Annotated in this window: 49 protein-coding genes, 1 pseudogene and 1 riboswitch (1 of these 51 only partly in view); of the genes and pseudogenes, 29 read left to right on the forward strand and 21 right to left on the reverse strand. The window is 66.7% G+C overall.

What is annotated here, in order from left to right; all coding sequences use genetic code 11:
• Positions 1-325, reverse strand: a pseudogene (locus tag ACX9OT_RS17570) (transposase); the annotation flags it as partial.
• A 165-nt stretch (positions 326-490) separates the two neighbouring features.
• Entirely contained in the window at positions 491-1,459 is a 969-nt protein-coding gene (locus ACX9OT_RS17575; RefSeq protein ID WP_049421009.1) for a LysR family transcriptional regulator, read from the reverse strand.
• Between the two features lie 110 nt (positions 1,460-1,569).
• Between ACX9OT_RS17575 and aceB the strand changes: the two genes are divergently transcribed.
• The 4 genes from aceB (at position 1,570) to ACX9OT_RS17595 (ending at position 8,554) form a co-directional block, all read left to right on the forward strand.
• Positions 1,570-3,192: a malate synthase A gene (aceB, locus tag ACX9OT_RS17580; protein WP_049462808.1), complete on the forward strand. Its 1,623-nt coding sequence runs from the start codon at positions 1,570-1,572 to the stop codon at positions 3,190-3,192.
• Between the two features lie 64 nt (positions 3,193-3,256).
• Positions 3,257-4,558, forward strand: coding sequence for an isocitrate lyase (aceA, locus tag ACX9OT_RS17585; RefSeq protein WP_004153647.1), 1,302 nt, complete (start codon positions 3,257-3,259; stop codon positions 4,556-4,558).
• Between the two features lie 420 nt (positions 4,559-4,978).
• A complete protein-coding gene (locus tag ACX9OT_RS17590; protein ID WP_049462809.1) occupies positions 4,979-6,022 on the forward strand; it encodes a GGDEF domain-containing protein in 1,044 nt (347 codons plus the stop codon).
• Between the two features lie 42 nt (positions 6,023-6,064).
• Positions 6,065-8,554, forward strand: coding sequence for a putative peptide modification system cyclase (locus ACX9OT_RS17595; protein WP_157805917.1), 2,490 nt, complete (start codon positions 6,065-6,067; stop codon positions 8,552-8,554).
• Positions 8,555-8,557: 3 nt separating this feature from the next.
• Here ACX9OT_RS17595 and ACX9OT_RS17600 read toward each other — a convergent pair whose 3' ends face one another.
• On the reverse strand, positions 8,558-8,845 hold the full coding sequence (locus ACX9OT_RS17600; RefSeq protein ID WP_049462810.1) for an NHLP-related RiPP peptide: 288 nt from the start codon (positions 8,843-8,845) through the stop codon (positions 8,558-8,560).
• A gap of 120 nt (positions 8,846-8,965) precedes the next feature.
• Between ACX9OT_RS17600 and ACX9OT_RS17605 the strand changes: the two genes are divergently transcribed.
• The gene (locus ACX9OT_RS17605) at positions 8,966-10,162 is read left to right on the forward strand and encodes a putative peptide maturation dehydrogenase (RefSeq protein ID WP_049462820.1); all 1,197 of its coding nucleotides are present in this window, start codon (positions 8,966-8,968) and stop codon (positions 10,160-10,162) included.
• 18 nt (positions 10,163-10,180) lie between these two features.
• Here ACX9OT_RS17605 and ACX9OT_RS17610 read toward each other — a convergent pair whose 3' ends face one another.
• Genes ACX9OT_RS17610 through ACX9OT_RS17620 form a run of 3 tightly spaced genes read right to left on the reverse strand, consistent with a single transcriptional unit; the run spans position 10,181 to position 14,974 of the window.
• Entirely contained in the window at positions 10,181-12,181 is a 2,001-nt protein-coding gene (locus ACX9OT_RS17610) for an acetyl/propionyl/methylcrotonyl-CoA carboxylase subunit alpha (protein WP_428999684.1), read from the reverse strand.
• Between the two features lie 8 nt (positions 12,182-12,189).
• Positions 12,190-13,800, reverse strand: a complete 1,611-nt coding sequence (locus tag ACX9OT_RS17615) for a carboxyl transferase domain-containing protein (protein ID WP_049462812.1) — start codon at positions 13,798-13,800, stop codon at positions 12,190-12,192.
• Between the two features lie 10 nt (positions 13,801-13,810).
• Positions 13,811-14,974 (reverse strand): isovaleryl-CoA dehydrogenase, encoded by a 1,164-nt coding sequence (locus ACX9OT_RS17620; RefSeq protein WP_049462813.1) that lies wholly within the window; start codon positions 14,972-14,974, stop codon positions 13,811-13,813.
• 161 nt (positions 14,975-15,135) lie between these two features.
• Here ACX9OT_RS17620 and ACX9OT_RS17625 point away from each other — a divergent pair, with 161 nt between their 5' ends.
• From ACX9OT_RS17625 to ACX9OT_RS17635, 3 genes are all read left to right on the forward strand, one after another.
• Positions 15,136-15,744 (forward strand): TetR/AcrR family transcriptional regulator, encoded by a 609-nt coding sequence (locus tag ACX9OT_RS17625; protein WP_005407661.1) that lies wholly within the window; start codon positions 15,136-15,138, stop codon positions 15,742-15,744.
• Positions 15,745-15,949: 205 nt separating this feature from the next.
• Entirely contained in the window at positions 15,950-16,468 is a 519-nt protein-coding gene (locus ACX9OT_RS17630) for a c-type cytochrome (RefSeq protein ID WP_149909497.1), read from the forward strand.
• A 172-nt stretch (positions 16,469-16,640) separates the two neighbouring features.
• Positions 16,641-18,083, forward strand: a complete 1,443-nt coding sequence (locus ACX9OT_RS17635) for an ExeM/NucH family extracellular endonuclease (protein WP_277779349.1) — start codon at positions 16,641-16,643, stop codon at positions 18,081-18,083.
• A 60-nt stretch (positions 18,084-18,143) separates the two neighbouring features.
• Here ACX9OT_RS17635 and ACX9OT_RS17640 read toward each other — a convergent pair whose 3' ends face one another.
• Positions 18,144-19,001, reverse strand: coding sequence for an EamA family transporter (locus ACX9OT_RS17640; protein WP_032128214.1), 858 nt, complete (start codon positions 18,999-19,001; stop codon positions 18,144-18,146).
• Between the two features lie 43 nt (positions 19,002-19,044).
• Between ACX9OT_RS17640 and ACX9OT_RS17645 the strand changes: the two genes are divergently transcribed.
• Both ACX9OT_RS17645 and zapE read left to right on the forward strand, forming a co-directional pair.
• Positions 19,045-19,716 (forward strand): alpha/beta hydrolase, encoded by a 672-nt coding sequence (locus tag ACX9OT_RS17645; RefSeq protein WP_049400585.1) that lies wholly within the window; start codon positions 19,045-19,047, stop codon positions 19,714-19,716.
• Entirely contained in the window at positions 19,713-20,813 is a 1,101-nt protein-coding gene (gene zapE, locus ACX9OT_RS17650; protein WP_032128212.1) for a cell division protein ZapE, read from the forward strand. The genes ACX9OT_RS17645 and zapE overlap by 4 nt, the downstream gene beginning before the upstream one ends.
• A gap of 75 nt (positions 20,814-20,888) precedes the next feature.
• On the opposite strand, the gene ACX9OT_RS17655 is transcribed toward zapE, so the two are convergent.
• A complete protein-coding gene (locus ACX9OT_RS17655; protein WP_149909496.1) occupies positions 20,889-21,725 on the reverse strand; it encodes a DUF2884 family protein in 837 nt (278 codons plus the stop codon).
• A 530-nt stretch (positions 21,726-22,255) separates the two neighbouring features.
• Here ACX9OT_RS17655 and ACX9OT_RS17660 point away from each other — a divergent pair.
• Positions 22,256-24,658, forward strand: coding sequence for a ribonucleoside-diphosphate reductase subunit alpha (locus ACX9OT_RS17660; RefSeq protein WP_149909495.1), 2,403 nt, complete (start codon positions 22,256-22,258; stop codon positions 24,656-24,658).
• 144 nt (positions 24,659-24,802) lie between these two features.
• Positions 24,803-25,822, forward strand: a complete 1,020-nt coding sequence (locus ACX9OT_RS17665) for a ribonucleotide-diphosphate reductase subunit beta (protein WP_005407669.1) — start codon at positions 24,803-24,805, stop codon at positions 25,820-25,822.
• A gap of 189 nt (positions 25,823-26,011) precedes the next feature.
• Here ACX9OT_RS17665 and ACX9OT_RS17670 read toward each other — a convergent pair whose 3' ends face one another.
• Positions 26,012-26,647 carry a LysE family translocator gene (locus ACX9OT_RS17670; RefSeq protein ID WP_032128209.1) on the reverse strand — a complete coding sequence of 212 codons (636 nt, stop codon included), beginning with the start codon at positions 26,645-26,647 and terminating at the stop codon, positions 26,012-26,014.
• Positions 26,648-26,799: 152 nt separating this feature from the next.
• On the opposite strand from ACX9OT_RS17670, the gene ACX9OT_RS17675 reads away from it, so the two are divergent.
• From ACX9OT_RS17675 to ACX9OT_RS17685, 3 genes are all read left to right on the forward strand, one after another.
• Positions 26,800-27,201, forward strand: a complete 402-nt coding sequence (locus tag ACX9OT_RS17675) for an acyl-CoA thioesterase (RefSeq protein ID WP_004153688.1) — start codon at positions 26,800-26,802, stop codon at positions 27,199-27,201.
• A 55-nt stretch (positions 27,202-27,256) separates the two neighbouring features.
• Positions 27,257-28,063, forward strand: coding sequence for an NAD-dependent protein deacetylase (locus tag ACX9OT_RS17680; protein ID WP_149909494.1), 807 nt, complete (start codon positions 27,257-27,259; stop codon positions 28,061-28,063).
• A gap of 113 nt (positions 28,064-28,176) precedes the next feature.
• Entirely contained in the window at positions 28,177-29,277 is a 1,101-nt protein-coding gene (locus ACX9OT_RS17685) for an NADH:flavin oxidoreductase/NADH oxidase (protein WP_149909493.1), read from the forward strand.
• 3 nt (positions 29,278-29,280) lie between these two features.
• Here the strand turns inward: ACX9OT_RS17685 and ACX9OT_RS17690 are convergent, their stop codons facing one another.
• Complete coding sequence (locus ACX9OT_RS17690; RefSeq protein ID WP_149909492.1) at positions 29,281-30,192, reverse strand: LysR family transcriptional regulator; 912 nt, start codon at positions 30,190-30,192, stop codon at positions 29,281-29,283.
• 114 nt (positions 30,193-30,306) lie between these two features.
• Here ACX9OT_RS17690 and purU point away from each other — a divergent pair, with 114 nt between their 5' ends.
• Positions 30,307-31,158: a formyltetrahydrofolate deformylase gene (gene purU / locus ACX9OT_RS17695; RefSeq protein ID WP_032128205.1), complete on the forward strand. Its 852-nt coding sequence runs from the start codon at positions 30,307-30,309 to the stop codon at positions 31,156-31,158.
• 287 nt (positions 31,159-31,445) lie between these two features.
• Here the strand turns inward: purU and pncA are convergent, their stop codons facing one another.
• The 4 genes from pncA to ACX9OT_RS17715 form a co-directional block, all read right to left on the reverse strand.
• A complete protein-coding gene (pncA, locus tag ACX9OT_RS17700) occupies positions 31,446-32,072 on the reverse strand; it encodes a bifunctional nicotinamidase/pyrazinamidase (RefSeq protein WP_149909491.1) in 627 nt (208 codons plus the stop codon).
• Positions 32,073-32,127: 55 nt separating this feature from the next.
• Positions 32,128-32,814 (reverse strand): epoxyqueuosine reductase QueH, encoded by a 687-nt coding sequence (locus ACX9OT_RS17705; protein ID WP_080354785.1) that lies wholly within the window; start codon positions 32,812-32,814, stop codon positions 32,128-32,130.
• Between the two features lie 161 nt (positions 32,815-32,975).
• A riboswitch (cobalamin riboswitch) is annotated at positions 32,976-33,205 on the reverse strand.
• A 133-nt stretch (positions 33,206-33,338) separates the two neighbouring features.
• The gene (locus tag ACX9OT_RS17710) at positions 33,339-34,748 is read right to left on the reverse strand and encodes a nicotinate phosphoribosyltransferase (protein WP_277779346.1); all 1,410 of its coding nucleotides are present in this window, start codon (positions 34,746-34,748) and stop codon (positions 33,339-33,341) included.
• Between the two features lie 64 nt (positions 34,749-34,812).
• Positions 34,813-35,862 (reverse strand): bifunctional nicotinamide-nucleotide adenylyltransferase/Nudix hydroxylase, encoded by a 1,050-nt coding sequence (locus tag ACX9OT_RS17715; RefSeq protein ID WP_049403797.1) that lies wholly within the window; start codon positions 35,860-35,862, stop codon positions 34,813-34,815.
• Between the two features lie 193 nt (positions 35,863-36,055).
• On the opposite strand from ACX9OT_RS17715, the gene ACX9OT_RS17720 reads away from it, so the two are divergent.
• Positions 36,056-37,948, forward strand: a complete 1,893-nt coding sequence (locus ACX9OT_RS17720; protein ID WP_149909489.1) for a patatin-like phospholipase family protein — start codon at positions 36,056-36,058, stop codon at positions 37,946-37,948.
• A 510-nt stretch (positions 37,949-38,458) separates the two neighbouring features.
• On the opposite strand, the gene ACX9OT_RS17725 is transcribed toward ACX9OT_RS17720, so the two are convergent.
• Entirely contained in the window at positions 38,459-39,826 is a 1,368-nt protein-coding gene (locus ACX9OT_RS17725; protein WP_149909322.1) for a helix-turn-helix domain-containing protein, read from the reverse strand.
• 115 nt (positions 39,827-39,941) lie between these two features.
• Between ACX9OT_RS17725 and ACX9OT_RS17730 the strand changes: the two genes are divergently transcribed.
• From ACX9OT_RS17730 to mmsB, 5 genes are read left to right on the forward strand one after another with little or no spacing between them, the layout of a single operon-like run.
• Complete coding sequence (locus ACX9OT_RS17730; RefSeq protein WP_049463058.1) at positions 39,942-41,447, forward strand: CoA-acylating methylmalonate-semialdehyde dehydrogenase; 1,506 nt, start codon at positions 39,942-39,944, stop codon at positions 41,445-41,447.
• Between the two features lie 14 nt (positions 41,448-41,461).
• Positions 41,462-42,628: an acyl-CoA dehydrogenase family protein gene (locus ACX9OT_RS17735; RefSeq protein WP_049463057.1), complete on the forward strand. Its 1,167-nt coding sequence runs from the start codon at positions 41,462-41,464 to the stop codon at positions 42,626-42,628.
• Positions 42,625-43,422 (forward strand): enoyl-CoA hydratase, encoded by a 798-nt coding sequence (locus ACX9OT_RS17740; RefSeq protein ID WP_049463056.1) that lies wholly within the window; start codon positions 42,625-42,627, stop codon positions 43,420-43,422. Before ACX9OT_RS17735 ends, ACX9OT_RS17740 begins: the two co-directional genes overlap by 4 nt.
• On the forward strand, positions 43,419-44,594 hold the full coding sequence (locus tag ACX9OT_RS17745) for an enoyl-CoA hydratase/isomerase family protein (RefSeq protein WP_049463055.1): 1,176 nt from the start codon (positions 43,419-43,421) through the stop codon (positions 44,592-44,594). The genes ACX9OT_RS17740 and ACX9OT_RS17745 overlap by 4 nt, the downstream gene beginning before the upstream one ends.
• Positions 44,591-45,481 carry a 3-hydroxyisobutyrate dehydrogenase gene (mmsB, locus tag ACX9OT_RS17750; RefSeq protein ID WP_004136647.1) on the forward strand — a complete coding sequence of 297 codons (891 nt, stop codon included), beginning with the start codon at positions 44,591-44,593 and terminating at the stop codon, positions 45,479-45,481. The genes ACX9OT_RS17745 and mmsB overlap by 4 nt, the downstream gene beginning before the upstream one ends.
• Before the next feature lie 100 nt (positions 45,482-45,581).
• On the opposite strand, the gene ACX9OT_RS17755 is transcribed toward mmsB, so the two are convergent.
• The 4 genes from ACX9OT_RS17755 to ACX9OT_RS17770 all read right to left on the reverse strand — a co-directional run bounded on the left by ACX9OT_RS17755 (position 45,582) and on the right by ACX9OT_RS17770 (position 49,183).
• On the reverse strand, positions 45,582-46,472 hold the full coding sequence (locus tag ACX9OT_RS17755) for a nucleotidyl transferase AbiEii/AbiGii toxin family protein (RefSeq protein ID WP_049399844.1): 891 nt from the start codon (positions 46,470-46,472) through the stop codon (positions 45,582-45,584).
• Positions 46,473-46,481: 9 nt separating this feature from the next.
• Positions 46,482-47,408, reverse strand: a complete 927-nt coding sequence (locus ACX9OT_RS17760) for a type IV toxin-antitoxin system AbiEi family antitoxin domain-containing protein (protein WP_049463053.1) — start codon at positions 47,406-47,408, stop codon at positions 46,482-46,484.
• A 281-nt stretch (positions 47,409-47,689) separates the two neighbouring features.
• Positions 47,690-48,115: an organic hydroperoxide resistance protein gene (locus ACX9OT_RS17765; RefSeq protein ID WP_049399846.1), complete on the reverse strand. Its 426-nt coding sequence runs from the start codon at positions 48,113-48,115 to the stop codon at positions 47,690-47,692.
• A gap of 111 nt (positions 48,116-48,226) precedes the next feature.
• On the reverse strand, positions 48,227-49,183 hold the full coding sequence (locus ACX9OT_RS17770) for a cation diffusion facilitator family transporter (protein WP_149909323.1): 957 nt from the start codon (positions 49,181-49,183) through the stop codon (positions 48,227-48,229).
• Positions 49,184-49,425: 242 nt separating this feature from the next.
• Between ACX9OT_RS17770 and ACX9OT_RS17775 the strand changes: the two genes are divergently transcribed.
• The 6 genes from ACX9OT_RS17775 (at position 49,426) to ACX9OT_RS17800 (ending at position 55,716) form a co-directional block, all read left to right on the forward strand.
• On the forward strand, positions 49,426-50,889 hold the full coding sequence (locus tag ACX9OT_RS17775) for a SulP family inorganic anion transporter (RefSeq protein ID WP_149909324.1): 1,464 nt from the start codon (positions 49,426-49,428) through the stop codon (positions 50,887-50,889).
• A 144-nt stretch (positions 50,890-51,033) separates the two neighbouring features.
• Positions 51,034-51,684 carry a DUF6338 family protein gene (locus ACX9OT_RS17780; RefSeq protein ID WP_049399849.1) on the forward strand — a complete coding sequence of 217 codons (651 nt, stop codon included), beginning with the start codon at positions 51,034-51,036 and terminating at the stop codon, positions 51,682-51,684.
• Positions 51,685-51,890: 206 nt separating this feature from the next.
• On the forward strand, positions 51,891-52,922 hold the full coding sequence (gene dusA, locus ACX9OT_RS17785) for a tRNA dihydrouridine(20/20a) synthase DusA (RefSeq protein ID WP_149909325.1): 1,032 nt from the start codon (positions 51,891-51,893) through the stop codon (positions 52,920-52,922).
• A gap of 212 nt (positions 52,923-53,134) precedes the next feature.
• Entirely contained in the window at positions 53,135-53,509 is a 375-nt protein-coding gene (locus ACX9OT_RS17790; protein ID WP_049399851.1) for a hypothetical protein, read from the forward strand.
• A 73-nt stretch (positions 53,510-53,582) separates the two neighbouring features.
• Positions 53,583-54,266 (forward strand): response regulator transcription factor, encoded by a 684-nt coding sequence (locus tag ACX9OT_RS17795; protein ID WP_004136763.1) that lies wholly within the window; start codon positions 53,583-53,585, stop codon positions 54,264-54,266.
• Between the two features lie 25 nt (positions 54,267-54,291).
• Positions 54,292-55,716 carry an ATP-binding protein gene (locus ACX9OT_RS17800; protein WP_075675605.1) on the forward strand — a complete coding sequence of 475 codons (1,425 nt, stop codon included), beginning with the start codon at positions 54,292-54,294 and terminating at the stop codon, positions 55,714-55,716.
• 127 nt (positions 55,717-55,843) lie between these two features.
• On the opposite strand, the gene ACX9OT_RS17805 is transcribed toward ACX9OT_RS17800, so the two are convergent.
• Complete coding sequence (locus ACX9OT_RS17805) at positions 55,844-56,635, reverse strand: M90 family metallopeptidase (RefSeq protein WP_277779376.1); 792 nt, start codon at positions 56,633-56,635, stop codon at positions 55,844-55,846.
• The gene (locus tag ACX9OT_RS17810) at positions 56,602-56,886 is read right to left on the reverse strand and encodes a hypothetical protein (RefSeq protein ID WP_014035646.1); all 285 of its coding nucleotides are present in this window, start codon (positions 56,884-56,886) and stop codon (positions 56,602-56,604) included. Before ACX9OT_RS17810 ends, ACX9OT_RS17805 begins: the two co-directional genes overlap by 34 nt.
• A gap of 144 nt (positions 56,887-57,030) precedes the next feature.
• Between ACX9OT_RS17810 and birA the strand changes: the two genes are divergently transcribed.
• Positions 57,031-57,117 carry the 5' portion of a bifunctional biotin--[acetyl-CoA-carboxylase] ligase/biotin operon repressor BirA gene (gene birA / locus ACX9OT_RS17815; protein ID WP_277779377.1) on the forward strand. It continues 882 nt past the right edge of the window, so the window shows 87 of its 969 coding nt (coding positions 1-87); it begins with the start codon at positions 57,031-57,033; the stop codon falls past the right edge of the window.

Raw genomic sequence — 57,117 nt, forward strand, 5'->3', positions numbered from 1 at the left:
AACGCTTGGGCACCGCCTTGAGCATACAGGCGCCGCCATCGCCCCACCGCGCCGGCATCGCCAATTTGAAAGTAGGTAGTGGCCTCGCGCCCGGACAGGCCGTCCTGGCTCATCTTCTCCAGGACAGCCAGTTTGAACGGGAGGTCATAGGACCGGGCCTGGCGATGAAATCCCCGCCTACCATGCAGCCGATAGGTCGCCACCCAGCGCCTGACCGTGGAGAACTCCAGGCCGTGGCGACGGGCAATGGCTTTGACCGATGTGGAGGTCTTGCAGAGGCCTCTTTGGCGACCTGCAGTTTGAAACGCGCGTCGTATTTGTTCATGTATCCCTCGGGGTTGGATCTAACGTCCAACTCCCGGGGGTCACTTCATGGACGGGTTTACGGCGTGTCCTGCCCACCCACGCCGCCCCGCCATCCCACGGATAGCCCGCTGTTGCCGTTGCTTCGGCTTCGGCAGGTGCAGGGCGCAGCCCTGCCGAACACCCCTCACCGCTCGGAATGCCCGCTCTGGTCGTAATCGCGCGGGCTGAACAACTCCGGCTGGATCAGCTCGATGAACGCCCGCGCCTGCGCCGACAACGCCTTGCCACGCCGCACGATCACCCCGTAACTGCGTTCCGGGAACCAGCGCTTCATCGACCGCGCCGCCAGCCGCTCGCGGTCAGCCTCGTTCAGGCACAGCGCCGGCACGATGGAAATGCCCATGCCCATCGCCACGTACTGCTTGATCACCTCCCAGCCACCCACTTCCAATGCCACGGTGTAGGCGATGCGGTGGCGCTGGAATACCTGGTCGACCAGGCGGTAGGTGATCTGCCGCTTCGGTGGCAGCACCAGCGGAAAACGCGCGATGTCGGCCAGTTCCAGCTCGCCACCGCTGGCCAGCGGATGGTCGTGCGGCGCGATCAGCACCTGCTCGAAACGGTAGGCCGGTGCGTAGCTGAGATCGGCCGGCACATCAGTCATCGAGCCGATCGCCAGGTCGGCGGCATCCTCGCGCAGCAGGTCGGTGCCATCGGCACTGATCGCGTTGTGCAGGGTCAGGCGCACGTCCGGATGGTGCAGGCGGAAGCGTTCGACGATCTTCGGCAGCAGGTACAGGATGGTTGAACTGTTGGCGGCGATGTTCAGCTCGCCCGCGTCCAGGCCGCGCACCTTGTCGCGGAAACGCGCCTCCAGCCCATCCAGGTTCTCCACCAGCGGCTGTGCCATCTCGTACAGCAGCTGGCCCTCGCGGCTGGGCACCAGGCGGCGCCCGCTGCGCTCGAACAACGGCACCCCCAGCTCTCGCTCCAAGGCCTGCAGCTGCAGGCTGATGGCCGGCTGGCTAACGAAAAGCGCCTCAGCCGCCCGTGAGACCGACCCCAGGCGCACGGTCTGGCAGAACGCGCGCAGCGGCTTCAACCGGTCGGATTTGTAGGAAAAACGCGGACTTGGCGGGGGGCGTGTGCTCATCGTGTCACAAGTATTAGCACAACTTATGTAGAGCATTGCAAAAACTGTTTTGCCAAATACTCGGCGCCGACGGCACCGTGGAGGCGTTCCCCCACCGCTGGAGTCGCCCCATGTCCGCCGTCGCTTCCGCTGTTCCCACCCCCGCCAGCAAGGCCACCCCCGGCATCGCCCTGGCGACCCGCGTGGCCGGCCAGGACACCCTGCTGCCGGCGCCGCTGCTGGCCCTGCTGGTGTCGCTGCACCGCGCGGTGGAACCGGGCCGGCAGGCACGGCTGCAGGCCCGTCGGGAGCGTCAGGCGTTCTTCGACCAGGGCGGCCTGCCGGACTTCCGCGAAGACACCACCGCGATCCGCAGCGGCGACTGGCGTGTTGCCCCGCTGCCGGCGGCGCTGCAGGACCGCCGCGTCGAGATCACCGGCCCGACCGACCCGAAGATGGTCATCAACGCGCTGAACTCCGGCGCCAAGGTGTTCATGGCCGACTTCGAGGATTCGACCTCGCCGACCTGGCGCAACCTGCTGGCCGGCCAGCAGTCGCTGGCTGCCGCGGTGCGTGGCGATCTCGAATACACCGCACCCAATGGAAAGCACTACGCCCTGCGCCCATACGACGAACAGGCGGTGCTGATCGTACGCCCGCGCGGCTGGCACCTGGACGAGAAGCACGTGCGCATCGATGGCCAGTTCATCGCTGGTGGCCTGTTCGACGCGGCGGTGTTCGCCTTCCACAACGCCCGCACCCTGCAGGCCAAGGATCGCGGCCCGTACTTCTACCTGCCCAAGCTGCAGAGCATGGAAGAGGCGGCGCTGTGGGAGACCGCGCTGTCGCACATCGAAGGCATGCTCGGCCTGCCGCACGGCCAGATCAAGGTGACCGTGCTGATCGAAACGCTGCCGGCGGTGTTTGAGATGGATGAGATCCTGTACGCGCTGCGTGACCGCATCGTCGGCCTGAACTGTGGGCGCTGGGACTACATCTTCTCGTACCTGAAGACCTTCCGCCGCCACGGCGACCGCGTGCTGCCCGAGCGCGGCCAGGTGACCATGACCCAGCCGTTCCTGAAGGCGTATTCGGAGCTGCTGATCCAGACCTGCCATCGCCGTGGTGCGCATGCGATGGGCGGCATGGCCGCGCAGATTCCCATCAACAACGATGCCGCCGCCAACGAACAGGCGATGGCCCGCGTGCGCGCCGACAAGCTGCGCGAAGTGACCGCCGGCCACGACGGCACCTGGGTCGCGCATCCGGCATTGATTCCGGTGGCGATGGCGATCTTCGACGAACACATGCCCGGTGCGAACCAGCACAGCGTGCTGCGCCAGGATGTGCGCGTCGGCCGCGACGAACTGATCGCACGGCCGCCCGGCACCATCACCCGCGCCGGCTTCGAAGGCAATGTGGAAGTCTGCGTGCGCTACCTGGCGGCATGGCTGGATGGCAACGGCTGCGTGCCGATCCACCACCTGATGGAGGACGCGGCCACCGCCGAGATCAGCCGCAGCCAGCTGTGGCAGTGGCTGCATACGCCGGGCCAGCAGCTGGACGACGGCACCGCCATCGACCTGGCACTGCTGGATGCCACGCTGGCGCAGCTGCCGGCACGGCTGGGTGACACCACCGCGCTGCCCGGTGGCGCACGCATCGGCGAGGCCATCGCCCTGCTCGGCGAACTGAGCCGCAGCGACGAACTGACCGATTTCCTGACCCTGCCGGCCTACGCGCGCATCGACTGACCGCCGCCCGCGTTTCCCGCCGTTTCCCTCCCCGCTGCACGCACGAACCGAACTGGAGAAAGACATGAGCAAGCTGCCCACTGCCGAACAGATCCAGCACGACTGGGATACCAACCCGCGTTGGGAAGGCATCCAGCGCAACTACAGTGCCGCCGACGTGGTGCGCCTGCGTGGCACCGTCCACATCGAGCATTCGCTGGCCCGCCTGGGTGCAGAGAAGCTATGGGCATCGCTGCATGAGCGCGAGTTCGTCAACGCGCTGGGTGCGCTGACCGGCAACCAGGCCATGCAGCAGGTCAAGGCCGGCCTGAAGGCGATCTACCTGTCCGGCTGGCAGGTGGCGGCCGACGCCAACCTGGCCGGGCAGATGTACCCGGACCAGTCGCTGTACCCGGCCGATTCGGTGCCGGCGGTGGTCAAGCGCATCAACAACACGCTGCTGCGCGCCGACCAGCTGCACCACGCCGAAGGCAAGGACGACATCGACTTCCTGCAGCCGATCGTGGCCGATGCGGAAGCCGGTTTCGGCGGCGTGCTCAATGCGTTCGAACTGATGAAGGCGATGATCGAGGCCGGTGCCGCTGGCGTGCATTTCGAAGACCAGCTGGCCTCGGTGAAGAAATGTGGCCACATGGGCGGCAAGGTGCTGGTGCCGACCCGCGAGGCGATCGAGAAGCTCAACGCTGCGCGCCTGGCCGCCGACGTGCTGGGCGTGCCGACCCTGCTGGTGGCACGTACCGATGCCGAAGCCGCGGATCTGCTGACCAGCGACATCGATGGCAACGACAAGCCGTTCGCCACCGGCGAGCGCACCGTGGAAGGCTTCTACAAGACCCGCAACGGCCTGGACCAGGCGATCAGCCGTGGCCTGGCCTATGCGCCCTACGCCGACCTGGTGTGGTGCGAGACCGGCAAGCCGGACCTGGAGTTTGCACGCAAGTTCGCCGAGGCGATCCATGCGAAGTTCCCGGGCAAGCTGCTGGCCTACAACTGCTCGCCCAGCTTCAACTGGAAGAAGAACCTGGACGACGCCACCATTGCCAAGTTCCAGCGCGAGCTGGGCAGCTACGGCTACAAGTTCCAGTTCATCACCCTGGCCGGCTTCCATGCATTGAACTACGGCATGTTCAATCTGGCCCACGGCTATGCACGTCGACAGATGAGCGCGTTCGTGGAACTGCAGGAAGCCGAGTTTGAAGCGGCCGAGCGCGGCTTCACTGCGGTCAAGCATCAGCGTGAGGTTGGCACCGGCTACTTCGATGCGGTGACCCAGGCGATCCAGCAGGGCCAGTCGTCGACCACCGCATTGACCGGTTCGACCGAGGAAGAGCAGTTCCACGGCGGGCGCAGCGAACGCGCGGCGTGATGCGGTAGTGCCGGCCGCTGGCCGGCAACCACGTGATCCTTCGGGCACCACAGGGAAGCCGGCCAGCGGCCGGCGCTACCGAAGCTTCGGAATCCGATCAGGGTGGCCAGGGAAGGGCCAGACAACGCCGGCCGGTCGGGGGACCTGCCGGCGTTGTTGTATCGATGCAAGGGAGCAGCGCGCAGCCAGCGTCAATCAGGCGCACCCCCGCGTGCCGGCAACTTGGCCGAAAGCCTGTGAAACCCAGCATCGGATTGATCCAGCAGGGGTTTTGCCCGGACACCCGTGACCAGAACGGGCCACCACCGATCTTCACATCAATCAAGATCGGCAGACGGGTCAAAATGAGATAGGGCGCACACTTTAAAGCGGTGCTATGCTCCGCGGCTCACCAGGGGACGCTGGCGGCGGGTGCAGGGAATGACCGGCAGGGGTGCGGCCGAGAACAGTGATGTGACGTCAGGTATCGCCCGGGTGGCGATGGCCGAGATCGTGCACGCGCTGCTGTCCGCTGCCGAGGTTGCATTGTTCGCCAGATTTGCCCGTCCATGCAAGCTTCATGCCGGACAGTGGTTGTTCCAGCGTGGCCATCGCGGCGAACGGATGTATGTGATCCTCCAAGGCCAGATAGAACTGGACTTCGGCGAGGACCTGGTGATCAAGACGCTCGGCCAGCATGAGTTCTTCGGTGAGCTTGGCCTGCTGGTCGGCGATCACCTGCGCAGCGCCAGTGCACGCGCGCTGGCCGACTGTGAAGTACTGGAGCTGGGCCCGGCCGACTTCCATCGCCTGGTGGAATCCGATCCCGGCCTGGTCGCCTACTTCCTGCGCCGTACGATCATGCGCGTGCTTACCAACGAGCAGGCGCTGATCAGCCAGCTGCGCCGGCGCAACCACGATCTGGAAACCGCGCTGGACAACCTGTACATCACCACCCACCAGTTGACCCACACCCGTGAACTGGTACGTACCGATGAACTGACCGGGCTGCACAACCGCCGTGGCCTCACCCTGTACCTGCAGGAGTGCCGCGAGCATGCCGAGGGGCCGCCGCAGGCGCTGCTGCTGATCGACTGCGACCGCTTCAAGCAGATCAACGACCGCCACGGCCACCAGGCCGGCGACCGTGTGCTGCAGAGCATGGGCAACATCCTGCGCTCGATGGCCGGCGAACAGGACCTGGCCTGCCGGCTCGGCGGCGATGAGTTCTGCCTGATCCTGCGCCGTGGCAACCATGAGATCGTGCAGCACGCGGCCGAGTTCATCCTCAGCGCGGTGCATGGCCTGCTCGAACGCAGTCATGGCACGCCGCATGTAAGCCTGGTCAGCATCGGAGCCAGCCTGCTGGCGCCGGAGGCGGGCTGGAGCGAGTGGTACGCCAACGCGGACCGCGCGCTGTACCAGGCCAAGCGCGATGGTGGCAACTGCCTGCGCTGGGGCGGCGACTCCGAAAGCGGACAATGAGCAGCAGAGGTGGCAATGGACGGCATTCCGGATTTTCTCCCGATGCAGAGTTCGCAGGTGCGGACTCTGCTGTTCACCGATCTGTGCGATTCGCTGCAGCTGGTCGAGCGGATCGGTGACATTGCCGCCGCTGAGCTGTTCCAGCAGCATGACCGCCTGGTGCTTGGCCTGCAGCAGCGCTGGAACGGCCAGCTGATCGATCGGTCTGACGGATTGTTCATCCTGTTCGAACGTCCCATCGATGGCATCGGCTTTGCTCTTTCCTACCAGAACGCCGTTGATGCACTGGGGCGCGAACGTGGCGTTGTTCTGCGTGCACGCGCCGGCCTGCACGTGGGTGACGTGCTGCTGTGGAACAACAGTGCCGAGGCCGTTGCCCACGGCGCAAAACCGGTGGAGGTGGAAGGCCTGGCCAAGCCCATGGCTGCGCGCCTGATGCAGCTGGCGTGGCCTGGACAGGTCCTGCTGTCCGCGGCCGCCGAACAGATGGCACGTCGGGCAGCCAGCGAACTGCCCTGGGCGGCTGACGAGCTGCGCTGGAAGGATCACGGCTGCTGGCGCTTCAAGGGCATCGGCGAACGCCAGGAAGTATTCGAAGTGGGATTGCGTGGCAGCGCCCCGCTACGTCGCCCGCGCTCGGGTGAAAAAGCGTGGCGGGATCTGCCGCTGTGGCGTCGCCCAGCGGCGCTGGTGACCGAGGCGGCACTCATGCTGGCGCTATGCGGAGTGCTGTGGACGCTGTTTCGGCCGGCACCGGCCATCGCCTTCGCCGAACGCGACTGGGTGATCGTGGCGGCGGTGCACAACGCCACGGCTTATCCCCAGTTGGACAGCAGCCTGGAGCAGGCGCTGTACATCAGCCTGGGGCAGTCGCGTTTCGTCAACATCCTCAGCGAGCTGAAGGTGCGTGACACCCTGCAGCTGATGCAGCGGCCGCCGCAGGCGCGGCTGGACCGCAGGCTGGCCATCGAGGTCGCGCTGCGTGACGGAGTTCGTGCGGTACTGATCCCCAGTGTGCTGGAGCTCAATGGCAAAGTACGGGTCAGTGTCGAAGTCGTGGATCCGCGTAGCGGACAGACCGTTTACACGCGCTTTGCCGACGGTCGCGGGCTGGATTCGATCCTCGCCTCGACCGATCAAGTGGTTGCGGCGCTGCGTACCGACCTTGGCGAAGCGCTTCGTGACGTCGGCGCAGACCAGCGGCCGCTGCCAACCGTGGCTACCGCCAATCTGGACGCACTGCATGCCTATGCCAAGGGCGTCGATGCAACGGCTGCCGCGCGCTATGACGATGCGTTGATGTTCTTCGAGCAGGCGACCCGACTGGATCCTGCCTTTGCCTTCGCCTACGTCGGGCAGATGAACATCCAGCACGCAAAGGGCAATCTGGAGCAGGCCGCGGCGCTGTACCGCAAGGCGGTCAGCCAACGTACGCACCTGACCGCGCGCGACCAGCTCTATCTCGATGCCTGGGCGGCCGATTTCGAAGGGGCACCGCCTGCACGCATCGCTGACAAATGGCGCATGCTGACCGAGTTGTACCCGGACGACCCGGCCGGCTGGATGAACTACTCGATGGTGCAGTTCGCGCAGGGTGACTACGATGGCGCACTGGCCGCGACGCAGCCGCTGCTGGGACGCCAGCATTCGCGCCGTGCATTGGTGCTGGCGTTTGTTGCACGCATCCAATTGGCCCGTGGCGAAGCCTCCGCAGCGGAAGCAGCCCTGCGCGGTGCGCGGCTGCACCCGGGTTGGAACGGCGATGGCATGGAGCCGGTGATTGCCGCATTGGCTGGCGACTTCGAAGCGGCCAACGCCGGGTTCACCGCGATGGGGCCACTGGGCCCCGGGACACGCATGGAGCGGGCTGCCGTGCTGACCATGCAGGGTCGCAGCGCTGAAGCTGCGGGCGACATGCAGCAGGCTGCGTCGCAGTGCCCCAGCGCAGGTGGGATGTGTGACATCCTCGCTTTGCAGGCGCTGGCCTGGCGTGCACGGCAAGGCGTTTCCGTGCCGGGGCAGGAGTACCAGCAGGTGCTCGATCGCGCGCTCGCGGCGATCGATCGTGGCCAGCCTGCATCGGCACGGCGCAACGCATTCATCGCTCTTGCCGCTGCCTACCATGCGCTGCGCGCCGGCCAGGCAACGGTGGTCATGCAGCGAAGGGACGCGCTGCAGGCGCTGCCCGAACGCGACGACGATCCCCGCCTGCGCGAACTGTGGAACCTGCTGCAGGCACGCATGGCCCTGGACGCTGGAGAAACGCTGCGTGCACAGCAGTTGTTGGCGCAGCAGCGCCAGGCAAGTTTGTTCCAGTGGCGCGTGCTGCAGTTGGATCTGCTGCGATCCCAGGGTCAGCACGATGCAGCGCAGCGTCAGCTGCGCTGGCTTCAACACCATGCCGGCCTGGCCTTTGCAGAGAACATCGGCGACTACGCACTGCTGCCGTTGAACGTGAACGACGTGCAGCGGCTGGCATTGATGGAGAGTCCCGTGGCCTCTCACAGCAGCCCGGACGCAGCGGCACCCTGATCGTTACTCCTGCTGGAGACCAGGCAAGCCATCCTCGAACAGGAACGGCACATTGAAGGCGGCGCGTGTCCCAAGCAGGGTCCGCATGCGTGATGCGGCCTGGGCGAACTCCATCTTGCTGCCCAGGGACGCCAGTGATGCACGGCAGGCACGCACGGTGTCTTCGTCCGCACCCAGTGCGAGCAGGGCCAGGCCGGGATCCTTGGCAAACTCGGACCGGAAGGCATCATCGCTGGCCAGGCGCTCCAGCAGCTGCTGGACAACGTCGGCGGAAAGGGGGGAAGCAGACATGGGATCAGCACCGGCAGAATGGGAAAATGGAATTATCGGCGGTGGCGCCGCGAAGTTGATGGGTACGTGCACCCGCCACGCTATGATCGGCGCCCCGAACAGCCCTCGGATGCCATTGCGATGAGATTCCGTCGTTGCCGGACCTTGTTCGTCGAGCCGGTCGAACGCCCGTCCTTCAACCTGGAGGAACTACTGGCTGGTGGTACCGGCGTGCAGCTGCAGCCGGTCCTGCAGGTGCGTGCGGCGCACCTGCCGTCGGTGCAGGTGATCGACGCGGAAAGCTGTGCCTGGTTGCTGGCCTGCAGTGCCGAACAGTGGCAGCCGTTGCCGGAAGCAGCGGACGCGCGCGGTCGGGTGCTGTCATTGCTGCAGCAGGGCCTGCTGGTCAGCGATGATCCGGCCCACGCCAAGGCCTGCGCTGCCGAGCAGCGCCTGCGCGATAGTCACTGGTGGCCGCTGTCGGCGGTGCACTACCAGCAGTCGTGCTGGGACGAGGTGGACAGCGTGCAGGACATGGAGCAGCACCAGCTGGTGACCGCACGCGATCTGGTGCGCAGCTACGGCAGTCCGCCACCCGAGGCACCTCCGCGTATACATGGCGCGCAGGCACTGCCGTGCTACGAGGATGATCCGATGCAGTCGCAGCTGCAGGCACGGGCTACCTGCCGCAACTTCGATAGCGCGCGTGCGCTGCCGTTGCCACTGCTGGCGCGCGTGCTGCAGCAGGTGCTGATGGCACAGGCCGAGGTGGAAACCGATCCAGGTGTGCGGTTCCTGAAGAAGAACGTGCCTTCAGCCGGCAGCCTGCATCCGCTGGAGGCCTACTTGCTGGTACGCAACGTGGAGGGAATGGCCCCGGGGCTGTATCACTACCATGCGGTGGCGCACGAGCTGGGCCGGCTGCCGGCACAGCCACAGGACCTGGAGTCGCTGTGCCAGCGCTTGCTGGCCGGGCAGCATTGGTTCGCCGATGCACACGTGCTGCTGGTGCTGGTGTGCCGCTTCGAGCGCAACTTCTGGAAGTATCGGAACCATGCCAAGGCCTACCGCGCTGTCACGCTGGATGCAGGCCATGTTTCACAGGCACTGTATGCGTCGGCCACCGCACTGGGCCTGGGCGCTTTTGTTACAGCGGCCATCAATGAATCCGAGGCCGGGCGTGCGCTTGGCCTGCAGCCGATGGCCGAAGGTGCGTTGGCGATCTGCGGGCTGGGCTGGCGCAGTGGCACAAAGATCACCGCGGAGCTGGACCCGGATGGCCACGTGTGGCCGCGGGCGGACCCACGCGCAGGGAATGCCGATGCAGCCGGGCCCTAGGGCCCGGCGCGTCATCGTTCACGCCGCTTCGAAGTCCACCAGCACCGCACCGTCACCCACCTGGTCGCCGGCCTTGGCGCGGTAGCCCTTCACCGTGCCGTCTGCCGGTGCCTGCAGGGTGTGCTCCATCTTCATCGCTTCCAGCACCACCAGCGGCGTGCCGCGCTTGACCTCGGTGCCGGCCGCGACCAGTGTCGCGACGATCCTGCCCGGCATCGGCGCCAGCAGGCTGCCGGCATCGGCCACGGCGTGGTCCGATTCGCCCACCGGATCGTGCAGGGTGAAGCGGTGCTGGCCATCGGCGCCGAACAGATACAGCTGGTCGCCTTCGCGCAGTAGCTGCAACGACCAGCGGCGCTCGCCCAGCAGCACGGTCAGATGCTGCGCATCGGCCGTGCCAAGCACCTGCACCGGCGCGGCGTCATCGCACTGCACGCGCCAGCCATCGGTCTGCGTCCACACCTTCAGCGTGTGCTTGCGTTCGCCCTGCTGCAGCGGCAGCACGCGCGGTGCCGATGCGCCAAGGCGCCAGCCGTCCTGGGCCTGCCACGGCGAATGCGGATCGCGCGCGTCGGTGCTGGCGCCGCCCGTGCTTGCAACCGCAGCCACCGCAGCCAGCTGCCACAGGGCATCATCCGTGTCGCCCACTGCACTCAATGCCGCCTGTTCGCGTTCGATCAGCGCGGTGTCCAGCTTGGCGTGCGCGAACGAATCGGTGTTGACCAGGCGACGCAGGAAACCGGCATTGGTGGTCACGCCCACCACCTGGCAGTCGGCCAGCGCCTGGCTCATGCGGCGCAGTGCGGCCTCGCGGTCCAGGTCCCAGACGATCAGCTTGGCAATCATCGGATCGTAGTACGGGGTGATGCTGTCGCCTTCCTCCACGCCGGTATCCACGCGCACATGGGCCGACGGGGTCGGAAGGCGCAGGCGGCGCAGGGTGCCGGTGGAGGGCAGGAAGCCCCGGTCGGCATCTTCGGCATACAGGCGCGCTTCGATGGCGTGGCCGTGGATCGCCAGCTGTTCCTGGCGCAGCGGCAGCGGCTGGCCCGAGGCCACGCGCAGCTGCCACTCCACCAGGTCGGTGCCGGTGATGTACTCGGTCACCGGGTGCTCGACCTGCAGGCGGGTGTTCATTTCCATGAAGTAGAAATCGCCGTCCGGGCCGGCGATGAACTCCACCGTGCCGGCACCGACGTAGCCCACCGCGCGCGCGGCATCGACTGCCGCCTTGCCCATCGCAGCACGACGTTCGGGACTCATGCCCGGCGCGGGTGCTTCTTCCAGTACCTTCTGGTGGCGGCGCTGCACCGAGCAGTCGCGCTCGAACAGGTAGACCGCCTCACCGTGGCTGTCGCCGAACACCTGGATCTCGATATGGCGTGGGCGCTCGACGTACTTCTCGACCAGCACATGGTCGTTGCCGAACGCCGAGGCCGCCTCGCGCTGGCAGCTGGCCAGTGCATCGACGAAGTCCTCGCTGCGCTCGACCTTGCGCATGCCCTTGCCACCGCCGCCGGCGCTGGCCTTGATCAGCACCGGGTAGCCGATGCCGTCGGCCTGTGCGCGCAGGAAGTCCGGCGCCTGCTGGTCGCCGTGATAGCCGGGGGTCAGCGGCACACCGGCCTCGGCCATCAGCGCCTTGGCCGCGCTCTTGTCGCCCATCGCGCGGATGGCGCTGGCCGGCGGGCCGATGAAGGTGATGCCGGCCGCCGCGCAGGCATCGGCGAAGTCGGCGTTCTCGGACAGGAAGCCGTAGCCGGGGTGGATCGCCTGCGCGCCGGTCAGGCGTGCGGCGTCGAGCAGGGCATCGCTGCGCAGGTAGCTCTCACGTGCGGCGGCCGGACCAATGTGGATGGCTTCGTCGGCCAGGCGCACATGGCGTGCGTTGCGGTCCGCATCGGAATACACCGCCACGGTGGCGATGCCGAGGCGGCGGCAGGTGGCGACGACGCGACAGGCGATTTCGCCACGGTTGGCGATCAGGACTTTGGTGAACATGGCAACAGACTCGGTCATGGCACGGGTTACATGCGGAACACGCCGAAGCGCGTCTGCTGCGGGGCGGCGTTGAGGCTGGCCGACAGCGCCAGGGCCAGCACCCGGCGGGTGTCGGCCGGATCGATCACGCCGTCATCCCACAGGCGCGCGCTGGCGTAGTACGGATGGCCCTGCTGCTCGAACTGGTCGCGGATAGGTGCCTTGAATGCATCTTCCTCCACTGCCGGCCACTGGCCGCCCTTGGCTTCGATGCCATCGCGCTTGACCGTGGCCAGCACGCTGGCGGCCTGTTCGCCGCCCATCACGCCGATGCGCGCGTTCGGCCACATCCACAGGAAGTTCGGCGAGTATGCGCGGCCGCACATGCCGTAGTTGCCGGCACCGAACGAACCACCGATGACCACGGTGAACTTGGGCACCTTGGCGCAGGCCACGGCCATCACCAGCTTGGCGCCGTCCTTGGCGATGCCGCCCTGTTCGTACTTGCGGCCGACCATGAAGCCGGTAATGTTCTGCAGGAACACCAGCGGGATGTTGCGCTGGGTGCACAGCTCGATGAAGTGTGCGCCCTTCAGTGCCGACTCGGAGAACAGGATGCCGTTGTTGGCGATGATGCCGATCGGGTAGCCGTTCAGATGCGCAAAGCCGGTCACCAGCGTTGCGCCGTAGCGCGGCTTGAACTCATCGAAGCGCGAGCCATCGACCAGGCGCGCGATGACCTCGCGCACGTCGTAGGGCTTGCGCGTGTCGGCCGGGATCACGCCATACAGCTCGTGCGCCGGCAACAGTGGTTCCTCGTTGGCCTGCACCGCCATCGCCGGCTCCGGCTTGCGCCAGTTGAGCTGGGCGATGATCGCGCGCACCCGTGCCAGCGCCTGCAGATCGTTGTCGGCCATGTGGTCAGCCACGCCGGAGATGCGCGTGTGCACATCGGCACCGCCGAGTTCCTCGGCCGTCACCACTTCGCCGGTGGCCGCCTTCACCAGCGGCGGGCCGCCGAGGAAGATCGTGCCCTGCTCGCGCACGATCACCGTCTCGTCGCTCATCGCTGGCACATAGGCACCACCAGCGGTGCAGCTGCCCATCACGCAGGCGATCTGCGGAATGCCCTGCGCCGACAGGTTGGCCTGGTTGTAGAAGATGCGGCCGAAATGGTCACGGTCGGGAAAGACTTCGTCCTGCAGTGGCAGGAACGCACCACCGGAATCGACCAGGTAGATGCACGGCAGGTGGTTCTGCTCGGCGATCTCCTGCGCGCGCAGGTGCTTCTTCACCGTCATCGGGTAGTAGGTGCCGCCCTTGACCGTGGCATCGTTGGCCACGATCACGCATTCCACGCCACTGACGCGGCCGATGCCGGCCACTACGCCAGCGGCCGGCACGGCGTCTTCGTACATGCCGTGCGCAGCCAGCGGCGCGATTTCCAGGAAGGCGCTGCCGGGGTCGAGCAGGGCGTCGATGCGGTCACGCACCAGCAGCTTGCCGCGCGCGGTGTGCTTGGCGCGTGCGGCTTCGCTGCCACCCAGCGCGGTGCGGGCGAGGGTGGCATGCAGGTCGTCGACCACGGCCTGCATGGCCGCGCGGTTGCTTTCAAACGTTTCGCTGCCCGGTTGCAGCTGGGTGCTTAGTACGGTCATCGCAGTGGCCTTACAGGGTGCGCTGGAACAGTTCGCGGCCGATCAGCATGCGGCGGATCTCCGACGTGCCGGCGCCGATTTCATACAGCTTGGCGTCGCGCCACAAGCGGCCGGTCGGATATTCGTTGATGTAGCCGTTGCCGCCCAGGATCTGGATCGCCTGGCCGGTCAGCCAGGTGGCCTTCTCGGCGGCGTACAGAATGGCACCGGCGGCATCCTGGCGGGTGGTGCGGCCCTGGTCGCAGGCGCGCGCGACGGCATAGACGTAGGCGCGGCACGCGCCCAGCCCCACGTACATGTCGGCAATCTTGGCCTGGATCAGCTGGAAGCTGCCGATCGGTTCGCCGAACTGGTGGCGCTCGTGCACATAGGGCATGACCACGTCCATGGCCGCGGCCATCAGGCCCAGCGGGCCACCAGAAAGGACCACGCGCTCGTAATCCAGGCCGGACATCAACACGCGCACGCCACCACCGACCTGGCCCAACACGTTTTCTTCGGGAATCTCGCATTCCTGGAACACCAGCTCGCAGGTGGGCGAGGAGCGCATGCCCAGCTTGTCCAGCTTCTGCGCGGTGGAGAAGCCCTTCATGCCCTTCTCGACCAGGAACGCGGTGATGCCCTTGGCGCCAGCCTCCATGTCGGTCTTGGCATAGACCACCAGCACGTCGGCGTCAGGGCCGTTGGTGATCCACATCTTGTTGCCGTTGAGCACGTAGCGATCACTGCGCTTGTCGGCGCGCAGCTTCATCGACACCACGTCCGAACCGGCACCCGGCTCGCTCATCGCCAGCGCGCCGACCAGGCTGCCGTTGCACAGGCCGGGCAGGAAGCGCTGCTTCTGTTCTTCGTTGCCGTTCTTGCGCAGCTGGTTCACGCACAGGTTGGAGTGCGCGCCATAGGACAGGCCGATGCCGCCGGAGGCACGCGAGATTTCTTCCATCGCCACCACATGGGCCAGGTAACCCATGCCGGTGCCGCCGTATTCTTCTTCCACGGTGAGGCCGAGCAGGCCCTGTTCGCCCAGCTTCGGCCACAGGGCCAGCGGGAACTGGTTGCTGGCATCGGCCTCGGCGGCCAGCGGTGCGACCTCGGCGGCGGCAAAATGGGCCACGCTCTGGCGCAGCAGGTCGATGTCTTCGCCAAGGTCGAAGTTCAGGGATGGCACGTGCATTGTGGTGGCTCCACGGCGGGATGGCAGGAAATGGACGCACCCGGCGGGGGAGCGGGCGGCGGTCTGCAGGACCGCTGCCCGCACGGGCGATTGGACCCCAGCGTAGCGGGGTTCGGGTAAGAAGTGAATACAAATTCAAAAATTGAAACTAGAATCAAAACATGGCCTACAAACGCTCTGCACTGATGGAAGAACGCCTGGCCGGGGCCCGTGAACGGATCCTGCTGGCCACCCGTGAGCTGGTCGCCACCGGGGGCTGGCGCAATGCCCCGGTGACCGCCGTGGCGACCCAGGCGGGGGTGTCCACCGGCCTGATCTACCGGCACTTCCCGTCCAAGGCCGAGCTGTTCGTGGAGGTGCTCAACGCCGCGGTGGCCCACGAGGTCGCGATCATGGAGCGCATCGCCAGCGGCCCGGAGGTGGCCAGCGAGCGCCTGCGGTTGGCGATCACCGCCTTCGTCCGCCGCGCCCTGGCCGGGCCGGGGCTGGCGCATGCCTTCATCGTCGAACCGGTCGACCCGGACGTGGAAGCCGAGCGCATGCGTGGTCGTCGTGCCTTCGGCGACGTGTTCCTGCGGCTGGTGGAGGAGGGCGTGGCCGCCGGTGAGCTGCCGGCGCAGGACGCGCATGTGGCCGCCGCCTGCCTCGTCGGCGCCTTCACCGAGGCGATGGTCGGCCCGACCGCGCCCAGCCGCGAAGCACACCGCGACGAAGACGCACTGGTGGATGCGATCTGCAGCTTCTGCCTGCGCGCGATCGGCGCCCGGTAATCCGGTAGAGCCGGCCGCTGGCCGGCTTCTGCACGATCCATCCGGCGGGCTGGCGATGCCGGGCAGCGGCCGGCACTACCGGGTCCGAATGCTGCGCCGCACCAGCAGTGACGCCTGTTGTCGCACGCAAAGCGCGTTCTATACTCGGTCCATCACGCAGTCGCTCAGCCGTGGTCCAACGACTATCAGCCAGGGGTAACGAAGAGTGCGGAATTACGATCTGGAGTTCCTGAAACGCTTCTCCATGGTGATCGCGCTGCTGGCGACCATCACCCTCGGCCTCATCCTCCTTGCCGCATACATCCACACCCGGATTCCGCCCGAGGTGTCGCCGACCGCGGCCAAGCGCACCGAACAGCGCATCTCGCCCACCGGCGCGGTCTATGCCGGCAGCACCGGCGCCGCCGCGCAGGCTGCGGCCAAGGCCGCCGCGCTGGCCAAGGCCGCCTCGCAGGTGGCCTACGGCGGCACCAAGGACGGCAAGGTCATCTTCGACAACCTGTGCACCGCCTGCCACACCACCGGCGTGGGCATGGCGCCGACGCTGGACCATTCGCACTGGGACAAGCGCATCGCACAGGGCAAGGAGACCCTCTACAAGCACGCCATCGAGGGCTATACCGGCCCGGATGGCGGCATCATGCCGCCCAAGGGCGGCAACCCGGCGCTGACCGAGGAACAGATCCACGCCACCGTGGACTGGATGCTGGGCAACCTGAAGTAACCGGTAGTGCCGGCCGCTGGCCGGCAACCACGCATCGCACCAAGGTCATGAGGTTGCCGGCCAGCGGCCGGCACGACCCAGGCTTTGCCCACCAAGGTCAAAACCCTGCCCGCAGGCGGGGTTTCGCATTTCAGGGTTAGTCTGTGCGCCTCTTCCATGGAGTCGCCCGTCGATGCGCCGCCGTTCCCTCGCCCTTGCCCTGTCCCTGCTGCTGCCGGCCGGCGCCTTTGCCCAGGCCCAGCCGCAGGCCGCACCGGTCGCGTCGCCGTCCGCCGCGCGCAGCAGCGCCACCGTGGTGCTGACCACCGCGCCGGCCGACTGGCGTGCGCTGGATGGCCAGCGCGTGCGCATCGCCGCACCGCTCACCCTGGCCGGCACCGATGGCCTGGAGCGCTTTGGGCAGCTCACCGTGGCCTTCGATGGCCGCCTCTGGCAGCCGACCGAAGTGGCCGCGCCGGGTACTGCCGGCTATGAGCAGGTGATGGCCGACAACCAGCGCCGCCGCCTGCTGCTGGACGACGGCAGCGAAGCCCGCGACCCGGCCAGCGTGGCCTACCTGCCAGCCAACCCGGTGCTGCGCACCGGCATGCAGCTGCGCAATGTGGAAGGTGTCGTGCACGTGGACGCACAGGGCCGTCCGCGCCTGCAGGTCGAGGGTGCACTCACGTTGCCCGAGCTGAAGCGTCCGGCGGTGCCGACGGTGCCGGGCAGCCTGCATATCGCTGCATTCAACCTGGAGAACTTCTTCAATGGCGATGGCCAGGGCGGTGGCTTCCCGACCCTGCGCGGCGCGCGCACGCTGGAAGAGCACAAGGCGCAGGTCGGCAAGCTGGTGGCCACGGTCAACGCGCTCGGTGCCGACATCGCCGCGTTGATGGAACTGGAAAACGATGGCTATGGCCCGCAGTCGGCCATCGCCGAACTGGTCAGCGCCCTCAACGCCGGTCTTGCCGCCGACAAGCAGTGGGCCTTCGTCGATGCCGGCGAAGTGCCGGGCAGCAACCCGATCCGGGTTGGCATCATCTATCGCAGGAGCGCGTTCAAGCCGCTGGGCAAGCCGTTGACCAGAACCGACGGTCCGTTCGCCGAACACAGCCGCGCACCGCTGGCGCAGGCCTTCCAGGGCAAGGGCGCACCGTTCATGGTGGTCGCCAACCATTTCAAGTCCAAGGGCTGCCGTGATGCCAGCGGCGGCGATGCCGACCGCAACGATGGCCAGGGTTGCTGGAATGCCACCCGGGTGGAATCGGCAAAGCAGTTGAACCAGTGGGTGCAGGCCGAAGCTGGCCGCCTGAAGGTGAAGGACGTGGTGCTGCTGGGCGATTTCAACGCCTACGCGATGGAAGACCCGATCCGCACCCTGCATGACCTGGGCTGGCAGGACGCATTCAAGGTCGCCCAGGTCGAGCATCCTTACAGCTACGTCTACAACGGCTATACCGGCCGCCTCGACCATGCACTGCTGAGCCCGGGCATGGCCCAGCGCCTGCGCGGTGCCGCCGAGTGGCACAGCAATGCCGACGAACAGGACGCCAGCGGCTACCAGGGCCGCAACGTGCAGGGCCCGTGGCGCAGCTCCGACCACGATCCGTTGCTGCTGGGCTTCGATAAATAACGCCCAGCGCCGGGGTCGGATCCCATTCCAACGAAATGGGCTCTGACCCCGAGGCCGGGCTCACCCCCAGGCGATCAATCCAATCGCCAGCACCGCCAGCGCCAGCCCGGCGCGGTTCCACTTCGTGGTGGCCTCGCCGAAGGCGAACACGCCCACCAGCGCGCCCAGCACCACCACGCCGATGTTCATGCCGGCGAACACGGTGGCCGGGCTCTCCGGCATGGACTGATGCGCGTGCACATAGAAAAGAATGTTGCCGCCGTTGAGCAGGCCCAGCAGCGCGCCCGCACCGAGGTTGCGCCAGGCCAACCGGCTGCGGCCACTGGCGTGCCGCCACAGCTGAAGTGCCAGCATCAGCACGAAGGCCACGCTGAAGCTGGCCAGCACCGCCGCCATCGACGGCGTGCCGGACAGCGCCACCTGCTTGAGCAGCACGTCGACCACCGCGAACCCGGCCCAGACGCCCAGCAGCCAGCCCCAGCCGCCGGGTGAGGACGCCACCGCCGGGCCGCGCGGGCGCAGGCTGATCGCCACCATCGCCAGCAGGCCCAGGCCGAGACCGGCGAGCTTCCACGGCGTCGCAGTCTGGCCGAAGAACAGGAAGGCGGCGGCCAAAGACAGCAGCAACGACAAGCGCTGCGCCACGTCGCTGCGGACGATGCCGGCCACCGCCACCGCGCGGCCCAGCACCAGGAAGATCGATGGCAGCACCACCGCCAGTGCCAGCAGCGACAGCCACGGGGCATGTGGCGCGCGCAGTGCGTCCAGCGGCGGCTGCAGCACCACGGCGGTGAGCGTTGCCGCCACCAGATAGTTCCAGGTGACCATCTGCGAAACATCCAGCTGGCGGCGTCCGGCCACCTTCAACAACACCGAAACCAGCACGCTGCAGATCACGGCCAAGGACAGGTAGAGCATGGGGCGGGCACAGGGCAGGGGCAGGGGACGGTATCATGGTGCCATGCACAAGCCTTCGTTCCCCGTCGCCCCCGGCGAAACCGCCTGCCTCGAACTGGACGGCCCGGCCGGCCCGCTGGAAGTGGTCGTTGACCTGCCCAAGGCCGATGTGCCGGTGCAGCCGATCGTGGCCATCGTCTGCCATCCGCTGTCCACCGAAGGCGGCACCCTGCACAACAAGGTGGTCACCATGACCGCCACCACGCTGCGCGAGCTGGGCATCGCCACGGTACGCTTCAACTTCCGCAGCGTCGGCGCGTCGGCCGGTGAGTTCGACCATGGCGTGGGCGAGCAGGACGACCTGAAAGCCGTCGCCGCCTGGGTGCGCAGCCAGCGCCCGGACGACCGCCTGTGGCTGGCCGGTTTCAGCTTCGGCTCGTTCGTTTCTTTGAAGGCCGCTGCCGCGCTGCAGCCGGAAGCGCTGATCTCGATCGCGCCGCCGGCCGGTCGCTGGGACTTCGATGGCATCGCGCCGCCGGCGCGCTGGCTGGTGATCCAGGGCGAGCAGGATGAGATCGTCGACCCGCAGGCCGTCTACCAGTGGCTGGACACGCTGGACGTCCCGCATGAGCTGGTGCGCATGCCCGAGACCAGCCACTTCTTCCACCGCAAGCTGATCGATCTGCGTGGCGCGCTGACCCACGGCGTGAAGCACTGGCTGGGCGCGGCGGCATGAGTGCAACCGAGCTGACCCCGTCGCAGCGGTACGCGGAAGGGGTTGCCCGTGGCGACTGGCAGAACGACCCGGCCCAGCACGCAGCGCTGGCCGAACTGGACCGCATCCACCTGGGCCTGGTCGACAGCGCCGAAGACGGCTGGCTGGACCGCCTGTCCTCGTTCTGGAAGAAGCCCGAGCCGGTGAAGGGTCTGTACTTCTGGGGCGGCGTCGGCCGTGGCAAGACCTTCCTGGTCGACCTGTTCTACGACGGCCTGCCGATCAAACAGAAGTACCGCACGCATTTCCACCGCTTCATGCGCAGCGTCCACGAGCGCCTGCGTGAGCACCAGGGGCAGAGCGACCCGCTGGCGAAGATCGCCCAGGAATGGCGCAGCAACCTGCGCGTGCTGGTGCTGGACGAATTCTTCGTCACCGACATCGGCGACGCGATGCTGCTGGCACGGCTGCTGGAGCGCCTGTTCGCCGAGGGCGTGACCCTGGTGACCACCTCCAACACCGCGGTGGAGAACCTGTACCTCAACGGCCTGCAGCGCGAGAGCTTCCTGCCGGCCATCGGCCTGCTGCAGCGCTTCTGCGTGGAGCTGTACGCCGAGGGCACCGAGGATTACCGGATGCGCGCGCTGACCCGCTCGCCGGTGTACCGCGCACCGTTGGCCGCCGACAGTGATGAGTGGCTGGCCACGCGCTGGAACGAACTGAGCGGCGGCCAGCCGGCCAAGCCCGGCAACATCGAGATCGAAGGCCGCAAGATCCCGGTGCGCGGCCGTGGCAAGAGCATTGCCTGGTTCGATTTCGCCGCGTTGTGCGAAGGCCCGCGTGGCCCGTCGGATTACATCGAGATCGCGCACGAGTTCAACACCGTGCTGCTGGGCGGCATCCCCGCCTTCGACCGTTTGAACGAAGATGCCGCGCGCCGCTTCGTCAACCTGATCGACGAACTGTACGACCGCCACGTCAACCTGGTCTGCACCGCCAGTACCTCGCCGATCGAGCTGTACACCGGCCAGCGCCTGCAGGGCGCGTTCGAGCGCACCGCCTCGCGCCTGATCGAAATGCAGAGCGCCGAGTACCTGGGTACCCCGCACCGGGCGTGAGGGCGCCACCCAGGTAAATGCGTTGCCGGCCAGGGTTCCGGTAGTGCCGGCCGCTGGCCGGCATCCGCCGCGCGGTTACCGGGTCGGCGCCACCGCATTCCCACGCGGCCGCTCATCCGGCCCGGCCGACACATGCAGGCCCGAGCCATCGCCGTGCTCCACCCGCACGCTCTCGCCGCGCTCCAGCAGCCGCAGCGGTTGGCCTTGGTAGCGCACTTCCAGCGCGTCGTGGGTGTCGGCCAGCGACTGCACCAGCGGGCACAGCGCCTGCGCGCGGGCCTCGATGCGCTCGGCGCGGCCTTCCAGCTGCTGTTCCATCTGCGCGTCCAGGCGGTCGGCGCGTTCTTCCATCGCATCGCTGCGGCCGGTGAACACCTGCCACAGCACGCTGCGGGCGATGGACGCGGACAGCGACTCGGCCATGTCCTGCACCTTGGCCTCGAAGCCCGGCCCGAACACTGCCTGTTCCCAGTAACCCTTGCCCAGCGTGCCGCCGATCCAGTCATCGGCCTGCCGGCGCAGGCGCCGGACCTTGCGGCTGTTGGCGGTACCGGTGAGGCTTTCATAGACCCCGTCGAGCACGTCGAAGCTCAGTCCGCTCACTTCATGGGCCAGCGCCGTGGCCGCCGGCATCAGCTGCCGCGCCCCGGCCTCCATCTGCCGCAGGCGGGCGGCGTCGGCCTCGCTGACCGGCACGACCGTGTCGTCCAGGCTCAGCACGCCATCGTGGAACACCACCTCGTGCGGTGCCTGCGGGCCATGCCGCAGCCAGATGCCACCGCTGTCCACCAGCACGTCGTAGTCGGTATGAATGCCGCACTGGTCCGAACGCAGGTCCGGCCCTTCGGCGGCCAGCGCCGGGGCAATGAACAGGGCAGGCAGCAGGGCCAGCGCGGGCAACCGCAGGTGCATCGGAGCATCCTTTTCCGGGAGCGAGCGGCCAGCATCCGCTGCCAGCGCGCGGGCGTCACCGGCCGGAAGTCACCCGTCCACCGGATTTCCACCGGCTGCCCACCAACTATCCACAGGGTTGTCCCTAGCCAGTTTCATCACTGTCATGTGAAGCTGTCATTGTTCCGTTTCCGCGGTGCGTTGTACCACCGCGATGACGCCTTTCGGGCTTGACTGCGCAGCCCGTTCCGGCAGGTCTGAAGCGTCTGATCCGGGCGCCGATGGCACGATCCTTGCGGCGCAAGGGATTGCCGAATTTCACTACATTTGGCGTTGACGGACCCCATTACCCCCACTATCTTGTGGCCGTCGGTCGCAGCAACCCCAATTCCAGGGGGTGCCCGGGGTACCCATCCGCGATCGTCAACGGCAGTGGCAGGCGCAGGGTCTCATCCCCTGCGACGCCGTCCTGCCATCCTGGGCTGTCATGTCCCGGGCTGCGTCACCCGATGCATCGAGCACCCACCAATCACGCCAAGAGGACACACGCCGTGACCACCGAATCCAGCGCCACCATCGAGAAGGAAAGCGAATTCCTGTTGACGTCGCCGCCGACGGCCAACGCGATGAGTGTGACCAAGCGCAATGGCACGACCGAACTGGTGGACCTGAACAAGATCGTGCGCGCGGTGCAGCGTTCCTCCGAAGGCCTGCACGCCGTCGATCCGATGCGCGTGGCCACCCGCACCATTTCCGGCCTGTACAACGGCGCCACCACCCGCGAGCTGGACGAACTGTCCATCCGCACCGCCGCCCTGCTGATCGGTGAAGAGCCCGAGTACGGCCGCCTCGCTGCGCGCCTGCTGGCCAACTACATCGCCAAGGAAGTCTCGGGCCAGGAAATCTACGCCTTCTCGCAGTCGGTCAGCCGTGGCCATGAAGTCGGCCTGATCAACGACCGCCTGCTGAACTTCGTGCAGACCAACGCGCGCAAGCTCAACGATGCCATCGACATCTCGCTGGACCTGAACTTCGATTACTTCGGCCTGCGTACCCTGTACGACCGTTACCTGCTGCGCCATCCGCACACCCGCAAGGTGATCGAGACCCCGCAGCAGTTCTTCCTGCGCATTGCCAGCGCGCTGAGCGAGGATGTGTCCGAGACCCTGGCGCTGTACAAGCGCATGGGCAACCTGGACTACCTGCCGTCCAGCCCGACCCTGTTCAATTCCGGCACCACCCACGAGCAGCTGTCCTCGTGCTTCCTGCTGGATTCGCCGCAGGACTCGCTGGAGTCGATCTATTCCAAGTACGGCGACATCGCCCAGCTGTCGAAGTTCTCCGGCGGCATCGGCGTCAGCTATACCCGCGTGCGTTCGCGTGGTTCGCTGATCAAGTCGACCAACGGCCACTCCAACGGCATCGTGCCGTGGCTGAAGACCATGGATTCGTCCGTGGCCGCGGTGAACCAGGGCGGCAAGCGCAAGGGCGCAGCCTGCGTCTACCTGGAAACCTGGCACGCCGACGTCGAGGACTTCCTCGAGCTGCGTGACAACACCGGTGACGAAGCCCGCCGTGCGCACAACCTGAACCTGGCCAACTGGGTGCCGGACCTGTTCATGAAGCGCGTCGAGGCCGACCAGGAATGGTCGCTGTTCGATCCGCGCGTCGTGCCGGAGTTCACCGACCTGTTCGGCGAAGCCTTCGAGCAGGCCTACCTGCAGGCGGAAGCCCAGGGCAAGGCGAACCGCACCATCTCCGCGCGCAAGCTGTACGCCCGCATGATGCGTACGCTGGCCGAGACCGGCAACGGCTGGATGACCTTCAAGGACAAGTGCAACCGCGCCAGCAACCAGACCCTGCGTCCGGGCAACGTGATCCACCTGTCCAACCTGTGCACCGAAATCCTGGAAGTCACTTCCAACGATGAAACCGCAGTGTGCAACCTGGGTTCGATCAACCTGGGCAACCACTTCGACGAGCACAACGAGTTCGACTTCGAGAAGCTGGCCGAGACCGTGCGCCTGGCCGTGCGCCAGCTCGACCGCGTCATCGACCTGAACTTCTACCCGATCGAAACCGCCCGCCGCGCCAACCTGCGCTGGCGTCCGGTCGGCCTGGGCTGCATGGGCCTGCAGGACGTGTTCTTCCGCAAGCGCCTGCCGTTCGACAGCGCCGAAGCCCGCGCCCTGTCGAAGAAGATCGCCGAAGCAATCTACTTCCACGCGCTGGAAACCTCTTGCGAGCTGGCCCAGGAACGCGGCAAGCACCCGTCGTTCAACGACACCCGCGCCGCCGGTGGCGAACTGCAGTTCGACGCCTGGAACGTGGTGCCGGAAGACACCGCGCGCTGGGATGCCCTGCGTGCCCGCATCAAGGAGCATGGCCTGCGCAACTCGCTGATGATCGCGATTGCACCGACCGCCACCATCGCCTCGATCGCCGGCTGCTACGAGTGCGTCGAGCCGCAGGTGTCCAACCTGTTCAAGCGCGAGACCCTGTCCGGTGACTTCCTGCAGGTCAACCGCTACCTGGTGAACGAGCTGAAGAAGCTGGGCCTGTGGACCGCCGACATGCGCGACGCCATCAAGCTGGCCGAAGGCTCCATCGCCGGCGTGGCACAGATTCCGGAAACGCTGCGCGAGGTCTACCGCACCGCGTGGGAACTGCCGATGCGTTCGCTGATCGACATGGCCGCCGAGCGTGGTGCCTTCATCGACCAGTCGGCCTCGCTCAACCTGTTCATGGAAAGCCCGAACATCGGCGCGATGTCCTCCATGTACATGTACGCCTGGAAGCAGGGCATCAAGACCACCTACTACCTGCGTTCGCGCCCGGCCACCAAGATCGCCAAGACCACGGTGAGCGCTGCGGCCCCGGCCAAGGTATTCAGCCCGGACGAAGCCATCGCCTGCTCGCTGGAAAACCCGGAAGCCTGCGAGGCCTGCCAGTAACACACCGCCCGGTGGGTGCCGACCGTTGGTCGGCACTCGAACACCTCGCACCTGTAGAGCCGAGCCATGCTCGGCTGCGGAAAAACACCCACGGTAGCGCCGGGCCACGCCCGGCGGCTCACCCAGGAATTCAAGGAAACACCCATGGCCGACAAGCCCAAGCAGATGCTGCTCGATCCCGGTTTTGAACTGACCCTGCGCCCGATGCGCTACCCGCAGTTCTATGACATGTACCGGAACGCGATCAAGAACACCTGGACGGTGGAAGAGATCAACTTCCAGATCGACATCACCGACCTGCACAGCAAGATGTCGCCGGGCGAGCGCCACCTGATCCACCGCCTGGTCGCGTTCTTCGCCACCGGCGACTCGATCGTCTCCAACAACCTGGTGCTGAACCTGTACCAGCATCTCAATGCGCCGGAAGCGCGCATGTACCTGTCGCGCCAGCTGTATGAAGAAGCGCTGCACGTGCAGTTCTACCTGACCCTGCTCGACAACTACCTGCCGGATCCGGAAGAGCGCGCCAAGGCGTTCTCGGCGGTGGAGAACATCGACTCGATCAAGAAGAAGGCCGATTTCTGCTTCAAGTGGATCGACTCGATCCAGAGCCTGACCCGCATCGAGACCCGCGAACAGCGCCGCCAGTTCCTGCTCAACCAGATCTGCTTCGCCGCCTGCATCGAAGGCCTGTTCTTCTTCGCGGCCTTTGCCTACGTGTACTACTTCCGTTCGCGCGGCCTGCTGCCGGGCCTGGCCTCGGGCACCAACTGGGTGTTCCGCGACGAGAGCGCGCACATGGAGTTCGCGTTCGAGTCGGTGCGCGTGGTGCGTGAGGAAGAACCGGACCTGTTCGACGAAGAGATGAAGCAGCAGGTCTACGACATGCTGGCCGAAGCCATCGAATGCGAAGTGCAGTTCGCCGAGGACGTGCTGTCCGGCGGCGTGGCCGGCATCTCCACCCGCGACATGCGCCAGTACCTGCAGCACTGTGCCGACCAGCATTTCGCCAAGCTGGGCATGGAAAAGAAGTACAACGTGCGCAACCCGCTGCCGTTCATGGAACTGCAGGACGTGCAGGAGCTGACCAACTTCTTCGAACGCCGCGTATCGGCCTACCAGGTCGGCGTGCAGGGCGAAGTCGCCTTCGACATGAACTTCTGATCGAACCGGTCACATCTGTCGCAACGAAAAACCCCGGCCAACGCCGGGGTTTTTTGTTGGTAGCGCCGGGCCATGCCCGGCGGAGCCTGCCTGGTGCTACCGGCCGTCATGCTGCACGCGGGCCTTTGTAGAGTCGAGCTTGCTCGACTGCCGTTCGCGCAAAGCGGTCGAGCAAGCTCGACTCTGCAATCAGCGTCGCCCTTCCACCGCCATGCGTACCGCCAGCCCGGCCAGCACCGTGCCCATCAGCCAGCGCTGCACCACCTGCCAGGTCGGGCGCGCGGCCAGGAAACCGGCGATGCTGCCAGCGGTCAGCGCAATCATGCCGTTCACGGTCACACTCACCGCGATCTGGGTGGAGCCCAGCACGATCGACTGCATCAGCACACTGCCCTCGCCGTCCGGATGCAGGAACTGCGGCAGCAGCGACAGGTACATCACCGCCACTTTCGGGTTCAGCAGGTTGGTCAGGAAGCCCATCGTGAACAGTTTGCGCGGGCTGTCCTGCGGCAGTTCGCGCACCGCGAACGGCGAACGGCCACCGGGCTTGAGCGCCTGCCAGGCCAGGTACAGCAGGTACAGCGCGCCGCCGATGCGCAGCGCGTCGTAGGCGAACGGCACGGTCATCAGCAGGGCGGTGATGCCCAGTGCCGCACACAGCATGTAGAACACGAAGCCCAGCGCCACCCCGCCCAGCGAGATCAGGCCTGCCATCGGCCCCTGGCAGATCGAGCGTGAGATCAGGTAGATCATGTTCGGCCCGGGCGTGAGCACCATGGCCAGTGAAACCAGCGCGAAGGCCAGCAGGTCAGAAGTGGCGGGCATGGGCGGTCCTGGCAGTGGGCGTGGCGCAGTGTAACGCCTGCCGCAGGCGCGGCCTGCGCAGGCACCGCTGCCGGGTGACCGTTGCACGTGCATTCCGATGGCCATCACGCCGGTCGCTTAGAATCCGCAGCACCCCACACCGAAGCCCCCCCATGACCCCCATCCCCGAGACCGTGCCGCCCACCGAAGTGCGCATGGCCGAAATCGTCTTTCCCAACCACACCAACCACCTTGGCACCCTGTTCGGTGGCCAGGCGCTGGCGTGGATGGACAAGGCCGCCTTCCTGGCCGCCGCCCGTTACTCGCGCCGCACCGTGGTGACCGCGCGCAGCGACCAGGTCGACTTCAAGCTGCCGATCCGCATCGGCCAGATGGTGGAAACCATCGGCCGCATCGTCGAAGTCGGCCGCAGCTCGATGAAGGTGGAGGTGGAACTGGTCGCCGAAGACCTGCACAGCGGCGAGCGCAAGCTGTGCACCCGCGGCCACTTCGTGATGATCGCGCTGGACGAGGAAGGCCACCCGATCGCGGTACCGCCGCTGCCGGCGGCCTGACCCGGCCAACGGACCGGCGCTTGCGGGGGCGCCACCGCGCCCCCATCTGGCAGCCATGACCCTGCCACTGACCGACTTCATCGACCGTGCCCAGCGCCTGTTCGTGCTGACCGGCGCCGGCTGCAGCACCGCCTCGGGCATTCCCGATTACCGGGATGCCGACGGCCAGTGGAAACGCACGCCGCCGGTGACCTACCAGGCCTTCATGGGCGAGGCGGCCACCCGCCAGCGCTACTGGGCGCGCAGCCTGCTCGGCTGGCCGCGCTTCGGCCTGGCCCGGCCCAACGGCACCCACCAGGCCCTGGCCGCGCTGGAAAGCCGAGGCAAGCTGCAGGTGCTGCTGACCCAGAACGTGGACGGCCTGCACCAGCGTGCCGGCAGCCACAACGTGATCGACCTGCATGGCCGCCTGGATCTGGTGCGCTGCATGGGCTGTGAGCGTCGCAGCGATCGTGAAGACTTCCAGCAGCGCCTGCTGGACGCCAATCCCGGCTGGGACGCGCTGGAGGCAGGCATCGCGCCCGATGGTGATGCCGATCTGGAGACCGATTTCTCCGCGTTCGTGGTGCCCGAGTGCCCGCATTGCGGCAGCGTGTTGAAGCCGGATGTGGTGTTCTTCGGCGAAAACGTGCCGCGGGAGCGCGTGCAGGCGGTGCAGGAGCACCTGCAGCAGGCCGACGCCGTGCTGGTGGTGGGTTCATCGCTGATGGTCTATTCCGGCTTCCGCTTCGTGCAGGCGGCGGCCAGGGCAGGGCTGCCGGTGGCGGCGTTGAACCGTGGCCGCACCCGCGCCGACGACCTGCTGCAGTTCAAGGATGAACGGGACTGCGCCGAGGCGCTGGCCGCGTGGGCTTCGTCCTGAGCCGAGCACACGCTCGGCTGCACGCCCACCGCGAAACAGCGATCCATCCAGACGGTTGATTCGCAGGCCGTGCGGCGGTGCAATACGCACCCCCTACGTCGTTCATCACCGTCTTGAGCCAGCTGTTTTCGCCGATCTCGTTCGGCCCCCTGACCCTGTCCAACCGCATCGTCATCGCGCCGATGTGCCAGTACTCCGCCGAAGACGGTCGCGCCAGCGACTGGCATGCCATGCACCTGGGCAACCTGGCGCAGTCCGGCGCCGGCCTGCTGATCCTGGAAGCCACCGCGGTCGAACCGCGCGGCCGCATCAGCTGGGCCGACCTGGGCCTGTGGGATGACGGCACCGAGGCCGCACTGGCGCAGGTGCTGGCCAGCGTCCGCCGCTGGTCGCCGATGCCGCTGGGCGTCCAGCTGGGCCATGCCGGCCGCAAGGCCTCGGTGAGGCGTCCGTGGGACGGTGGTGGCCAGTTGCCGGCCGACGATGCGCGTGGCTGGGCCACCGTGGCGCCGTCGCCGCTGCCGTTCCATGCCGCCGATCCGGCACCGCAGGAACTGGACGAGGCCGGCATCGCCGAGGTCATCGCCGCCTTCGCCGCCAGTGCGGTGCGCGCCGAGCGCCTGGGCTTCGAGCTGATCGAGCTGCATGCCGCGCACGGTTATCTGCTGCACCAGTTCCTGTCGCCGCTGAGCAACCGCCGCACCGATGGCTACGGTAGCTCGCTGCCGAACCGCCTGCGCCTGCTGGTGGAGGTGTTCGATGCGGTGCGTGCGGCAGTGTCCGACAAGGTCGCGGTGGGCGTGCGCATCTCCGCCAGCGACTGGGTCGATGGCGGCTGGGATCTGGTGCAGAGCGAAGCGCTGGCGCAGGTGATGGACGCGCGCGGCTGCAACTTCCTGCATGTCTCCAGCGGTGGCCTGGACGAGCGCCAGAAGATCACCGTCGGCCCGGGCTATCAGGTGCCGTTCGCAGCGGCGATCAAGGCCAAGGTGCGCATGCCGGTCATCGCCGTGGGCATGATCACCGAACCGGAGCAGGCCGAATCGATCCTGCGCCATCGCCACGCCGATGCGGTAGCCCTGGCGCGCGGCATCCTCTACGACCCGCGCTGGCCGTGGCATGCCGCCGCCGCGCTGCGCGACAGCGTGGAACCGGCGCCGCAGTACCTGCGGTGCGAGCCGCGCGATGCGCGCGGCGTGTTCAAGACGCGCTGAGGCTCACACCCGCCAGGCCGGCGCGATGCCGGCCTGAAGGTGTTCGAACAGCGCGCGGATCTTGGCAGTGAAATCGCGGCGGTCGCTGACGCAGAAATAGACCTCCATCGGCTCCGGGCGCCATGCAGTGTCGGCGCCGAACACTGCCTGCAGGCGGCCATCGCGCAGGTACGGCTCTGCCACGAATGCGGCCAGCCGGGTGATGCCGGCACCGGCTGCGGCCAGCGTCGCCAGCGCATCGATGTCATCGCAGACCATGCTCGGCGGCAGCGCGGCGTCCACGCGCTGGCCCTCCTTCAGCAGGCCCCAGCGCAGCGGCCGGCCATCGGTGGGGAAGCGATGCAGCAGCCCGCGATGGCCGCCCAGGTCGGATGGCTGCTGCGGGGTGCCGTGTGCCTTCAGATAGGCCGGCGAGGCACAGAACACGAACGGCACGCGCGCCAGCTGCCGTGCGACGACCCCGTCCTCCAGCTGTGCACCGATGCGGATGCTGGCATCCACCGCTTCCGGGCCGTGCTGCACGGCGCGGTCAGTCAGGCGCAGCTCCAGCTGCAGTTGCGGGTAGCGCTGCTGCAGCGAAGGCAGCAAGGGGGCAAGTACGTGGCGACCGAACGCGCTGCTGCTGGCGATGCGTAGTGGTCCGGCCGGTTCGATGTCACCAGAGGTGACCATCGCCTGTGCACGCGCCAGGTCGGCTTCGATGTGGCGCACCTGCGCCAGGTACAGCGCGCCGGCCTCGCTGAGCGCCAGCTGCCGCGTACTTCGGTTCAGCAACCGTACGCCCAGATGCGCCTCCAGCCGGTTGATGTTCTGGCCGACTGCGGTGGCGCTGATGCCAAGGATGCGGGCCGCGGCGGCAATGCTGCCGGTCTCTGCGGTGCGGGTGAAGCTGCGGATCAGTTGCAACAGGTTCATGACCGACCAGCTTGCCATGGAGAAACCCAAGTATCGCTTGGGACTGAACCAAGCAGGTCGGTTGCATCGGTGACCATCGATCCCGAGGACAGGCTGCTGCCCTACACTCGGGCGATGCGCCCCGATTCCATCCTCACCCTGTCCTGCCCCGACCGTACCGGCATCGTCTACCGCGTATCCGGCCTGCTGTTCGACCACGGCTGCAACATTCTCGACGCCCAGCAGTTCGGCGATGAGGAGAGCGGCCGCTTCTTCCTGCGCGTGCATTTCGATCGCGATGCCGGCCTGCCGCTGGAGACCGTGCACGCCGCCATGGCCACGCTCGCCGCCGGCTTCGGCATGGACTGGCAGCTGCATGATGGTCGCCGCCGCGCACGCCTGCTGGTGCTGGTCAGCAAGCAAGGGCACTGCCTCAACGACCTGCTGTTCCGTGCCCACAGCGGCCAGCTGAAGGTGGACATTGCCGCAGTAGCGTCCAACCACGCCGACTTCGCGCCATTGGCCGCGTCCTACCAGGTTCCGTTCCACCACCTGCCGGTGACCGCCGATACGCGTGCGGTGCAGGAGCAGCAGATCATCGACCTGGTCGAGCGCGAGCGCATCGACCTGGTGGTGCTGGCGCGCTACATGCAGATCCTGTCACCCACGCTGTGCCGCGCGCTGGCCGGCCGTGCGATCAACATCCACCACAGCTTCCTGCCCAGCTTCAAGGGCGCGCAGCCGTACCACCAGGCGCACGCGCGCGGGGTCAAGATCATCGGCGCCACCGCGCACTACGTCACCGAGGATCTGGACGAAGGACCGATCATCGAACAGGACGTGGCCCGCGTGGACCACGCGATGGCGCCGCGCGAACTGGTGCGGCTGGGCAGTGATACCGAATCGCTGGTGCTGGCACGCGCGGTTCGCCGCCATGTGGAGCACCGCATCCTGCTCAATGGGCATCGCACGGTGGTGTTCCGGTAATCGCCCATCCCGCGTCCGCCGGGCATGGCCCGGCGCTACCACGGGTGCTATCCGGTAGTGCCGGCCGCTGGCCGGCAACTGCAGAGATCCCGAGGTTGCCGGCCAGCGGCCGGCACTACCGAATCCTGATTTCATCCAATGAAAAGCCCCCGGTTCGGCCGTCCCGCGATCTATAGGGGGGCGTAGTTAGGGGGCTGGATGAATCGATTGTGTTGTTGTGGGCAGGAGCGCGCAAGCGGCATAAGCGACGTGCGCGGTAGCGCCGGGCCATGCCCGGCGGTCACGCCTCAGGCGATCGCGATCCCCGCCTTGCCCAGCGCCTCGCGCACCATCGCGTCGTTGGCGTCGGTCACCGGCTTGGTCAGCTCCCACAGGAATTTCACCCGGAAGCCGGACTTCACCGCGTCCTGCGCGCTCCACAGCACGCAGTAGTCGCGGGCCAGGCCGCACACGTGCACTTCGCGGATGCGGCGTTCGTGCAGCCAGCCGGCCAGGCCGGTGGCCGGGCGCTCGCCATCGGGGCCATGGTTCTCGCGGAAGGCGCTGTATGAATCCACCTGTTGGCGCGTGCCCTTGCGCAGAATCAGGTCGGCCACGGTCCAGTCCACGCCCGGATGCAGCGCGGCACCGGCGCTGCCCTGCACGCAGTGGTCCGGCCACAGGGTCTGCGGCTGCGCGTGCAGCAGGATGGTCTCGAAGGGGCGTTGGCCGGGGTGCTGGCTGGCGAACGAGGCATGGTCGGCCGGGTGCCAGTCCTGTGTTGCCACCACGGTGCGGTAGCGGCGCTGTGCCAGCAGATCGGCGATCGGTGCCACCAGCGCATCGCCTTGGTCGCAGGCCAGCGCGCCACCGGGCATGAAGTCCGGCTGCAGGTCGATCACCAGCAGGGCGACATCGGCGGGCAGGGCGGTCATGGCAGTTCCGGTACAGCAGAAGGGGCGACCAGCGTGGCCGCCCCATGCCCACACGTCAATCGCCCTGCGGCGTCTCAGCGTCCTGCCCGTAGTACAGCAGGCCGATCTTGATCCGTTCGCGGCCATTCTCGCGGCGGTGACGGTTGGCATCGCGCAGCGAGTACACGCAGCCGCAGTATTCCTGCTGGTAGAACTGCTCGCGCTTGCTGATCTCGATCATGCGGCTGGCACCGCCGCCCTTGCGCCAGTTGTAGTCCCAGTACTGCAGGCCTTCATAGCGCGACGCGGCACGGATGCCGCAGTCGTTGATCTGCGCCATGTTCTTCCAGCGCGAGATGCCCAGCGACGAACTGATGGTGTCGTAACCGTGTTCGTGCGCATACAGCGCAGTGCGCTCGAAACGCATGTCGAAGCACATCGTGCAGCGGATGCCGCGTTCGGGCTCGTTTTCCATGCCGCGTGCACGGCTGAACCAGTTGTCGGTGTCGTAGTCGCAGTCGATGAAAGGAATGCCGTGCTGCTCGGCGAAGCGGATGTTCTCCTGCTTGCGCAGCTCGTACTCTTTCACCGGGTGGATGTTGGGGTTGTAGAAGAAGATCGCGTAGTCGATCCCGGAGGCGGTGATCGCCTCCATCACTTCGCCGGAACAGGGCGCGCAGCACGAATGCAGCAGCAGGCGCTTGCCGTCGGCGGGCAGGGTCAGGGTGGGGCGTTGGAGCTCGGTCATCGTCAGGTACCGCATGGACCGCCGGCAACGGCGGTGGCCCATGCATCAGCGCGTGGGTGAACGGGTCTGGCCGGATACCGTGAACAGGACGCGCGCGGCCACACCGCCTGCACGCGCAGGACGACGACGGCCCCGGCAACCTCCCCGCGGAGATTCCAGGTCGAGTCAGGGGACGGTCGTGTCCCCCGGCCGGGGCCGGTATTCGGGCTGATGGACACGGGCCGCAGCCCACCTACTACCCGCCGCTTCCCAGGCGCGAGCCCAGTGCTGTTGGCAGGATTCGTTTCCATTCACCGCTGCGGGGCAGCTCCGGAATGGACGCGCGAGGCGCCTTCACCGGATTCCCGTTTAAACCCCTCCCCGCGCCGCAGCGATGGGAGGGATACCTTCGGCGTGTGCAAGGTGGACCTGTTGGTGGCGCCGGTCAAGAGCGCAGGGGTCAGAACCCGCTGCGCTGCAACGGGATCCGACCCCAGCGGAAGGAAGGGGTCGGATCCCGCTGCCACGCAGCGGGCTCTGACCCCGGTCGGGATGCACCTTCAATGCCCCACGGCCGCCCGCGTGCGGATGTCGTCCAGCCGCTGGTCGTGCAGCAGGCGGCCGTTCTCCCACACGGTCACCATTGCGTCCTCGAAGCCGTCCGGCAGGGTGTCGTCGCCGTTGGCCGGCAGTGGCACCGTATGCAGGCTGCCATCGTCCAGGTGGCGCAGCAGGCGCATGCGGCCGCGCTTGCTGGCCTTGCCGGCGTCGGTGACCGGATCTTTGTAGACGTCGATCCACTCACCCTCGACCCGTGCGGCCGAGCACTTCAGCGCGAACTTCTGCGTATCGCGGTCCAGCCGCTGCAGCAGTGCACCGCCCATGCCGAAGGCCACGTTGTCGGCGGCGTAGCCGTCGTCGGTGATGCGCTGCAGGATCGCGCGGATGGTGTCCGGATTGATGCCATCGCCCTGGATCACCCGCACGTGGTTGAGCACGCGATAGCCCTTGCCGTTGATCGCGTGGCCGAAGGCTTCATCCAGCCGGCGCAGGCTTTCGGCCACCACCTCCACCGGGTCACCCGAGTCGGGACGGATAACCAGGGTGGCGCCCGACGCGATCACGTCATCGCGCAGGGTGGTGCCCCAGTGTTCGCTGATCGCGCGGTAGATGTCATAGCTGTCCGACACCACCGCCACGATCGAACCGGGCTTGCCGAACTGGCGCAGCATGTTGCGATAGGCGTCCACCTCGCGTTCGCGGCCCCAACTGGTGATGGTGCTGTGCTCGGCGGCCGGAATCGAATAGCCGGCCATCGGCGCGTGGTAGTGCGCGCGTGCCAGGCACAGCGCCGACACGGTATCGGTGCCGAGGAAGTTGACCAGGTGCGCGGCACCGCCCAACGCGGCCGATTCCAGGCTCGATACACCGCGCGCGCCGAAGTCGTGCAGCTTGAACGGCAGCTGCCCCTGCGGGTCGTCGCTGGTCTGCTGCAGGAACGCGGCGATGGTCTGCCGTGCGTGCCAGCTGATGGTGGCCACGGTGACCGGATACCACACGCGCAGCAGCAGCGTTTCCAGGTACGACGGCACCCAGAACGCAGCCGGATCGGTCGACTCGATGGTCATCAGTGCCTGGTGGGTGGGCACCACGCTGCCCTCGGGAACGGCGCGGATGCGCACCGGCAGGTGGCCGCCAAGCCGGTCGACGATATCGCGCCAGCCGGCCTCGTTGAACGGTTCGCCGTGCGCGGCGAATACCGCAGCAGCGTCGTCGATGTCGGCGTGGGTGACCGGTCGTGCCAGCGCGTCCTTGAGGATCGCCTGCAGGCCGAAGAACACCGTGCGATCGTGCAGGCCGCCACGTGATTCGACGTAGAAGAACGTGGCATCGGTACCCGGCGGGTACTGCAGCCAATGGCTGGCCTTGTAGCTGTCGGTGTTGAGGAGAAGATTATCGAGGTAGTGCATGACGGAAGCTCCTTCGCGTCGAGTGACACCAGCGGTCTATCCGCCAGTGGGGAGGCCGGGCCTGTCAGCCGCGGCCGAGGAAATACTCCAGGATGTGCAGGTGGTCTTCGAACAGCTGCGGGCCCATGTCCAGGGCTTCACTCACCGGTATCCAGCGCGCCTTGTCGGCGTCATCGCCGCCGCGCACCGGCGGCAGTTCACCGGCCGGAAACTCGAAGTGGAAGCCGTGGGTGATGGTGCGGCCGCGCTGGCTGCGGTCGGGGTGGTCGAAGACCTGCTGGCCCTTCAGCGAACCCTTCAGCACCGGCAGCGGAATCTTCAGCCGGGTTTCCTCGCGTAGTTCGCGCAGGCAGCTGTCGAGCAGGCTCTGTTCCTGGCCGACGAAGCCGCCGGGCAGCGCCCACAGCCCCTTGCCGGGTTCCGAGCGGCGACGCACCAGCAGCACGTGGCCCGAATGCACCACCACCGCATCGGTGGTGACGAAGGTGGGCGCGTAGGGCGCATCCTTCCAGGCGGCCTTGTACTGTTCGATGAAGCGGTACTCGGCCACCAGCTGGCCATAGGCAGGCGCGCTTTTGCGGAACGCTTCAAGCATGTCGTACACCGGCGCCGGCACATTGCCACGCAGCATCAGCAGCGCACCGTGGAAGTCGACGTCGCCGGCTTCGAACAGGTAGCGCCGCAGCTCGGTGGCCGACAGGGTGGCGGTGTGCTGCACGTCCACCAGCGGCCACTGCGGGAACTCGCGCAGGTAGTAGCTGGACGCGTCCTTGTCCATGCCGATCAGGCCCACCTTCGCATCGGCGGCGGCGCCGTCGTTGCGCAGGGCTTCAGCCACCTGGCGCTGCACGTTGGCGATCCACTGCGCTTCGTTGTACAGGTGGTCACGCAGCGGGCGGATCAGCAGGCGGTCGGTGTGGCCATCGAGGGCGGCCTGGATCATCACGGCACGTTCGGCCACGGTCCAGGGATTGCGCAGGCTGCGGGGGGTATCGGCAGAGCCGACCAGGAAGATCAGCTTGCGGGCCCGGCTCAGGGCCAGGCGGGCAACGGCGGCGTGGCCGTTGTGGAAGGGCTCGAATCGCCCGATGAAGACGAGATAGTCGAATTCCATGAGAATCCCTCATGTCGTTGTGGCAGCCGCGGGTCTGTCCCTTGGCTTGCTGCAGATGCTACGCCGATGGCGGGGCGGGTCAAGCCTGCAGCCGTGCTTTCTGCTGAACGGCGCATTGCGTACGCGGACTGCGCCGTTGTTCTCAGGCCCTGAGAAGCCCCTGCGCCATACTGGCACCCACGCGGCGGACGGCATGCTCGGGGGCAAGACAGTGGCGGACAAGTACTGCGATCTGGTCATGAAAGGCGGCATCACCAGCGGCATCGTGTACCCCAATGCGGTACTGGCGCTGGCGCGCGAGTATCGCTTCAAGAGCATCGGCGGCACTTCGGCCGGCGCCATCGCCGCCGCCGTGGCGGCTGCGGCGGCCTGCGGTGATCGTCGCCAGCAGGCCGGCGAGCACCTGCCCGGCGATGCAGGCTATGGCGGGTTGTCGGCGGTGTCGGCGCAGCTGTCGCGGCGCGGCTTCATCTACAGCCTGTTCCAGCCCGCACGCGGCGCACGCGCGGCCTATCGCCTGCTGGTGGTGCTGACCGGCAAAGCCAGCCTGCCGCACAAGCTGCTGTGCCTGGCCGTTGCCGTGTTCGAGATCGCGCCGCTGGAAGTGCTGGTGTCGCTGGCGCTGCTGCTCGGCCTGGGCTGGTGGGGCGGTGGTTGGAGCGGGGTGGCGGCCACGCTGCTGCCGTCGCTGCTGTGCGCGTACGGTGCGGGTGTGGCCGGTGCCGCGCTTCGTGTGGCACGCGTGGCGCGACGCAATCTGCTGGGCCTGTGCAGCGGCCTCGGCCGCGATGCACGCACGCCGGCACTGACCGAGTGGCTGCACGAATGCCTGCAGCAGTTGTCCGGCAAGCCGCTGGATGCACCGCTCACCTTCGCCGACCTGCACGACGCGCCGCGCTATGCCGGCGAGCCGGACAGCCCGCATGCGATCAGCCTGCAGATGATCACCACCTGCGTGTCGCACAACGAGCCGCGCACGCTGCCGCTGGGCGGCGCGCAGTTCTGGTTCCTGCGCGAGGAATTCGAGCAGCTGTTCCCGGCCAGCGTGGTGCAGTGGCTGGTGACGCAGGCCGGCCCGCCGCTGGAGGTGGAAGGGCGGCAGTACTACCACCTGCCGCCGGGCCCGAAGCTGCCGGTGCTGGTGGCCACGCGCATGAGCCTGAGCTTCCCGCTGCTGATCAGCGCGGTGCCGCTGCATGAACCCTCACGCCGCGAACGACGCTGCGAGCCGACCGCGCCGGCGGCCGACCCCGAGCACAACGTGGCCGACAGCATGGAAGGGCTGACCAGCGCCGGGCAGGCTTGCGGCCCGGTGATCACCGCCTTCCGCATCTGCTGGTTCTCCGATGGTGGCATCAGCAGCAATTTCCCGATCCATCTGTTCGATGCCGCGTTGCCGCGCTGGCCGACCTTCGCCATCAATCTGGTCTACCCGCAGCACGCCGAAGAGGTGAACCACGGCAGCAGTGGCCGCCAGTCGCTGGAGCACGCGGTGTTCCTGCCCACCGAGAACCGACACGGCTGGCAGCGCACCTACCAGTCGATCGCCACACCGCTGGCGGCCGCCGAGCTGGGCCGCTTCCTGTTCGCGGTGGTGGCGACCATGCAGAACTGGCGCGATCTGCTGCAGGCGCGCGCGCCGGGCTACCGCGACCGCATCGTGCACGTCAGCCTGCAGGGCGACGAAGGCGGCATGAACCTGGACATGCCGCAGGAGGTGCTGACCCGCATCGCCGACAAGGGCAGCCTCGCCGGTGCGCGCTTCTGTTCGTTCTCGTTCGAGAACCACTACTGGATCCGCTGGCGCAACCTGGCCTCGGCCTACCAGCGCTACACGCTGGAAGTGGCACGCACCGATGATCCGGCGCAGCAGGTACTGGCCTACCGCGCGGCCTATTCGATGGTTGCCCGCGGGGAACCGGCACCGCCGTCGTACAAGCTGGGCTCGGAAGACAAGCGGCTGGCCTCGCAGCAGCTGTGGGGGTTGATGGTCGAGCAGGGACGTACCTGGGAAGACCTCGGCCCGGACCTTACCGACGGCGCACCGCGTCCGCTGCCGCAGATGAAGGTCACGCCGATCTACTGACCCGGTAGTAGATCCACGCCATGCGTGGATGGAACCCCATCGAAATCGAATATTTCGAACATTCATCGAAGAGCATCCACGCACGACGTGGATCCACCGTGTCGACCAAGGTCGACACCTACCCACAGCAGCAAAGGATGCCGTTTCGACAGCTCGCGGAGATCTGTCGAAGGCGGGGTGGGTCCGGTTGCGGGGGCGTGAGCCGCATGGGCCCGAGGCATGCCTCGGGCGGGTTGGGCAGGACGCCCAACCCCGGTCTTGCCGTGTGCGCAGGACTGCGCACACGAGCAAGCGGCGACCGAGCTTACATGGGTGAGGGCGCTTTGCTTGCGAAGCATTGCTTCGCAAGCGCCCGAACGCACAGCCGCCAGCGGCTGGGCCGGGCCCCGGAGGGGGACTTGCAGCGTCCCCCGCAACCGGACCCACCCCGCCATCCCACGGAAAGCCCGCTGTTGCTTTTGCTGTTGCCTTGGATTGAAGCAGGTGCAGGGCGCAGCTCTGCAGAACCCCCTACTGCCCCGGCAACTGCGCGAACGCGCGCTGCATGCAGTCCTCGCGCGGGCACACCCGGCAACCCGGTCCGATCGACACCGAGTTCCCCGGGCTCTGCACATCCAGCCCCAGCGAATACACCAGTCGCTCGGCATGCTGCAGATCGCAGCCCAGCGCCACCGCGAAGGTCTTGCGTGGCTGGCCATGGCCGACCGGGCCGCTGCTGACCTGCCGCGCCAGCCAGAAATGGCGGCGCCCGTCGGGCATGCGCGCGGTCTGGGTAAGGATGCGGCCGGGCTGGTTGAACGCCTCGTAGACGATCCACAGCGGGCACGAGCCGCCCACCTGCGAGAAGTGGAAATCGGTGGCCGAATGACGCTTGGACACATTGCCGGCGCGGTCCACGCGGATGAAGAAGAACGGCAGGCCAGGCGCACTGCGCCGTGCCAGTGTGCTCAGCCGATGGCAGACCGCTTCGAAGCCGACGCCGAACTGGTGCGCCAGCAGTTCGATGTCGTAGCTGCTGGCTTCGGCCGCACGCAGGAAGCGCATGTACGGCATCACCAGCGCGCCGGCGAAATAGTTGGAAAGACCGATCCTTGCCTGCGCGATGCGCGCGTCATCGGTGAAGCCGGCACGCGCCACCACCGCATCGATCTGCGGCAGGTAGCCGTGCAGTGCCAGCTCGGCCGCCATCTGGAACGCCTGCTGGCCGGGCTCCAGGTAATCGGGCAGCCACAGCCGCCGCGCACCGGCATCGTATTGCCGCTTCTCGCGCCCGGCCTGCAGTGCGGCCACTTCCACCAGCACGCCATGGCGGTCGGCCAGCAGCTGGCGCAGCCGCGGTGCCACATGCCCGGGCGACAGCCCCCACTCGGCGAACAGCTGCTCGGCCAGCTCGTCCAGCTCGGGAATGTGGTTGTGCATGCGGTTGAAGAATTCGCGTACCTGGTCGCCAGCGGGCAGGGTGCTGCCGGCACCGGGCTCGCCCAGCTGGAATTCCAGCGCCGCGGCATGCTCGCGCAGCGCCAGGTGGCGGCGGTGCAGGTCCAGCAGCGCGCGGCTGACCTGCGGCAGGTTGCCGGCCAGCGCGCGCAGTTCGGTGGCGCTGACCTCGGCCAGGCCCAGATCGCGCAGGGTCTCGCCCAGCGCTTCCTGCAGGGCGGCGGGCTCATCCTCGTCGAACAGTGCGGAAACGTCGCCCAATACCTCGCCCAGCTTCTTCTGCACAGCCGGGGTCAGTGGGCGCTTGTTGCGCTCGATCTGGTTCAGGTAGCTGGCCGACAGCCCCAGCGCCCGTGCCAGATCCGCCTGGCTGTAGCCGCTCTGCTCGCGCAGCCGCAGCAGGCGCAGGCCAAGTTGTCGCTGGGGGGCTGAATAATTCACAGAATTAACATGAATCGTCTGGCGTGTTGGCCAGATTAAGCGGATTCAGCCCGGAAATCGAGGTGGGTGCTGTGAATAATGCCAAGCATCTTTCGCACCCTGTGGGATTGTCGTCATGACTGTTGCAGCGCCCCGTATCCGCATGCTGATCGATGGCCAGTTCGTTGAATCGGCCACCTCCCACTGGCAGGACGTGATCAATCCGGCCACCCAGGACGTGCTGGCCAAGGTGCCGTTCGCCACCACCGGCGAAGTGGACGCCGCCGTCGCCGCTGCCAAGGAAGCCTTCAAGACCTGGCGCAAGACCCCGATCGGCACCCGTGCGCGCATCTTCCTGAAGTACCAGCAGCTGATCCGCGAGAACATGAGCGAGCTGGCCCACATCCTCACCGCCGAACAGGGCAAGACCCTGCCGGACGCCGAAGGCGATGTGTTCCGCGGCCTGGAAGTGGTCGAGCACGCCGCCGCCATCGGCAACCTGCAGCTGGGCGAGCTGGCCAACAACGTGGCCAATGGCGTGGACACCTACACGATCATGCAGCCGCTGGGCGTGTGCGCCGGCATCACCCCGTTCAACTTCCCGGCGATGATCCCGCTGTGGATGTTCCCGATGGCGATTGCAACGGGCAACACCTTCATCCTCAAGCCGTCCGAGCAGGACCCGATGGTCACCATGCGCCTGGTCGAGCTTGCGCTGGAAGCAGGCATTCCGAAGGGCGTGCTGAACGTCGTCCACGGCGGCGAGGAAGTGGTCAACGCGATCTGCGACCACCCGGACATCAAGGCCGTGTCGTTCGTCGGTTCCACCCGCGTCGGCACCCACGTCTACAACCGTGCCTCGCTGGCCGGCAAGCGCGTGCAGTGCATGATGGGCGCCAAGAATCACGCCGTGGTGCTGCCGGACGCCAACAAGGAACAGACCCTCAACGCGATGGTCGGCGCCGCCTTCGGTGCCGCGGGCCAGCGCTGCATGGCCGCCTCCACCCTGGTGCTGGTCGGTGAAGCACGCAACTGGGTGCAGGACCTGGTCACCAAGGCCAAGACCCTGAAGGTCAGCGGCGGCACCGTCGCCGGCACCGACGTCGGTCCGGTCATTTCCTGCAGCGCCCGCGAGCGCGTGGAAGGCCTGATCGCGTCGGGTGTGGAGCAGGGCGCCAAGCTGGTGCTCGATGGCCGCAAGCCGCAGGTCGATGGTTTCGAAAAGGGCAACTTTGTCGGCCCGACCATCTTTGCCGGTGTCACCACCGACATGCGCATCTACCAGGAAGAAATCTTCGGGCCGGTGCTGGTCATCCTCGAAGCAGAGACGCTGGAAGAGGCCATCGCGATGGTCAACAGCAACCCGAACGGCAACGGCACCGCACTGTTCACTCAGTCCGGCGCCGCCGCGCGCAGGTTCCAGGAAGACATCGACGTCGGCCAGGTCGGCATCAACGTGCCGATCCCGGTGCCGGTGCCGCTGTTCTCGTTCACCGGTTCGCGCGCGTCCAAGCTGGGCGACCTGGGTCCGTATGGCAAGCAGGTGGTGCTGTTCTACACCCAGACCAAGACGGTCACCGCGCGCTGGTTCGATGACGAGACGCTCAGCCATGGCGTCAACACCACGATCAGCCTGAAGTAACGGCAGGAGCAGCCATGAGCCACTCGATGACGACGGAACTGGAAGAAGCGCAGCAGGCGTACCGCGAGGCGGCGCGCGACTTCGCACAGGCCGAACTGGCGCCGCACGCCGCGCGATGGGATGCGGAGGGCATCTTTCCGCGCGAGGCGATCGCCAAGGCCGGTGAACTGGGCTTCTGCGGTCTGTACATGGACCCGGAAGTGGGCGGCAGCGGCCTGAGCCGACTGGACGCCGCCGTCGTCATCGAGGAGCTCGCCAGCGTCGATCCGTCGACCGCGGCGTACATCAGCATCCACAACATGGCCTCGTGGATGGTGTCCAAGTGGGGCCAGCCGGCGCTGCGCGATGAGTGGGGCACCGATCTGTCTTCGGGCAACAAGCTGGCCTCGTACTGCCTGACCGAACCGGGTGCCGGTTCCGATGCGGCGTCGTTGAAGACCACCGCCGTGCGCGATGGTGACTTCTATGTGCTGAACGGCTCGAAGGCCTTCATTTCCGGCGCCGGTGCCACCGAGCTGCTGGTGGTGATGGCGCGTACCGGTGGTGCCGGTGCCGGCGGTGTCAGCGCCATTGCGGTGCCGGCCGACCTGCCGGGCATCAGCTTCGGCCGCAAGGAAGAGAAGATGGGCTGGAACAGCCAGCCCACCCGTGGCATCACCTTCGAAAACGTCCGCGTACCGGTCAGCCACCTTCTGGGAGAGGAAGGCGGCGGCTTCAAGCTGGCGATGAAGGGACTCGATGGCGGCCGCATCAACATCGCCGCCTGCTCGCTGGGTGCGGCGCAGGGTGCGCTGGACGCTGCACGCCGCTACATGGGCGAGCGCCGCCAGTTCGGCAAGGCACTGGCCGAGTTCCAGGCACTGCAGTTCAAGCTGGCCGACATGGTCACCCAGCTGGTGGCCGCCCGGCAGATGGTGCACACCGCTGCGCGCAAGCTCGATGCCGGTGCCAGCGACGCCAACGTGTGGTGCGCGATGGCCAAGCGCTTCGCCACCGATGCCGGTTTCAACGTCTGCAACGAAGCACTGCAGATCCACGGTGGCTACGGCTACATCCGCGAATATCCGATCGAGCGCCTGCTGCGTGACTGCCGCGTGCACCAGATCCTGGAAGGCACCAACGAGATCATGCGGGTGATCGTTGCCCGTCACCTGCTCAACACCGAAGAGGAACTGCGATGAAGGATTGGCGTACCCAGGAGCACGTGGGCTTGAAGGTGGAGGTGGATGGCCACACCGCCGTGGTCACCCTGAACAACCCGCCGGCGCATACCTGGACTGTGCACAGCCTGTCGGCGCTGCGTGATCTGGTCGGCGCGCTCAACGCAGACCGCGAGATCTACGCGCTGGTGATCACCGGTGACGGCGAGAAGTTCTTCTCCGCCGGTGCCGATCTCAACCAGTTCGCCTCCGGCGACAAGGCCGCTGCGCGTGAAGCCGCGCGCCGCTTCGGTGAAGCCTTCGAAGCGCTGTCCGGTTTCCGTGGCGTGTCGATTGCCGCGATCAACGGCTACGCCATGGGCGGTGGCCTGGAATGCGCGCTGGCCTGCGACCTGCGCATCATTGAAGACCATGCCCAGGTTGCGCTGCCGGAGGCCACCGTCGGCCTGCTGCCGTGCGCCGGTGGCACCCAGAACCTGCCGCGCCTGGTCGGCGAGGGCTGGGCCAAGCGCATGATCCTGCTGGGCGAGCGCATCAACGCCGACACCGCACTGCGCATTGGCTTGGCCGAAGAAAAGGTCGGCAAGCGCGAAGCCAAGGCGCTGGCGCTGGAATGGGCGAAGAAGGCCGGCAAGCAGAGCCCGACCAGCATCGCCGCCTGCAAGACTCTGGTGCAGGCCACCCGCACCGGTACCCACGCTTCGGCGCTGGTGGCCGAACGCGAAGCCTTCGTCGACCTGTTCGACACCGCCGACCAGGTCGAGGGCGTGACCGCCTTCCTGGAAAAGCGCGCTGCGCAGTGGAAGAACGCATGAGCACCGACACCGCTGCCGACGACGCACCGGTGCTGTTCGAAGAGCGCGTGGCTGGCAATGGCACGCGCATCGGCATCGCCACGCTCAATGCGCCGCGTACGCTCAACGGTTTCTCGCTGCCGATGGCACACCTGCTGCTGAAGCAGTTGAATGCCTGGGCCGACGACGATGGCATCGCCATGGTGGTGCTGCAGGGTGCCGGCGAAAAGGCGTTCTGCGCCGGCGGTGACCTGCACAGCCTGTACAAGAGCATGGTCGACTTCCGCGAGGCCGGCCGCAGCGACATCCGCGAGAACGACTACGCCGCTGAGTTCTTCGACGTTGAATACCGCGTCGATTACCTCATCCACACCTACGCCAAGCCGATCCTGTGCTGGGGCCACGGCATCGTGATGGGCGGCGGCATCGGCCTGATGTCCGGCGCCAGCCACCGCGTGGTCAGCGAGCGCTCCAAGCTGGCCTTCCCGGAAATCACCGTCGGCCTTTTCCCCGATGTGGGTGGCAGCTGGCTGCTGCCGCGCGTGCCGGGCAAGGGCGGCCTGTTCCTGGCCCTGACCGGCGCGCTGCTGAACCCGGGCGACGCCATCTACGCCGGCCTGGCCGACGTGCATGTTGCCGAAGAACGCCGCAGCGCGGTGTTCGATGCGCTGCTGCAGGTCGCGTGGTCCAGCAACGCCGCACACAACCACGAACGCCTCAGCCATCTGCTGCAGTCGCATGCCAGTGACGCCGCGACCGGTCCGCTGCTGGCCAATGCGGCGCAGGTCGATGCGCTGTGCGAAGGCGATGACCTCTCCGCGATCATCGGCCGCATCTCCACTCTGCAGACCGACGATGCCTGGCTGCAGGCGGCACAGAAGACCCTCGCCGCCGGTGCACCGGGTTCGGCACGGTTGTCGTACGAACTGCAGCGCCGCAGTGCCGGCCAGGACCTTGCCGCGATCTATCGCCTGGAGTACATCGTCGCCCTGCATTGCGCCGCCCACGGTGATTTCGCCGAAGGCATCCGCGCGCTGCTGATCGACAAGGACCGCAATCCGCAGTGGAACCCGGCCACCCTGGCCGAGGCCACCGGCGCGTGGGCCGACACCTTCTTCGCTTCCCCCTGGGCCGATGCCGCGCATCCGCTGGCCGACCTGGGCACTCCCCTTGTTGAAAGGAGCCTTGCATGAGCCGCATTGCATTCATCGGGTTGGGCAACATGGGTGGCCCGATGGCCGCCAATCTGGTCAAGAACGGCCACACCGTGCGCGTGTTCGATCTGGTCCCGGCCGCGGTGCAGGCCGCCGTCGATGCTGGCGCCAGCGCGGCCGCATCGGCGCGCGAAACCCTGGCCGATGCCGAGGTGGTGATCTCGATGCTGCCGGCCAGCCGCCACGTCGAAGGCGTGTACCTGGGCGATGACGGCATTCTTGCCGCGATTCCGGCCGGCGCACTGGTCATCGACTGCAGCACGATCGCCCCGGCCAGCGCCCGCAAGGTTTCCGAAGCCGCTGCCGCACGTGGCCTGCAGATGATCGACGCACCGGTGTCCGGCGGTACCGCCGGTGCCCAGGCCGGCACCCTGACCTTCATCGTCGGTGGTGAGGAGGACGCGCTGGAACGTGCGCGCCCGGTGCTGCAGGCGATGGGCAAGAACATCTTCCATGTCGGCGCCAGTGGTGCCGGCCAGGTGGCCAAGCTGTGCAACAACATGGCGCTGGGCGTGATCATGGCCGTCACCGGTGAAGCCATCGCCCTCGGCGTGGCGCACGGGCTGGACCCGAAGGTGCTGTCGCAGATGATGGCGGTCAGCACCGGCCGCAGCTGGGCCACCGAAGTGTGCAACCCGTGGCCGGGCGTGCTGGAAAACGCCCCGGCCTCGCGCGGCTACAGCGGCGGCTTCGGCAGTGATCTGATGCTGAAGGACATGGGCCTGGCGGTGGAAGCGGCGATGAGTGTCGGCGCCTCGATCCCGCTGGGCGAAGTGGCCCGCAACCTGTACTCGATGAATCACCAGGCTGGCCGCGGCAAGCTGGATTTCTCCAGCGTCGTGCAGCTCATTACGAGCGAGAAGTGACCTGGTAGTGCCGGCCGCTGGCCGGCAACCTCATGCCCCCGTGCGGGACAACGAAGGTGGGATGGGCGGATGTTCGGTTTCGACCGGTATCCGCCCATTTTTACGTCTTCTGGATGGGGAATGGGTTGGCAATAGGCAGGATGAGGCAGGATTCCCAATAGGCGACAATCGCCTGCAGATTCGTCCACGCGGTGTTGAAGTCGATGTCCTTGGGTAAGGTCGGGTCAGATTCGTAAGTGGCCTTGGTTACGGCGAGAGCTTCCGAGAACGTCGCCATGTTGCTGCAGTCGATGAAGCGGGACGCGCAGGCAAGTTTGAATTCGGCGCCCGCGGCATTCCAGAACGCAGTGTCTTCGAGCGGATGCGCTGCCAGTATCTTTGAAACATCATAGATATCCTTGACGCGGACGACTTCACCTGGCTTCTGGACTTTGGTCCGATAGGCGGGAAGCGAGCTGAGAAATGCCCTGAGCTTTTCGCCAGCGATGCGCTCAAGCGTGTAGGCGAATACGGTGTGCCCATCGACCTCCAATGGGGCAACGGCAATGTCACCCAGGGCCTCTGGCGCAGCAACGTCAAATGAAACGAACGGAAGCCCACGAACGCCTTCGTTGTTGAAGTCTTTCAATCTCACCTTCACATCAAAGGCATTCCAGCCCATGGGATGGTTGGGTGGGTTGTGCGTGATGTCCAATCTGTCCAGTTCGAAACGTACAGGATCCTGTGCCGAAGCGAAGTTGGAAATCGCAGTGCTGAACAAGTCGTGCAGGATTGCTGACTGCTCGTTTCTATCTGGCGTTCTGACCGCGAACGATAGAAGGATGTTGGCATCCAGGTCATAAGACGCTCTTTGTTGCCCTCCAAGCCGCAGGGCAAGGATGCGGGCACCTTTGTAGACGATTTTTCGGGACAGTTCGTTGCAGCTGGCCAGTGCCTGGAAACACATATCGAGGGCTTCGCGCTTCCATGCATCCTGTTGACTCCGATTCATGCACTTTCCTCAAGGTGTTCGCAGGTGCCAGTCGTTCGCGGTATTGCTGTATGGAATGCCTGGAAGCAGTGATTCGGGAGGTTGGTCGGTGGGAAAACCCCTCAGTGCGCTGCGGATCTGATCCAGCAAGGCAGAAGTGGTTTGGTGGTACTCCAGCATGTAACCGGCGCGCCGCATCAGGTTGGGGTTTTGGATCGAGTCGAGCAGCGCCCAAAGCTTTGCGGCATTTGATCGGGGCAAGCCGGATGCCCAGGCCTCGAAAACAACGGCCGGCCCGCCGGCGCTTCGGGGGCGATGCAGGCAATCGAGCAATGTCTGCTCAAGTGTGGTGACCCGCACCGTGCACTGCGAGTGGAGCTGGCGGCGTTGTATGCCCTGGAGATTGTTCGGGTCGCGGCTGGTCAGGAAGCACTTCACATCCTCAAGCGTGAACACTTCAACGCCGAGAGATTGCGGTTTGTCACTGCTTTCTGCCGGCGGCTCGACGGCAGAAGACGCTATGCCTGGCCTGAATTCCGCCAGGTGATAGTGAGGTGTCGGTTGGGTCGTCAACCCGTGCAGTTCCAGGGCCGAAAAATAGCAAAGCGTCCCGGCGGGACGGTAAGCCTGCATGACCTCCAGAGCGGAGGGCTGCGAGGTTTCATTGAAGCCCAGGACGTAGATTTTCACGGGCCTGCCCCGTGGTGACGTCAGTGGCAACCGGCGCAGCAGTTCAGCGCTCTCCAACACCGCGATGATCCTGACCGCAGAGTAGGTGCGGAACGTACCTGAGGTGAGCGCCTTCTGCGTCCGCTGGATGATCGGTACGAGCGAAGCGTGGCTGATGCAGCGCGTAGACGGCAGTTCCTGGGAGGCCGTCAGCAGGGTGAGCTGAAATACGTCAATCAGCTCCGCCGTTGCGTCTATTACTGCTCGATCTCGCAGGTCATTTTTCATTGGTCACTGCGGCCTCAGGCTTCGCAGGCGAAGCCTGAGGCCGCAGTGACCCATTGTCAAACTGAGCGCTTGAATTGGTTCAGGAGTGCAGGACTGAGGCCAATGCGGGCCACAGGGTCCTTCAGTCGGATCTGATCCACCAGTGGCGACTAAGCTTCGCCTGCGAAGCTTAGTCGCCACTGGTGGATATGTCAAACAAATCGCCATCATATTTCGTCAGATTACCTGAATCGGGGTCGGATCCCGTTCACAAGGCGAAATGAACCCGACCCCCGGTTCCATCAGGCAACGACCAGCGTCACGTCGATGTTGCCGCGCGTGGCATTCGAGTACGGGCACACGATGTGTGCCTTCTGCACCAGTTCTTCCAGCTGCTCGCGCGGCACGCCAGGAGCGCTGATGGTCAGCTCGGCTTCGATGCCGAAACCGGTCGGGATCTGGCCGATACCGACCTTGCCGGTCACCGTGGTGTCGGCCGGCAGCGCGACCTTGGCCTGGCCGGCCACGAACTTCAGCGCGCCCAGGAAGCAAGCCGAGTAGCCGGCCGCGAACAGCTGTTCCGGGTTGGTGCCCGGGCCGCCGGCGCCGCCCAGCTCGCGCGGGGTCGACAGCTGGATATCCAGCACGTTGTCGGAGGAGACGGAACGGCCTTCACGGCCGCCGGTGGAGGTGGCCTGGGCGGTGTACAGAACCTTTTCGATGGACATCGGGATGCTCCTGGTCGGTGGGTGGGTGTTGCGATGGAGCCTACTTTGCCCGGTTTCCGCGTACGTTGGGTTGCAATGCGTACGAAAAATTTGATTGATCGTCCTGCCAGCCTAGATCGTCCATTCGCGGTCGGTGGTGAACATGATGGTCAGCCAGCGGTCCGGCGAGGCTTCGCCCAGTGCATCGCCGATCTCATCGCGCAGCTGGTCCCATTCCACCAGGGGCCGCGGCGGGTCGTTTTCCGGTACCACGAAGAACAGCTCGATCTGCTCGCCACGCCCCACCTGGGCCACGTAGCTGCGGTGCTCGACGAAGCCGTGCTTGGCCACGATCCCGCGTGCCACTGCATCCACATGGGCCTGCAGTTCCGGCGGGGTGACCAGCAGGATGCCGGCCAGCGCGCGCCGCACCGTGCCGAGCGGGGCGATCATCACCAGCACGCAGACGAAGGCGAGGATGGCCGGGTCGATGTACGGCCCGACCCAGCCCCACGAGGTGCCCTGCACCAGTACGCCGCCGAGGAAAGCCAGCAGGTAGCAGGCCGACATGCTGGCCGCGATCACCCAGTTCTTCGCGTCCAATGCGATGAACTCCGAGCCGATGCGGCGGTTGGCGCGCAGGATGAACCAGGCCAGCGCGCCTTCGCCCACGATCGACAGCCCGGCGAAGGCAATGGCCGGGCCGAGGGCGATGTGGCGGCCCCCGGACATCAACGCGTCCACCGCATTGACCAGCGCATACAGCGCCGCACCGATCATCAGTGTGCCGCTCACCCCCAGCACGATCGGCTCCAGGTGCCAGAAGCCCATGGTGAAGCGCTGGTTGAGCCGCGATTGCAGCGCATCGGTCTGTGTGGACAGCGCGATCAGGCGCGCCACCAGCAGCGACAGCCAGGTCATCACCACGTCGATCAGGCCGTAGATGCCGTCGAAGATGATCAGCGAGGAATTGGCCAGCAGGCCGAACACCACCGCCGCCGCGGCCAGCAGCAGCGAGGCGGCGATCGACAGGCGCAGCACGCCCTGTTCGGTGGCGGGGTCGAAGAACTGCGGGCGGTTGGCGGCCATGGTTCAATTGTAGAGCGGAGCCAGGCTCCGCTGCCTTTCGCTGCCTTCTCCGGCCAACCGCGCTACCCCCGTGGGGCCGCTTCCCGTAGACTGCGCCCCTCCCACGTACCGACGCTCGCCTGCAGTGATCACGCCACCCTGACCCTTGCCGCACATCGGCAGCCGGCCCGCCCGGCTCAGGAACCCGTGTCTTTCCACTGCAGCGCCATGCGGCCACGCCCGCCTGCGCGCGGAGCTTTCCCATGCAAACGTCCTACCCCCTGCGCCAGCAATGGCTCGGCAACATCCGTGGCGACCTGCTGTCCGGCATCGTCGTCGCCCTGGCCCTGATTCCCGAGGCCATCGCGTTCTCGCTCATTGCCGGCGTCGACCCCAAGGTTGGCCTGTACGCCGCGTTCTCGATTGCCGTCATCACCGCTATTGCTGGCGGCCGCCCTGGCATGATCTCCGCCGCCACCGGTGCAATGGCGCTGGTGATGGTCGACCTCGTCAAGGACCACGGCCTGCAGTACCTGTTCGCCGCCAGCATCCTGGCCGGCCTGCTGCAGGTGCTGGCCGGCGTGTTCAAGCTGGGCTCGTTGATGCGCTTCGTCTCGCGCTCGGTCATCACCGGCTTCGTCAACGCGCTGGCGATCCTGATCTTCCTGGCACAGATGCCCGAGCTGATCGGTCGCGGGCCTACGGTCTATGTGCTGTGCGCCGCCGCGCTGGCGATCATCTACCTGCTGCCACGCATTACCCGCGCGGTGCCGTCGCCTCTGGTGGCCATTGTGGTGCTGACCGCCGTGGTGATCGGCTTCGGCGTGGACGTACGCAGCGTCGGTGACATGGGCCAGCTGCCCGACAGCCTGCCGCATTTCCTGCTGCCCGATGTGCCGCTCACCTGGGAGACGCTGCGCATTCTGCTGCCGGTGTCGGCCACGCTGGCCGTGGTCGGCCTGCTCGAATCGATGATGACCCTGCAGATCGTTGAGGACATCACCGAAACGCCGAGCGAGCGCAACCGCGAATGTGTTGGCCAGGGCGTGGCGAATACGGTCACCGGCTTCCTCGGCGGCATGGCCGGCTGCGCGATGATCGGCCAGTCGGTGATCAACGTGACCTCCGGTGGGCGCGGCCGCCTGTCCTGCCTGGTGGCCGGCGTGTTCCTGCTGATACTGGTGGTGTACGGCAGCGATCTGGTACGGCAGATCCCGATGGCGGCGCTGGTGGCGGTGATGATCATGGTCAGCATCGGCACCTTCAGCTGGCGCTCGCTGCGCGACCTGCGCACGCATCCGCGCAGTTCCTCTGCGGTGATGCTGCTGACCGTGGTGGTCACCGTGGCCACCCATGATCTGGCCAAGGGCGTGCTCAGCGGTGTGCTGCTGTCGGCCCTGTTCTTCGCGCGCAAGGTTGGCCGCATGCTGGACGTGCAGCGCGACGATGCCGATGACACGCAGGTCTATCGCGTGCGCGGGCAGGTGTTCTTCGCCTCGGCAGGGCAGCTGGGTGCAGCGTTCGATTACCAGCACGTGGCGCCGAAGGTGCAGATTGATCTGCGCGATGCGCACCTGTGGGACCTGACTGCCGTGGCCGCGCTGGAGCGGGCGCAGGAAAAGTTGGCCGCGCACGGTGCGGAGGTGACGGTGGTGGGGCTCAATGCGGCCAGCCAGACCCTCATTGAGCAGGTGGGTGGCAAAGGCGCTGCTGGCAGCGCGCATTGACGCTATCGGCTCTCGTGGGGCAACTGCAACGCCATGGCCGCCGTTGGTGTTGCTGCATCTTCAGCCTGTGAACCCCACCCAGGGTGGAAGAATCGCTGTGATCGTGCTCCGTTGTGATCCTCACGACGGAGTACTTCTGCCGGAATGGATTCGCTCTTCAACAACGCCACCACGCTGCTGACCTTTCTGCTGCCGGGCTTCCTGTCTGCATGGGTGTTCTATGGGCTGACATCCCATCCCAAGCCGCCGCAGTTCGAACGGACCGTGGAAGCGTTGGTGTTCACCTTCGCGGTCCAGGTGCTGGTCAAGTTCACCGAACTGATGCTCCTGCTGGCGGGTCGCTGCTTTGTGCTGGGGACCTGGACCGAGACCAGCAGCCTGCTATGGGGTTTTGTCCTCGCCGCACTGCTGGGGGCAGGATTGGCCCTCGCTGCGAACAAGGATTCCCTCCACAGGGTTCTCCGCCGCGCAGGCTTCACCACGAGGACATCCCACCCGAGCGAGTGGTATTGCGTACTGGGTACGCGTCCTGCCTTCGTGGTGCTGCAATTGAAGGATGGCCGTCGATTGACCGGCTATCCCAAGGAGTGGCCGATCAGCCCCGCTGCGGGACAGTTCTACATGCAGATGCCGGCCTGGCTGGTGGATGCGGATCCACCCGATGAAGGTGCCGATCCAGCAGCGGATCCCGTGGCCAGCCCCGCCGTGGTCGAGCTTCCGCAGCTCGATGGCATACTGATTCACGCAGTGGATGTGCAGTGGGTCGAGATTCTCCAGGAGACAGACGATGGCTAAGTTGAGGAAGGGTTCCAACCCACCACTGGACCAGTTGGTCGTATCCATGGAGAACGCGAACCCCAAGCTCCCCGAGGGCAGGAAGCGTCCGCCGCCACCGCCCAGCCCGCCCCGGCCGCCAGCCGGAGCCGGGCCCAACCGGCGCTCGCCGCGCGGCTGACCGGGCGCATTCAGCCGCCCGGTGTAAACTATTGATCTCACTGGCAATGCCAGTCTCCACGATCAATGCCCCGATGACGTCCGCCACCGCCCGTTACGCCGATTCCCTGCGCCTGTCCGTCGCCCCGATGATGGACTGGACCGATCGCCATTGCCGCGTTTTCCACCGCGTGCTGGCACCGGGCGTACGCCTGTACACGGAGATGGTGCACGCCAACGCGGTCATCCACGGCGACCGCGAGCGCCTGCTCGGCTTCGACCGCAGCGAACAGCCGCTGGCGCTACAGCTGGGCGGCAGTGATCCGGCGCTGCTGGCGCAGGCCGCGCGTATTGCCGCCGAGTGGGGCTATGACGAGGTCAACCTCAACTGCGGCTGCCCGTCTGATCGCGTGCAGGCCGGCCGCTTCGGCGCGTGCCTGATGCGCGAGCCGGCGCTGGTGGCCGAGTGCGTTGCGGCCATGGTCGATGCGGTTGATATCCCGGTGACGGTGAAGTGCCGCTTGGGCGTGGACGAGGACAACGACTACGACGTGTTCGCCGCCTTCGTCGACCGTCAGGTCGCCGCCGGTGCGGCGATGGTGGTGGTGCACGCGCGCAACGCGTGGCTGAAGGGCCTGTCGCCGAAGGAGAACCGCGAGGTTCCCCCGCTCAAATACGACTGGGCCTACCGCCTGAAGCGGGAGCGCTCGGCACTGCCGGTGGTGATCAACGGCGGCCTGGCCAGCATCGAGGCGGTGCAGGCGCAGGCCGCGCACGTCGATGGCGTGATGCTGGGCCGCGCGGCCTACCACGACCCCTACCTGCTGCATCAGCTGGAGGCGCTGCACACCGGCGCCCCGCTGCAGGCCCGTGGCGACCTGCTGCGCGCGATGCGCCCCTACATCGAGGCGCGGCTGGGCGAAGGCCTGGCGCTGAAGCACATCACCCGCCACCTGCTCGGCCTGTTCCACGGCCAACCCGGTGGGCGCGCATTCCGCCAGGTGCTGAGCGAGGGCGCACACCGCCCCGGCGCCGGCTGGAGCCTGATCGAACAGGCCTTGGCGGTCACCGACCGCGAAGCTGATCGCGCCGCAGCGTGACCGCAGTCACATTCCTGACTTGACAAGGGACGGCGATTCGTCCCGAATGTTCACTTAGCTGAACGACTCGGGCACAGGGCCGGAAAAGTTCAGACCGGATTCACCGCTGTAAACCAAGAATTTGCAAAAGATTTGTAAAACGCTGGGTTTCGAACCCGGCGCCGGATTTACGACTTTTGAACGAATCTCCGTGCTCGGCTAGGATCGCATCGATGTCTTCCGCTCCCTTCCACCGCCGCATTGCCCTGGCCACCTGCGTGGTCCTGTCGGCTGTGCCGCTGTCTTCGGCGCTGGCGCAACAGCCGCCGCGCGGCGACCAGGGGCGGGCGGAGATGATGGAGCGGGGCGAGCGCGGCAACCGTGGCGACGAGCGTTCGCTGTCCGATGCCGTGCGCCGCGTGCAGCGCACCACCGGCGGCCACATCCTCGGCGCCGAGCGCGTGCCGTTCGATGGTCGTGATATCAACCGGGTGAAGTACATGGACGATCGGGGCCGGGTCCGCTACATGGACGACCCCGCGCCGTCGCGTTCACAGCCGCGCACGCCGCGGTCGGATATGTCATCACTACGCGGCGATAACCCCTGAACAGGGATAGTTGTCGCTATCAACCCGTACCCCACAGGCCTCCGGGCCACACCCAGGACACTAGGGAGAGTTCATGCGTATCCTTCTGGTCGAAGACGAAGCCCCGCTGCGTGAGACCCTGGCAGCCCGGCTCAAGCGCGAAGGCTTTGCCGTCGATGCTGCGCAGGACGGCGAGGAAGGCCTCTACATGGGGCGCGAAGTTCCGTTCGATGTCGGCATCATCGACCTCGGCCTGCCCAAGATGTCGGGCATGGAGCTGATCAAGGCCCTGCGTGACGAAGGCAAGAAGTTCCCGGTGCTGATCCTGACCGCGCGTTCGAGCTGGCAGGACAAGGTCGAGGGCCTGAAGCAGGGCGCTGACGATTACCTGGTCAAGCCGTTCCACGTCGAAGAACTGCTGGCCCGCGTCAATGCGCTGCTGCGCCGCGCCGCTGGCTGGAGCAAGCCGACCCTGGAATGCGGCCCGGTTGCGCTGGATCTCGCCGCCCAGACCGTCAGCGTGGCCGGCAGCAATGTCGACCTGACCAGCTACGAGTACAAGGTGCTGGAGTACCTGATGATGCATGCCGGTGAACTGGTCTCGAAGGCCGATCTCACCGAGCACATCTACCAGCAGGACTTCGACCGCGACTCGAACGTGCTGGAGGTCTTCATCGGCCGCCTGCGCAAGAAGCTGGATCCGGATGGCGAGCTGAAGCCGATCGAGACCGTGCGCGGTCGCGGCTACCGTTTCGCGATCCCCCGCAACGAGGGCTGAGCCGGCTCACCCTGGCGATACCATGATGTCCGGCCGTCTGTGGTTCTTCCGACGCTGGCGGCCGCGCTCACTGCAGGCGCGCCAGATGCTCGCCGCGTCCGTGGGCCTGGTCGCGTTCCTGGCGCTGGCCGGTTACGCGCTCGACGCCGCCTTCGCCGATACGGCGAAGGCGAACCTGCGTGAGCGCCTGAAGAACTACGCCACGTCCTACGCGGCCGGCATCGACTTCACCCGCGACCGCTCGCTGTACATCCGCGAGCAGCCGCCGGATTCGCGCTTCGATGTGCCCGGCAGTGGCCTGTACCTGCAGGTGGTGATGCCGCACGGCAAGGGCAATTCGATGTCTGCCGAAGGCCCGATGCTGCCCACCGTGGGCGGCGGCCTGCTGGCGCCGCGCCAGGAAGTGTTCGAAGGCCCGCTGCCGATGATCCAGATCGATGGCAGCCAGGGCTCGGTCTACCGCTATGGCCTGGGCCTGGTGTGGGGCGCCGACGCCGATCCCGCCACCGAATTCCCGTACACCATCTACGTGATGGAAGACTCGCGCGCGCTGGGTGCGCAGCTGCGTGTGTTCCGTGGCCGCGTCTGGTTCTACCTGGGCGGCATCGGCCTGATCCTGCTGCTGCTGCAGACCGTCATCCTGCAGTGGAGCCTGCGCCCGCTGCGCCGCGTGATCACCGAGCTGACCAAGGTGCAGCGCGGCGAGACCGAGCGCATGAGCGAGCGCCACCCGCGCGAGCTGGAACCGCTGACCGACAGCATCAACGCCTTCATCGAAAGCGAGCGCGAGAACCTCGAGCGCCAGCGCAACACCCTGGCCGACCTGGCGCACAGCCTGAAGACGCCGATCGCGGTGCTGCGCACGCAGATGGACAGCGGTGCCGGCGACACCGCACTGCGCGAGGAGCTGGACGTGCAGCTGCAGCGCATGAACAACCTGGTCTCGTACCAGCTGGCGCGCGCGGCCTCGTCGGGCCACAAGCTGTTCTCCGCGCCGCTGCCGATCGAGTCCAATGCCGAGGAAATCGTGCGTGGCCTGGAAAAGGTCTACGCCTCCAAGGGCGTGCTGTGCGAATTCGATATCGACCCGGCGGCGCGCTTCCACGGCGAACCGGGCGACCTGCAGGAACTGCTCGGCAATCTGCTGGAGAACGCCTTCAAATGGGCCAACCGCCGCGTGCTGTTGACCGCGCAGCCGCTGCCGGCCCCGAACGCACGCCGTGCCGGCCTGCTGCTGGCGGTGGATGACGATGGCCCGGGCATTGCCCCGGACGACATCGGCAAGGTGCTGCAGCGTGGCGTGCGTGGCGACGAGCGCGTGCAGGGCCACGGCATCGGCCTGTCGATCGTGCAGGACCTGATCAAGGATTACCGCGGCGAACTGACCGTGGGCCGTTCGGCCGAACTGGGCGGCGCCCGCTTCGAAGTGCGCCTGCCGCCGGGGCCGTAATCGCACGCGTTCCCCTCCGCCGGCATCGCGTGGCGCAACAACGCGTGGTGTTCCGGTAGTGCCGGCCGCTGGCCGGCAACCTCATGATCTTCGGTGGCGGTGCCAGGTTGCCGGCCAGCGGCCGGCACTACCGCAATGCGATCTTCGGCGGCTCGCCATAGAACCGCCGCAGCTGCGCCGCCACCTCCGGCAACGCCTGCTGCAGCAGATCCGGCGCCGAGAAGTGGTACTCGCTGGCCACCGCGAAGAACTCTTCCGGCGCCTCGGCCGCATACGGATCGATCAGCGTTTCTTCGCCCGCATCCACCTGCGCACAGAAGGCATCGTAGGCGCGCTGGAAAATGCCCGCCCATTCGCGCTGCCATTCGCGTGGCAGCGGCGGGGTGCCGTCCATCGCGCCATCCAGCGCATCCAGCTTGTGCACCATCTCGTGCACCGCCACGCAATAACCCTCGTGGGGTGCGGCCAGGTCGGCCTGCACGTCGGCCCAGGACAGGATCAACGGGCCGCTGTCCCACGACTCGCCGATCAGCTCGTCATCCCACTCGTGCAGCACGCCCGCCGCATCCATGTGGCTGCGGTGCACGCGGAACGCATCGGGGTAGACGATCAGCTGCGACCAGCCTTCCAGCCCCACTTCACCGAACTCCAGCAGCGGCAGGCAGCACAGTGCGGCCAGCAGCACGCCGTCACCGGCCTGCAGCTGCAGCTCGCCGATCGGGGTGATGGTCTTCTCGTGCAGGAAGCGCGTGGCCAGTACGCGCAGGCGCGCACGGCGTTCGTCGTCCAGTCCGTGCAGCCAGGCCGCGCGGCGGCAGGCGTCTTCCCAAAGTGTATCGTCGATCGGCCGCGGCGCAGGCCGCAGCCACTGCAGCAACGACTTGATCAGCGGAACATTCCCGGCAGGTAGCTGTGCCACTTCGGCGCGCGGATGCGCTGCAGCACGTCATCGTCGCTGCCACCGCCGCCGGTGCTGGTGGCACTGCTGGCGGCCGGGCGTACCGCCGCCGGCTTGGTGGTGGCTGCCGAGGCGGTCGCGGTCGGTGCGCGCTGCGAGGCGGCATCACCGTTGGACGACACGCAGGCGCCGCGGCTGTCGTCCAGCGCTGCTGTCGCAGACGCCGCGAAGGGCATCATCAGCAGGATCAGGCAATGGGCATAACGGCGCATTGACGACATCCACGTTAAGGGAGGGTGAGTTCCCGATTCTAGCCCGAACCCGGCGCCCCGTTGGAAGCCCCTGCGGAACCCAGCGTGGCGGGCGTCGCTGGCGGCTTTCCCGCATAATTCCTTCCTGACTTCGTGGAAGCTGCCGTGGACGATCGCCAATTGCTGGCCAAACTCGCTGCCGGTCGCCTGTCCGGCGACGCCCTGGCCCGTGAGCTGGGCCAGACCCGGGCG

The organism is Stenotrophomonas genospecies 3 (assembly GCF_054473855.1).

Coding starts and splice junctions, on each gene's coding strand:
- ACX9OT_RS17715 (WP_049403797.1), bottom strand. CDS start 35,862: ATGGAATTCGACTATCTCGTCTTCATCGGGCGATTCGAGCCCTTCCAC.
- ACX9OT_RS17775 (WP_149909324.1), top strand. CDS start 49,426: ATGCAAACGTCCTACCCCCTGCGCCAGCAATGGCTCGGCAACATCCGT.
- ACX9OT_RS17615 (WP_049462812.1), bottom strand. CDS start 13,800: ATGACCGTACTAAGCACCCAGCTGCAACCGGGCAGCGAAACGTTTGAA.
- ACX9OT_RS17780 (WP_049399849.1), top strand. CDS start 51,034: ATGGATTCGCTCTTCAACAACGCCACCACGCTGCTGACCTTTCTGCTG.
- pncA (WP_149909491.1), bottom strand. CDS start 32,072: ATGACCGCCCTGCCCGCCGATGTCGCCCTGCTGGTGATCGACCTGCAG.
- ACX9OT_RS17645 (WP_049400585.1), top strand. CDS start 19,045: ATGCACAAGCCTTCGTTCCCCGTCGCCCCCGGCGAAACCGCCTGCCTC.
- ACX9OT_RS17800 (WP_075675605.1), top strand. CDS start 54,292: ATGTCCGGCCGTCTGTGGTTCTTCCGACGCTGGCGGCCGCGCTCACTG.
- ACX9OT_RS17590 (WP_049462809.1), top strand. CDS start 4,979: ATGACCGGCAGGGGTGCGGCCGAGAACAGTGATGTGACGTCAGGTATC.
- ACX9OT_RS17625 (WP_005407661.1), top strand. CDS start 15,136: ATGGCCTACAAACGCTCTGCACTGATGGAAGAACGCCTGGCCGGGGCC.
- ACX9OT_RS17600 (WP_049462810.1), bottom strand. CDS start 8,845: ATGTCTGCTTCCCCCCTTTCCGCCGACGTTGTCCAGCAGCTGCTGGAG.
- purU (WP_032128205.1), top strand. CDS start 30,307: ATGCGCCCCGATTCCATCCTCACCCTGTCCTGCCCCGACCGTACCGGC.
- ACX9OT_RS17795 (WP_004136763.1), top strand. CDS start 53,583: ATGCGTATCCTTCTGGTCGAAGACGAAGCCCCGCTGCGTGAGACCCTG.
- ACX9OT_RS17790 (WP_049399851.1), top strand. CDS start 53,135: ATGTCTTCCGCTCCCTTCCACCGCCGCATTGCCCTGGCCACCTGCGTG.
- ACX9OT_RS17740 (WP_049463056.1), top strand. CDS start 42,625: ATGAAGGATTGGCGTACCCAGGAGCACGTGGGCTTGAAGGTGGAGGTG.
- ACX9OT_RS17735 (WP_049463057.1), top strand. CDS start 41,462: ATGAGCCACTCGATGACGACGGAACTGGAAGAAGCGCAGCAGGCGTAC.
- ACX9OT_RS17770 (WP_149909323.1), bottom strand. CDS start 49,183: ATGGCCGCCAACCGCCCGCAGTTCTTCGACCCCGCCACCGAACAGGGC.
- ACX9OT_RS17720 (WP_149909489.1), top strand. CDS start 36,056: ATGCTCGGGGGCAAGACAGTGGCGGACAAGTACTGCGATCTGGTCATG.
- aceA (WP_004153647.1), top strand. CDS start 3,257: ATGAGCAAGCTGCCCACTGCCGAACAGATCCAGCACGACTGGGATACC.
- ACX9OT_RS17665 (WP_005407669.1), top strand. CDS start 24,803: ATGGCCGACAAGCCCAAGCAGATGCTGCTCGATCCCGGTTTTGAACTG.
- ACX9OT_RS17705 (WP_080354785.1), bottom strand. CDS start 32,814: ATGCGGTACCTGACGATGACCGAGCTCCAACGCCCCACCCTGACCCTG.
- ACX9OT_RS17760 (WP_049463053.1), bottom strand. CDS start 47,408: ATGAAAAATGACCTGCGAGATCGAGCAGTAATAGACGCAACGGCGGAG.
- ACX9OT_RS17745 (WP_049463055.1), top strand. CDS start 43,419: ATGAGCACCGACACCGCTGCCGACGACGCACCGGTGCTGTTCGAAGAG.
- aceB (WP_049462808.1), top strand. CDS start 1,570: ATGTCCGCCGTCGCTTCCGCTGTTCCCACCCCCGCCAGCAAGGCCACC.
- dusA (WP_149909325.1), top strand. CDS start 51,891: ATGCCAGTCTCCACGATCAATGCCCCGATGACGTCCGCCACCGCCCGT.
- mmsB (WP_004136647.1), top strand. CDS start 44,591: ATGAGCCGCATTGCATTCATCGGGTTGGGCAACATGGGTGGCCCGATG.
- ACX9OT_RS17640 (WP_032128214.1), bottom strand. CDS start 19,001: ATGCTCTACCTGTCCTTGGCCGTGATCTGCAGCGTGCTGGTTTCGGTG.
- ACX9OT_RS17690 (WP_149909492.1), bottom strand. CDS start 30,192: ATGAACCTGTTGCAACTGATCCGCAGCTTCACCCGCACCGCAGAGACC.
- ACX9OT_RS17765 (WP_049399846.1), bottom strand. CDS start 48,115: ATGTCCATCGAAAAGGTTCTGTACACCGCCCAGGCCACCTCCACCGGC.
- ACX9OT_RS17730 (WP_049463058.1), top strand. CDS start 39,942: ATGACTGTTGCAGCGCCCCGTATCCGCATGCTGATCGATGGCCAGTTC.
- ACX9OT_RS17595 (WP_157805917.1), top strand. CDS start 6,065: ATGCAGAGTTCGCAGGTGCGGACTCTGCTGTTCACCGATCTGTGCGAT.
- ACX9OT_RS17620 (WP_049462813.1), bottom strand. CDS start 14,974: ATGCACGTGCCATCCCTGAACTTCGACCTTGGCGAAGACATCGACCTG.
- ACX9OT_RS17610 (WP_428999684.1), bottom strand. CDS start 12,181: ATGACCGAGTCTGTTGCCATGTTCACCAAAGTCCTGATCGCCAACCGT.
- ACX9OT_RS17755 (WP_049399844.1), bottom strand. CDS start 46,472: ATGAATCGGAGTCAACAGGATGCATGGAAGCGCGAAGCCCTCGATATG.
- ACX9OT_RS17670 (WP_032128209.1), bottom strand. CDS start 26,647: ATGCCCGCCACTTCTGACCTGCTGGCCTTCGCGCTGGTTTCACTGGCC.
- ACX9OT_RS17605 (WP_049462820.1), top strand. CDS start 8,966: ATGAGATTCCGTCGTTGCCGGACCTTGTTCGTCGAGCCGGTCGAACGC.
- ACX9OT_RS17655 (WP_149909496.1), bottom strand. CDS start 21,725: ATGCACCTGCGGTTGCCCGCGCTGGCCCTGCTGCCTGCCCTGTTCATT.
- ACX9OT_RS17680 (WP_149909494.1), top strand. CDS start 27,257: ATGACCCTGCCACTGACCGACTTCATCGACCGTGCCCAGCGCCTGTTC.
- ACX9OT_RS17635 (WP_277779349.1), top strand. CDS start 16,641: ATGCGCCGCCGTTCCCTCGCCCTTGCCCTGTCCCTGCTGCTGCCGGCC.
- ACX9OT_RS17810 (WP_014035646.1), bottom strand. CDS start 56,886: ATGCGCCGTTATGCCCATTGCCTGATCCTGCTGATGATGCCCTTCGCG.
- ACX9OT_RS17675 (WP_004153688.1), top strand. CDS start 26,800: ATGACCCCCATCCCCGAGACCGTGCCGCCCACCGAAGTGCGCATGGCC.
- ACX9OT_RS17710 (WP_277779346.1), bottom strand. CDS start 34,748: ATGCACTACCTCGATAATCTTCTCCTCAACACCGACAGCTACAAGGCC.
- ACX9OT_RS17575 (WP_049421009.1), bottom strand. CDS start 1,459: ATGAGCACACGCCCCCCGCCAAGTCCGCGTTTTTCCTACAAATCCGAC.
- zapE (WP_032128212.1), top strand. CDS start 19,713: ATGAGTGCAACCGAGCTGACCCCGTCGCAGCGGTACGCGGAAGGGGTT.